Source organism: Rhodococcus kronopolitis, from assembly GCF_042654025.1.
In the GTDB taxonomy this organism is placed as follows: Bacteria; Actinomycetota; Actinomycetes; order Mycobacteriales; family Mycobacteriaceae; genus Rhodococcus_G; species Rhodococcus_G kronopolitis.
Genome location: NZ_JBHSFO010000002.1, coordinates 1 through 57,671, shown reverse-complemented (window position 1 = coordinate 57,671; position 57,671 = coordinate 1). Strand labels below are relative to the sequence as shown.

Here is a 57,671-nt window from a genome sequence, read left to right as displayed (position 1 = left end):
TGCTATGTCCCAGATTTGGCGCCGCTAACCGCCCAGGACCATACGATCGCGCTCCACGTGGTCAGCGAATTGGCACGACTAGTGGACGACTACCGGCACAGCATCATCGAGCAGGCGCTCGCTGCCCACCTGTCTTGGGAAGCGATCGCTGGCAGTCTTCGATTGGATGTCGGCGCATCCAGGAGATCTATCGAAGTCGCGTCGATCGGCAATTGCCACCCCCTGACCTGGACTGACTGCACGACTCGGGATTCGCGCTGCCCTATGCCCAGCGATACCTCAACGGCTTTTGGCTATTGAACCGCCGAGGATCGCTGCGCTGCTGCCAGCTTTCGGCGGCGCAAATCAGCATTGCGGCGCGAGGCTTCCTTGGCCTTGGGGTCGCGCTTCAGTTCGCCATCCTCGAATCTGATCCATCGTCGGGTCAGTAGCCACAAGGACTGAGCCTCCGCATCGACAGCACCGGCAAAGAGGGGACGACCGCTCACGTCGCGAGCCTGTTCGGCCAGCTCTTGCCACGTTGGTCCCCGGTGATGCTCGAATCGGAACGCTCCGACGGTCTGACCGACACGAAGTCCGACCGCGTCAGTGAGGACGCGTTCGCGCCTTCCGTGGCGGAACGCGCGGAATGTCGGGCCTACGCACAGCGAGCGGGGGTCTCATTGGACGCGAGCCAGCTGGCCTTCATCAGGCGTCGCATCAGCCGCGTCCTAGCACGGCAACTTGCGGGTGGTTCCAGCTCCTGAGTTCGGCCGAAGCCAATGATGGCAGGCGACACCATTACCTCCATCAAGGTTGGGTCGCTCTTGCTCTTACTTCAGCGTTGGTCGACGAGAGTGTCACGGGACTGGCCGAGATCGTCTAGATACCTGACCCATTCGGCCATCCACCGCGAGCGGCGATCTCGCCGTTCCAGATCTCGGGTATGTATGTTCGGCGGCGACGGGGGTGGGAGCTTGACCCGCGCGAAGGAGTGGCGCCAACCTCCCAAGTGTTCTCGGCCTGTCGGTACTGGCGTGAGCCGCCATGCCCGCAGGATCCGGATCGCATGTCTCCAGCGACCCGATGATGTTGATGTTGTCGCCGTGGCGATTAACGCGGCACCAGCGCGCCGGTCAGCAGCGGGATCAGCGGCCGGGGCGAGGGCGCTCCGGTGCGCCGGAACGGTGCCGAGTCACGCGAGGCGCCAACCCATTCCGCGGCGGTGACGCCGGCGAGGTCCAGCCGGTAGCCGGTCGACTCGGTGAGCTGGTGCAGCAGCAGTGTCCCGGTGCGCCCGTTCCCCTCGCGGAACGGGTGCGCGTGGTTGAAGGTGACGTAGACCGCGGCGAGCGCGTACGCGAGCTTGCCGCGGTCCACGCGCTGCCAGTCGGTGGCGGCGACGGCGATCTCCACCTCGCGCAGGTACCGGGGAATCGACTGCACCGGGGCGAAGGCGTCACCGTTCTTCGTCATGTCCACGATGCGGGTCTGCCCGGCCCAGCCGAACACGTCGCCGAACACCAGCCCGTGCAGCGCGAGGATGTGTTCGGCGTCCACCGCCCGCGCCTGCGGTGCAGGCCGCAGGTGCGCCTGCAGCAGCCGGGCGGCGGTCGCCCCGAACTCGATCTCCCGCAGCTGCGACTGGTCGCGAAACCCGAACCGGTTGCGCAGCACGGAGGTTCCGGTCACCAGGTACGGCCGCGGCAGGGCCAGTCGGCGGCGTCGGGCCGCCGGGACCGCGCCGGCCTCGGCGCACCGGCGGGCCAGGTAGTCGGCGTGCTCGACGCCGCCGGTCGCCAACGCGACCAGGTCGGCGACCTGGTCCGGGCGTGGCCGCCAGCCCTCGAGACGCTCGGCGGCGAGCGTCTGGCGAACCGCGTGGGCCTGCGTCGGCGTCAGGCCGGTCACGCCGGCGGACCGGCGTACGCGAGTTTGCGTTGTACACCGGCGATCTCACGGACCGCACCCGCGAGCAGGCTGCGGTAGAGCGGGGTCAGGTCGTCGAGCGGGACCACGTCGGTGGGCGTCTCGCCCCGTTCGATCTGCTCGCACTGGTGCCGCAGTCGGATCTGCGCGAGCACGTCGAAGGACTCGGAGAGCGCCGTTGCGTCGTCGCCCGAGAGCATCCCGGCGTCCGACGCCGCCCGCAGCCGCGCCGGGGTGGACGCGGCATCGGAGCCCGCGGCCAGGCCGGCCCAGCGCGCGATGTTCACGATTGCCATCACCCCCTGCGCCTTGACGTCGACGGTCTCGGTGCGGCGGGTCAGCACCTGCCGTAGTGAGTGCATCCGGACCTTGTCCTCGACGGCCTCTCGCAGCAGCAACCGCATCGCGTCGGGGTTGGACCGCAGGCGCTCCGCGACCACCGGCGCGAGGGCGTGCTCGGTGCCGCCGTGGGCAACCCGGCCGTCCGCGAGCAGCGAGATCATCACCACGCCCTGGTCCTGGTACGGGTCGGCGAGCCAGCCGTCCAGCCCGGCGCGCCAGCCGGACTCGGACCGCGCGAACCGGGGCCGCGACGCCAGCGCCCCGTTCGCGTCGGCGCGGAACCCGCAGCGTTCGAGCAGGGCGTACACGGTTCCGGCGTACCCGAGCGCGGCCGCCGATGCCCCGGGCCCGTCGGCTGCGTCGGCCCAGACCACGGCGCTGTCGATGTCGGATCCGGGCATCGCCTCGCGGCGGGCCAGGCTGCCCAGCGTCAGCCAGCCGACCCGCACCTCCGGGGCAGCCTCGGCGACCAACTGTGCCGCCCGAGCAACCGCGGCGTCCACGACCACGGACAGGATCGCGCTGACGTCCAGCGCGGCGACCCGGGCCCGGGTCAGCCCGACCGCGAGGTCCGGCACCCGGGCCGTCGCCGCGACCAGCGCGTCCGGGTCGGCGGCCCGGGCGACGGCGGCTCGGATCGCGAAGCCGCTGCGGGTCGCGGTGGCGAGCAGGTCCGCGTCCTCGAGCACGCCGAGCAGCCCGCCGGTGGGCGAGAGCACCGGCAGCCGTCGCACCCCCAGTTCGAGCATGTCCATCAGCGCGTCCGCGCCGAGCCGGTCGGCGGGCACGGCGGTGACCGGGGAGGTCATCACGGCGCGGACGGGGGTGGCGGTGTCAAGACCGGCCGCGACCACCCGCCGGCGCAGGTCCCCGTCGGTGAAGATGCCGAGCCGGCCGTCGCCCAGCGGGATCAGCACGTAGCGCCGGTCCGCCTCGGTCATCGCCACGGCCGCGTCCCGGACGGAGGTGCCGGGGCCGCAGGTGACCGCCGGTCCGCGCAGCAGCTCGCCTGCCGCGCGCATCGACGGATCGCGGACGACGAGCGGTTCGGTCATGGGCTCATCCTGGCAGCAGGCGGCACCGGACATCGGCCGGACACGGGCCGTGAGGAAGGCGCAATGTCCGCGTAACCGACGTCACTGGGTCGCAATCCAACGGCTACAGACCGCAACGTGGGGGACACCCGCAGGGAACCCTCGCCCGAAAAACTGTCAACTGACAGAAACCGTGCGGACCGCACCTCGCAGGAGAGCCGATGACGACCGTGGCAGACAAGCCCAGCGACGACCACGACCTGGCCGAATTCGGCTACGAACAACAGCTGCACCGCTCGCTCGGCAAGTTCGCCTCGTTCGCGGCGGGCTTCTCGTTCGTCTCCATCCTCACCACGATCTTCCAGCTGTTCGGCCTCGGCTTCGGCTTCGCGGGCCCGGCGTTCTTCTGGACCTGGCCGGTGGTGTTCCTCGGCCAGTTCATGGTGGCGTTGAGCTTCGCCGAACTCGCCGCGCGCTACCCGATCTCCGGCGCGATCTACCAGTGGTCGCGGCGGATGGGCGGGGAGATCGTCGGCTGGTTCGCCGGCTGGTTCATGATCCTCGCCCAGATCGTCACCGCCTCCGCCGCCGCCATCGCGCTGCAGGTGGTGTTGCCGAACGTCTGGAGCGGCTTCCAGTTCGTCGGCGAGGACACCGCGCTGACCTCGCCGAGCGGCGCGGCCAACGCGGTGCTGCTCGGCTCCGCGTTGCTGGTGGCGACCACCGTCATCAACTGCGTCGGCGTGAACTGGATGTCGAGGATCAACAACATCGGCGTGACCTGCGAGATCGTCGGCGTGATCGCGGTGGTCGGGATGTTCCTCACCCACGCCCAGCGCGGGCCCGAGGTGGTCTTCGACACCGGTGCCGCGGGCTCCGAGCCCGGCTACATCTGGGCGTGGATCGTCTCCGGCCTGATGGCGGCGTACGTGATGGTCGGCTTCGGCTCGGCCGGTGAACTCGCCGAGGAGACCCGCAACCCGCGCCGCGTCGCCCCGCGGACCATCCGGCTGGCCCTGTCGGTCTCCGCCCTCGGCGGCGGCCTGATGATCGTCGGCGCGCTGATGGCCGCGCCGAGCCTGACCGACGGACGGCTCGCGGCCGAGGGCCTGCCGTACGTGCTGTCCTCCATCCTCGGCTCGCCGTGGGGCACCCTGCTGCTGGTCGACGTCGCGATCGCGGTGTTCGTGTGCACCCTCGCCATCCAGACCGCCGCGTCCCGGCTGGTGTTCTCGATGGCCCGCGACGGCCGGCTGCCTGCGTCGACGACGCTGGCGAAGGTCAACTCCCGCACCGGAACCCCGATTGCCCCGTCGGTTCTCATCGGCGTCGCCTGCGTCCTGGTGCTTGCGGTGAACGTCGGCAACTCGGCGATCTTCACGACGCTCTCGAGCGTGTGCATCGTGCTGATCTACCTGGCCTACCTGATGGTGACGGTGCCACTGCTGGTGCGTCGGCTCAAGGGCTGGCCGCACGGCGGACCCCAGGTGGACGCGGAGGGCCGGCCGCTGTTCTCGCTCGGCGTCTTCGCGATCCCCGTCAACGTGGTCGCCGTGCTCTACGGCGCGCTGATGGTCGTCAACCTCTCCTGGCCGCGCGCCGAGATCTTCAACCCCACCGGCGAATTCCCGATCCTGCAGTGGGCCGCCCCGATCACCGTCGCCGCGGTGGTGCTCACCGGCGCCCTCTGCTTCCCGCGCGGCAAGACCGTGCAGAACCCCGTCACGATTGGAGCCTGACAGTGGCCACCACAGACACCGCGACCAGCGGCACCGCCACCACCGCCGCCGCCCGTGCGCACGCGCGGGCGCAGGCCGCTGCCGCCGTCGTCGCCGCGCCCGCCCTGCCCGACGGCGTCGCCGAGGACCGGGTCACCTGGGCCGAGACCGTGCCCGGCGGCAGCTACACCGCCCGGGTCCTGGCCCGCGGCACCCGGCTGCGACTGCGCGACCCCGACGGCGCTGCCTGCGCGAACCTGCTGCTCTTCCGCGCGGACGCGACGCACGAACGGCTCAACGTCGCGGACACCGTCAAGGTGCCGTGGCAGGCGTACCTCGGCACCGGGCACCCGCTGCTCTCGGACCAGGGACGGGTGCTGGCGACCGTGGTCGCCGACACCTCCGGCAGGCACGACGCCTTCTGCGGCACCACCAGCCTGGCCACCAACACCGCGAAGTACGGCGACGGCGCCGCACACTCGTCGTCGCCGGCCGGCCGCGAGCTGCTGACCCTCGCCGCCGCCAAGCACGGCCTGACCCCGCGGGACCTGCCGCCGGTGCTGACCCTGCTGCACGGCGTGCGTGTCGCGGCCGACGGCGCGCTGACCAGCGTCGGGAACGCCTCGGCCGGCGCCGCGGTCGAGCTCCTGATCCACCTGCCGGTGATCGTGCTGATCGCCAACACCGCCCACCCGCTGGACCCGTCGCCGGTCTTCGGGACCACCGCACTCGAGCTGCTCGCGTGGCGGGCGCCCGAGGACCTGCTGGACCTGCCGAACGACGACCCGGAGTACCGACGGGCCGCCGCGAACACCGAAGAAGCCTGGGCCGCAGCACAGTTCGGAGAGGACTCGAAATGACCACAGTTGCAGACACACTCGCCCTGATTCCGGGGGACGTCGTTCTCGACGAGACGGTCGGGGCCCGTGGGCCCTGGTCCGCGGTGGTGCGCGCCGGTGACGTGTTGACCGTCGTCGACAGCCACGGCAACCAGGCCGTGGACACCCTCTGCTACGCCGCCGACGACCACGCCGTGCGCTACAGCGCCGCGGCCACCGTTGCCGCGCAACGCAACCTGTTCCTCACCACCGGCAGCGTGCTGCGCTCCGACGACGGCACCGCGCTGATGACGATCGTGGCCGACGAGGTCGGCAGCCACGACACCGTCGGCGGTGCCTGCTCGCAGGAGTCGAACACCCTGCGCTACGGGCACCACACCCGTCACCAGCACGCCTGCGTGGAGAACTTCCTGATCGAGGGCGCCCGGTGGGGTCTGGGGAAGCGGGACCTGGTCTCCAACATCAACTTCTTCATGAACGTGCCGGTGGACCCGGACGGCACCCTCGGCATCGTCGACGGACTGTCCGCGCCGGGCAGGCGGCTGGCGCTGCGGGCCGAGGTCGACACCCTGGTGCTGGTCTCGAACTGCCCCCAGGTCAACAACCCCTGCAACGGATTCGACCCCACCGAGGTGCGGATGATCGTCACCCGGCCGCGGGAGTCGAAGTGAACGCCGTCACCGTCGAGCGGCCCGGCCTGCTCACCACCGTCCAGGACTGGCCCGGCCGCGTCGGCTACTGGCAGGTCGGGGTGCCGCCGTCGGGCCCGATGGACGACCTGTCGTTCCGGCTCGGCAACGTCGCGCTCGGGAACGACGAGGGCGCCGCGGGGCTCGAGTGCACCATGGCCGGCCCCGCCCTGAGATTCGCCGAGGCCACCACGGTCTGCGTCACCGGCGCACCGGCCGCCGTCCGGGTCGACGGCCTGCCGGTCCGGTCCTGGGCGCCGGTCGAGGTGCCCGCGGGCGGGGTGCTGGACGTCGGTGCGGCGTCGGGACCCGGCCTGCGGATCTACGTGCTGGTCCGCGGCGGGCTCGACGTGCCGGACTACCTCGGCAGCGGGGCCACGTTCACGCTCGGCCGGTTCGGCGGCCACGAGGGCCGGACCCTGCGCGCAGGCGACGTGCTCGGCTGCGGCGGCGGTCCGGCGAACCCCGCCGCCGCCCAGCCGGTGCCGATGGAACACCGGCCGGTGATCGGCGGCCGCTGGGAGATCGCCGTCACCGAGGGGCCGCACGGGGCGCCGGAGTTCTTCACCCGCAAGGACATCGACACGCTGTACGCCACCGACTACGAGGTGCACTTCAACTCCGACCGCACCGGCATCCGGCTGGTCGGGCCGCAGCCGGACTGGGCGCGCGGCGACGGCGGCGAGGCCGGACTGCACCCGTCGAACATCCACGACAACGCCTACTCGGTCGGCGCGCTGGACTTCACCGGCGACACCCCGATCCTGCTCGGCCCGGACGGCCCGAGCCTGGGCGGGTTCGTCTGCCCGGTCACCGTGGTTGCCGCCGAACGCTGGAAGCTCGGCCAGCTCAGCCCCGGCGACGCCGTCAGATTCGTGCCCATCCGGGCCGAGCGGGCCGCCTCGAAGCGGCTGCTCGGGCTGGGCCGTCGGGCCAGCCTGTCCGCGGTCTTCGGCCGCGGCGGCGACGGCGACGACGGCGTGATCGCCCGACGCGACGGCGCCACCGCCGTCACCTACCGCCGCTCCGGCGACGACAACGTGCTCGTCGAGTACGGCGACCTGACCCTGGACCTGGCGCTGCGGGCCCGGGCGCACGCCCTGCACCAGCGGCTCGAGGCCGAGAAGCCGGCCGGGCTGTTGGACCTGACGCCGGGGATCCGGTCCCTGCAGGTGCGGGTCGACCCCGACGTGCTGCCAGTGCGCACGCTGATGGGCCTGCTGGCGGAGGCCGAGGACCAGCTGCCCGAGCTGTCCGAGCTGGTGGTGCCCAGCCGCGAGGTGCGGATGCCGCTGTCCTGGGACGACCCGTCCACCCGGGAGGCGATCAAGCGGTACATGCACGGCGTGCGCGCGGACGCCCCGTGGTGCCCCTGGAACATCGAGTTCATCCGGCGGATGAACGGCCTGGAGTCGGTCGCCGACGTCTTCGACACCGTCTTCGACGCGCAGTACCTGGTGCTCGGTCTCGGTGACGTGTACCTGGGTGCGCCGGTTGCGACCCCGCTCGACCCGCGGCACCGGCTGGTGACCACCAAGTACAATCCGGCCCGGACCTGGACGCCGGAGAACGCGGTCGGGATCGGCGGCGCCTACCTGTGCATCTACGGGATGGAGGGCCCCGGCGGCTACCAGTTCGTCGGGCGGACCACCCAGGTCTGGAACCACCGGCACCCGGAGCGGTCCGGGCAGTTCGAGGACGGCACCCCGTGGCTGCTGCGCTTCTTCGACCGGATCTCCTGGTACCCGGTCGAACCCGACGAGCTGCTCGAGCTGCGGGCCGAGACCGCGGCGGGCGGCTCAGGCGGCGTCCAGATCACCGAGGGCAGCTTCTCGCTCGCCGAACACGAGGCCTTCGTCGCGGCCAACACGGACTCGATCGCCGGCTTCCGGGCCACCCAGGCGCGGGCCTTCGGCGCCGAACGTGAAGCATGGTCGGCGGCAGGAGAATTCGCGAAGAACCCGGGCGAGGGCCCGGACAGGGAGGCGGCAGCATGAGCGAGGTGGCGACGACCGCGGTGGCCCGGGTGCGCGCGGCGTACCGGGCGATCGAGGAGGCCGACCGGCCGGAGATCTGGATCCACCTGCGGCCCGAGGCGGACGCGCTCGCCGACGCCGCCGCCGTCGACGCGGACGGGTCGGCGCTGCCGCTGCGGGGCACCGTGCTCGCGGTCAAGGACAACGTGGACGTGGCCGGAATGCCCACCACCGCGGCCTGTCCCGGGTACGCCTACCCCCCGGCGGCCGACGCCGCGTCGGTCGCGGCGCTGCGCGGCGCCGGCGCGGTGGTGCTGGGCAAGACCAACCTCGACCAGTTCGCGACCGGCCTGGTCGGCACCCGCAGCCCGTACGGAGCGGTGCGCGATGCCCGTCGGCCGCAGTACATCTCGGGAGGCTCGAGCTCGGGGTCCGCGGTCGCGGTCGCGCTGGGACTGGTCGATCTCGCCATCGGCACCGACACCGCCGGTTCCGGCCGGGTCCCGGCCGGGCTGCAGGGCATCGTCGGCATCAAGCCGACCCGCGGCGTGGTGAGTACCACCGGCGTGGTGCCGGCCTGCCGGTCCTACGACTGCGTGAGCATCTTCGCCCCGGACCTGGCCGGCGCGGAGGCCGCGATGGCGGTGCTCGCGTCCGGGGCGCCGGACCGGCCGTGGCCGAGTGCGGTGCGGTTGGCCGCGCCGCCGCGCCCACGGGTGGCGGTGCCCCGCGAGCTGACCGGCCTCGACGCGGTGTGGTCGGCCGCCTTCGGCGCGGCCGTCGACCGGCTGCGGGCCGCAGGCACCGAGGTGGTCGAGATCGACATGTCGCCGTTCCTCGACGCGGCGCGGCTGCTCTACGACGGCGCGTTGGTGGCCGAGAGGTACGCGGCGGTGGGCGAATTCGTCGACGGCGATCCGGAGGCCGTGGACCCGACGGTCCGGGCGATCATCGCGCCTGCGGCGACGATCCCGGCCCACCGACTGCTCGCCGACCGGGCCCGGCTCGAGGAACTGCGCGCCGAGGCGATGACCCGGCTCGACGGGATCGACGCGCTGATGGTGCCGACCGCCCCGGAGCACCCGAGCATCGCCGAGGTCGCGGCCGACCCGGTCGCGGTGAACTCCCGGATGGGGACGTACACCAACTTCTGCAACCTCTTCGACCTCGCGGCGGTCGCGGTGCCCGCCGGCACCGCGGGCGAGGCGCAGTTCGGGGTGACGATCCTGGCGCGTGCGTTCGAGGACGCCGTGGCGGCCGACGTCGCGGCCACGGTCACGGAGACGGCGGCGACGACGACGTCGGCCGGGTGGCCGGCCGGTCCGGCGGCGGGCGTCGAGCTGGCGGTGTTCGGCGCGCACCTGCTCGGTCAGCCGCTCGAGCACCAGTTGACGGGCCTCGGGGCTCGGTGGCTCGGCCCGGTCGCGACGGCGCCGCACTACCGGCTGATGGCGCTCGACACGGTGCCGCGGAAGCCCGGACTGGTCCGGGTGGCCGAGCACGGAGTGTCGATCGTGGGGGAGCGGTGGCTGCTCTCGCCCGCGGCGTTGGGCAGCTTCCTGGCCGCGTTGCCGACCCCGATGCTGTTGGGGGCGGTCGAGTTCGACGACGGCAGTTGGGGTACCGGGTTCGGCTGTGACCAGGACGCCGCGGCGTCCGGGCGCGACGTCAGCGAGCACGGCGGCTGGAAGGCCGCGCTGGCAGCGGGGGCGCTGGGCTGAGCGGTCGCTCGCGAGGCGGCTGACGCGCCGGGGCGAAATGTCCGGCTTGCGCGCGGGGGGTGAATGGGCGTTCACTGCATGGTGAACGTGCATTCACCCCCCTGCGCATTTGCCAGCGCAGCCGGCACCGCCCCCTGGAGACCCATGTCGACCCATTCGAAGCTGTCGCCGCCGACCCGCCGCGCGTCGAGCACCCTGCTCGTCACCGTGCTGTGCATGTCCGGCACCATCGTCGCGCTGCAGCAGACCCTGGTCATCCCGCTGCTCACCGACTTCCCGGCCATCCTCGGGGTCGACTACGCCAGCGCGTCCTGGCTGGTCACGATCACGCTGCTGACGGCGGCGGTCGCGACGCCGATCGTCTCGCGGCTGGCGGACATGTTCGGCAAGCGCCGGATGATGCTGGTCTCGTTGGCGACGATGGTCGCCGGCTCGGTGCTGGCGGCCGTGGGCGGCACCTTCCTGACCGTGATCGTCGGTCGAGGGATGCAGGGCCTCGCCTCCGCGCTGGTCCCGGTCGGCATCGGCATCCTGCGCGACGAGCTTCCGAAGGCGAAGGTCGTCGGCGCCACCGCGATGATGAGCGCCACCCTGGGCATCGGGTCCGCTCTCGGGTTGCCGCTGTCCGGGCTGATGTACGAGTCCTTCGGCTGGGAGTCGGTGTTCTGGCTGTCCGCCGTCGTCGGCCTGGCCCTGTCGGTCGCGGTGCTGGTGGTGGTGCCGGAGTCGCCGGTGCGCACCCCGGGCCGGTTCGACTTCGGCGGCGCGGCGCTGCTCTCGATCGCGTTGGCGGGACTGCTGCTGGCCGTCTCCAAGGGCGGCAGCTGGGGCTGGTCCAGCGAGCGGACGATCGGGGCGCTGGTGGTCTCGGTCGTCGCATTCGCGGTGTGGTTCCCGTTCGAGCTGCGGGTGAGCCAGCCGATGGTGGACCTGCGGACCTCGGCCCGGCGGCCGGTGCTGCTGACCAACGTCACCGGACTGCTGGTCGGGGTGGCGATGTTCGCGAACATGCTCTCCACCACGCAGCAGCTCGAGATGGACACCTCCACCGGGTACGGCCACGGTCTGTCGGTGACGATCGCGGGCCTGTGCATGATGCCTGCCGGGCTGATGATGGTGGCCGTCGCGCCGCTCGCCGGTCGGCTGATGCGGCGGATCGGGGCCCGGCGGACGCTGGTGTTCGGTGCGCTGGTGCTCGCCGCGGCCTACACGCTGCGGATCTTCCTCACCGGATCGGTGCCGATGATCGTGCTCGGGGCCATGCTGGTGACCTCCGGCACCGCGATCGCCTACGCCGCGATGCCGATGCTGATCATGGGCTCGGTGCCGATCACCGAGACCGCGTCGGCGAACGGACTCAACGCGCTGCTGCGTTCGGTGGGCACCTCGATGTCGAGCGCGATGATCTCGGCGGTGCTGATCACGGTCACCGCCCCGGTTGCGGGGGTGGAGCTGCCCACCCTCGGCGCATTCCAGCTGATCTTCGTCATCGCGGCGGCCGCCAGTGCGGCGGCCGCGCTGGTCGCGGTGTGCATTCCGCGCACCGTCGCGCCGGTGCCCGTGCCGGTCGCCGTGCCGGACGCGGTGCCGGAGGAGCTGGTGGTCTCCGGGTCGGTGCTGCGCTCGGACCTGCGACCGATCCGGCACGCGGTGGTGACCGTGCTCAGCACCGCCGGGGAACCGGTGGACTGGGGCCGGACCGACAACGACGGCGAGTTCTCGGTGGTGCTCCCGGCGGCAGGCGACTACCTGGTGGTGACCAACGCCGACGGCTGGGCGCCGCAGTCCCGCGTGCTCGGGTTCGCCGCCGCCGGCGGGCCGCGGGTGGTCCTCGGCGACCGGATGCTGCTGCAGGGACGGGTGCGGGCCGACGGGGAGCCGTGCGAGTCGGCGCTGGTGACCCTGGTGAAGGCGACCGGCGAGTACATCGGCGCCACCCGCACCGACCGGGACGGCCACTACAGCTTCGCGCTGCCGCCGACGGGCCGGTACCTGGTCTCCGGGCTCGGCGACGACGGCGTCCGCACCGGCACCGCGCAGATCGTGGTGCTGGCGCAGCCCGCCACACTGGACCTCGAACTCGACGCGGCGGCGGTGGCCCGATGAGCGCTCCCTCGACGCGGGAGTCGGTGCTCGAGGCGGCGCGCGAGCTGTTCGCCCGGCGCGGCTACACCGCGACCACGATCAAGGACATCGCCGCCCGCGCCGGCTGCTCGCCCGCGATGGTGATGAAGCTGATGGGCAGCAAGGCCGCGCTGCTGGCCGCCGCGGACCCGTCCGAGCCGACCCTCGACGCAGGGGAAGGCGCCCGGGAACCGGTGGGGTACGGGCTCGTTCGCCGCCTGGTCGAGCGCCGCGAGGCCGACGCGTCCGACCCGCTGGCGACGGTGCTGCTGCTGATCCACGAGTCGCAGGACCTGGAGGCGGCGCGGGCGGACTACCGGCGCCGGTACGTCGCGGCCATCGCCGAGCGGATCGGCGACCGGTCCCAGGACCGGGTGCGCTCGCACCTGGTGCTCGCCGCGCTGCTGGGCCTGGCGGGCGGGACCCGGACGATGGGGCTGCTCGACCCCGACGTCATCGCAGGCGAGGAGCTGATCGAGCGCTACGGGGCGCTGGTGCAGGCGATCGTGGACGGGCCCGAGGACTGACCGACGGGACGCTCAGGTCGTCCCGGTCGTCCCGGTCGTCCCGGTCGATCCGGGTCAGCGCAGGGTACGGGCGAGGGTGCCGAGAACCCCGTCGACGGTGACCTCGTCCGTTCGGTAGCCGACGTAGCCGTCGGGCCGGATCAGGTACCCGCACCGGCCGCGGGCGTCGTAGCCGGCGGCGAAGGTTCCGGCGGTGTCGCGCAGGGTGATTCCCGACGCGTCGGTCACGTCGGCGTCCGCGGCGACGATCACGTAGCAGCGCACCGCGCGGCCCGTGCGGTCCGCGATCTCGGCGGCGACCGCGCGCTGCGCCGCCGCGTCGTGCCGGTCGTCGGCCCAGAGCAGCAGGGTGTGGCCGGGATGCCGGAACAGCTCGTGCACCCGGGTCGGCGCCGCCGCACAGTCCTGTCGCAGGTCCCGCGCGTCCGGGGCGCGGCCGCCGGGCCCCGGCCCCGCGGCGAGTGCCCCGCCCGCTACGTCCTCGCCGACCAGCGCGCTGTCCGGGTACCCGACCAGCAGCTGCGCCGCCCGCGCCATCGCCACGGCGGGGTCGGTCTCGCCCGTCCCGATGCCGTGCCGGGCGTCCCGCACGGTGCGCCCGACCACCTCCTCGCCGACGGGGTGCCGCTCGTCGTGATAGCTGTCGAGCAGCCCGTCGGCGGCCTGCCCACGCACGGCCAGCGCCAGCTTCCAGCCGAGGTTGACGCCGTCCTGGATGCCGGTGTTCATGCCAAGGGCGCCGGTCGGCGGGTGGATGTGCGCGGCGTCGCCCGCCAGGAACACCCGGCCCGCCGAGTACCGAGAGGCCAGCCGGTGGCTGATCCGGAAGACCGAGGACCAGCGGAGGTTCCGCGCGGTGGTCGGCTCCGGGGCGAGCCGGTCCAGCACGGCCTGGACGTGCCGCAGCTCGGGTCGGCGGCCACCCTCGAGTCCGTGCGCCACCGTCCCGGTCGCCGGGGCCGCGCCCACGAGCTCGTCGGGGACCAGCATCGAGACCCGGTAGCGGCGCGCGCCCGGCAGGGACTCGCCGGGCAGGGGGATGGCGACCAGCAGGTCGTCGGGTCCGCCGTCGACCCGGTGCATCGAGCGCACGCCGTACCCGGCCGGCTGCGACCAGTCGAGCTCGACGTCGGCGAGCATGTACTGCTCGGGAAACGCGTCGCCCTCGAACCCGACGCCGAGACCCTTGCGGACCAGGCTGTGCGCGCCGTCGCAGCCGACCAGGTACCGGGATGAGACCGTCGAGACACCCCGCGGTCCGCGGACGGTGGCGACGACGTGGTCGTGGTCCTGGGTGAACCCGGCGAACTCGACGCCGCGTCGCACCGCGCCGCCGCGCTCGGTCAGCGCCTCGGCGAGCACCCTCTCGGTCTCGTACTGCGGCAGCGCCAGGAAGCGGTACGGCACCTGCTCGGGCAGCGAGAGTTCCAGCCGCGCGGTCGGCGCGCCGTCGACGTAGACCAACTGGCCCCGCATGGTGATGCCCGCGTCGAGCGCGGGGCGCACGACGCCCATCGAGTCCCACAGTTCCAGCGTGCGAGGTTGGATGCCCACCGCCTTGGCGAACGGTGCCCGCTGCGCCAGCCGTTCGACGACAGTCACGTCCACGCCGTGTCGCCGGAGTTCGAGAGCCACCGTCAGGCCGACGGGTCCGGCCCCGACCACCAGGACGTCGGTGCTGGTGTGCGGGATCTTCGGGTCGACCGCCGAAGTCATGCCCCGATTGTCTCAGAGTCCGCCGAGGCGGGCGAGGACTTCGACGGCGCCGTCCGCGGCGGTCCACAGGGCATCCATCTCCGCCGCCGCGGCCGGGGCGGTCTGCGGGTTCTGCAGGGCGAAGCCGTTGGCGAGGGTCAAGGTGTTGTAGCCGCTGTCAGCGGCGCGCAGCAGCAGTTCGGAGGCCACACTCTCGCCCGCGAGTCGGTCCAAGCCCTCGCCGAGGAAGTAGAAGCGCCACAGCGGCCCCAGGTCGGCGCCGTAGACGGCCTTCGTTCTGGTGACGATCGCGTCGCCGTCAGTGGCGATCGAGTCCACGATCTTGTAGAAGTCGGGCACGTTCGGCTGCGCAGTGCCGGTCGCTGCGACGGCACGCGCGAGGTCGATCGTCAGGTGGGTGTTGTACCCGACCATGGCCACCCGGCCGGGGGACTGCGTGCAGTCGTAGGCGAGCGCGAAGTAACGCTGCCAGGTGGGATCGGCCTGGCCGCCGGTGAACTCCGCGTGCACGTTGTCCAGGTAGCGACGCAGCAGGTCCGTGCTGACCGCGTGCGCCCATGCCGGTGTGGCGAACGCGGCGGGGTTGCGCTGCAGCGGCATGACCGCCGCCTGCACGACGGCGTCGAGTCCGATGCCGAACAGTCCCCGCCGGTCGCGATGCGCGACGAGGATCTCGGCAATCCGCTGCTGCCGGGACGCCTCGTCCTCGAGCCGGGCCATGGGATCGGCGGCGGTGACGGTACCGGTGTCGGAGAGCGCGACGACCGTGGCCATCTCGGCGGCGGAAAGTGCGGTGCCGCAGGCGGAGTCGGGGACCGCGGCGGCCCCGGCGGTCGGGACGAGTGCGGTCGAGGCGAGGAGGGACAATACGGCGACGGCGACGAGACGAGTCCCGGCCGTTCGTCCGGTGGACCGACGGGGGCTCATCGGCGAAGCGTAACCAGTCGGTGGCCGCGGGGCAGGTCGACGCGAGGGCTTGACTTGACCTAGAACGAGTGTTCGACTGTATCCATGCGGTGGGACGGGCAGGCTCTCGACGTCGACGACGGTGCGCTACCCGGGCTGGCACGGGCGGGTCTGGTGCGCAGTGTGCAGACCCCGGAGTTCGAGGGGGTCACCTTCCACGAGGTGCTGTGCAAGTCAGCGCTGAACCGGGTGCCGGAGGACTCGCCGTTGCCGTTCCGCTTCACGGTCAACGCCTTTCGCGGGTGTACGCATGCCTGCCGGTACTGCTTCGCCCGGCCCACCCACGAGTACCTGGACCTCGACGCAGGCGCGGACTTCGACAGCCAGGTGGTGGTGAAGACGAACATCGCGGCGGTGCTGCGCCGGGAGCTGGCCCGCCGGTCCTGGCATCGCGAACCGGTCGCGCTCGGCACCAACACCGACCCGTACCAGCGGGCCGAGGGCCGGTATCGGCTGATGCCGGGGATCATCGGCGCGCTGACCGAGTCCCGGACGCCGTTCTCGATCCTGACCAAGGGCACGCTGTTGCGCCGGGACCTGCCGCTGCTCACGATGGCGGCGGCGCAGGTGCCGGTCTCCCTCTCGGTCTCGCTCGCCATCGGCGATCCCGAGCTGCAGGCCGCGCTCGAGCCCGGCACGCCGTCGCCGCGGGCACGGCTCGAGCTGATCCGGGCGATCGCCGACGCGGGGTTCGACTGCCACGTGATGGTGGCGCCGGTGATTCCGTTCCTCACCGACTCGACCCGGCACCTGGATGAGCTGTTCGGCTCGCTGGCCGACGCCGGGGCGAGCGGGGTGACGGTCTTCCCGATGCACCTGCGCGGCAGCACCCGCGGCTGGTTCCTGAACTGGCTCGCGCAGGAGCACCCGGCGTTGGTGCGCCGGTACCGGCAGCTCTACGGCCGCGGCGCCTACGTGACCCCGGAGTACAAGCAGTGGCTGCGCGGCCGGGTGGCGCCGCTGGTGGACCGGTACGGCCTCGGTGGGTCCGCCGGCCGCCCGCCGGAGATGTCACCGCAGCCGGTGCGGGAACTGGTCGGTGCCGGGGCACCCGCCGCGCTGACCCTGTTCTGAGTTGCGCCCTGTTCCGAAGTCCCGGTCATCTCGGGCCGGTTGTCGCTCGGGCTGTGATCGACGCACTCGGCGAGTAGATTTCGGCGGTACGGAGGGCAACCGGACTACGGAGTGTGCGATGAGCGACTCGACCGGGCAGAACGATCCGACACCGGCCGCCGCGGCGAACCGGCGCGCCGACACGCGATGGTTGCGGGTCGCGATCCTCTACGTCCTGTTCGCCATCGCCGCGTACCAGATGTCCGGGTGGCTCTTCCACAACCTGCGGAGCTTCCTCGGCCTGCTCTTCCTGGCCTGGCTGTTCAGCGTCACGATCGAGCCGATCGTGGACTGGCTCGAACGCCGCGGACTGCGTCGCGGCGCCGGCACCGGCCTGGTCCTGCTCGCCCTCTTCCTGTTCATGGTGGGGTTCGTGGGCGTGTTCGGCACGCTGCTCGTCGACCAGCTCGCGCAGCTGCTGACCGCGCTGCCGGACGCGCTCTCCCGGGTGACCGACTGGGCCAACCGGACCTTCGGTACCGAGTTCGCGACCGGGAAGGACCTGATCAAGATCACCCCGGACACGGTCCGGGACCTCGCGGAACGATTCACTCCCGGGGTACTGGGAGTGCTCTCGTCCCTGCTGGGCGTCGTGTTCCAGGCAATGACCCTGCTGCTCTTCGTGTTCTACATGTCCGCCGAGGGTCCGGCGATGCGGCGGACGATCTCGAGCTGGTTCCCGGCCCGGCAGCAGCAGATCATCTCGACGGTGTGGGGCATCTCGGTCGAGAAGGCCGGCGGCTACGTGGTGTCGCGGCTGATCCTGGCCGGGGTGAGCACGGTCGTGACCGGAATCTTCCTGATGGCGATCGGGGTGCCGTACTGGCTGCCGCTGGCGATCTGGACCGGCGTGGTCTCGCAGTTCATCCCGACGCTGGGCACCTACCTGGCCATCGCGCTGCCCGCGATCATCGCGGCGGCGGCGCAGCCGATGGACGGGGTGTGGGTGGTGCTGTTCGGTACGGCCTACCAGCAGGTGGAGAACTACGTGCTGCACCCGCGCATCACGTCCAGGACCGTCTCGATCCACCCGGCGGTCGCCTTCGGGTCGGTGATCGTCGGGGCGTCGCTGTTCGGTGCGATCGGCGCGCTGGTGTCCGTGCCGGTGGTGGCGGTCATCCAGGCGATCGTCGAGACCTACGGCCATCGCTACGACCTCGTGCACGAGGAGCAGGCAGGCTCCGCGCCTTCGGTCGCGCCGGACTCCGACACGCCACCGGCGGCGCCACCGGCGGAGTGACCGGTCGGTGGCGCCGCCGGAGTTGGCGGACTGGAGGTGGGCCTGACTACTTGATCAGGGCCGGCGGGTTGTCGAGGTCGCGGGCTGCATAGGTGTTGCACGCGCTCACCTGTCCGGTGCTGTACCCGGCCAGGAACCACTTCTGCCGCTGCTCGGACGAGCCGTGGGTCCAGCCCTCGGGGTTGACCCGGCCGGTCGCGGCCCGCTGGATGCGGTCGTCGCCCACCGCCGACGCGGCCGAGAGGGCGTCCCGGATGTCGGTCTCGGTCAGCGGCTTCAGGAACGGCTCGTTGCCGCCGGGCGCGGGCAGGGTGTCCGCGTAGTGCGCCCAGACGCCCGCGTAGCAGTCGGCCTGCAGCTCGGTCCGGACCGCGCCGGACTCCGGGCCCCGCGGGTCGGCCTGCGCGCGGCCGAGGTCGCCGAGCTGGTTCTGGATGTGGTGCCCTACCTCGTGGGCGACCACGTACTCCTGCGCGAGCGGGCCTGCGCTGGAGCCGAACTGGTCCACCAGCAGCTGGAAGAAGCTGGTGTCGAAGTATCCGGTGGTGTCGGCGGGGCAGTAGAACGGCCCCACGTCGCTGGTGGCGTTGCCGCAGCCGGTGTTCACCGAGCCGGAGAACAGCATGACGCCGGGTTCGACGTACTTGACGCCGGTCTGCTTTTGCAGCTCCTGGGCCCACACCGCGTCGAGGCTCTCGGTGGTGAGGGACACCCGGCAGTTGACGTCCGCGTTCGCGTCGGCCCCGGTGCACTCCGCCATGTCGCTGACCGAGCCGGCGCCGAGGGACTCGGAGCTGGCGCCCGACAGGCTGCCCAGCATGGTGCCGGGGTTGCCGCCCACGAGCAGGGACAGGACCAGCACGATCAGGCCGCCGAGGCCGCCGCCGAGGGCCACTTTGCCGCCCCGGCCGACGCCGCCACCGCCACCGACCTTGACTCGGCCCGCGTCGGACCGTGCGTTCTCGTTGAAGGTCATTGACCACCCTTTGCTCTCGACATCTGTGAAGCGGTCCCAGCTTGGCACGGCCGCGGCGGATCGCGATGCTCCTACGCGTTGTGTCTTCTGATCGGCACCTCCGTAGGATCACGGGACAAGAAGTCGCAGTTTCCGTGCGACTCGACGCGTGAAAGGAACCCCGTGCTGCGCACCCATCTCGCCGGCTCGTTGCGAGCCGAGCAGGCCGATCAGACCGTCACCCTCACCGGTTGGGTTGCGCGGCGGCGCGACCACGGCGGGGTCATCTTCATCGACCTGCGCGACGCGTCCGGCGTCGCACAGGTGGTCTTCCGCAGTGAGGACGTGCTCGAGCAGGCGCACAAGCTGCGCGCCGAGTACTGCGTCAAGGTCACCGGCACCGTGGAGATCCGGCCGGAGGGCAACCAGAACTTCGAGATCCCGACCGGTGCGATCGAAGTCAACGCGACCTCGCTCGAGGTGCTCAACGAGAGCGCCCCGCTGCCGTTCCAGCTCGACGACAACGCAGGCGAGGAAGCCCGCCTGAAGTACCGCTACCTGGACCTGCGCCGCGAGGGCCCGGGCAACGCCATCCGACTGCGCTCCAAGGTCAACGCCGCGGCCCGTGAGGTGCTCGCGCACCACGAGTTCGTCGAGGTCGAGACCCCGACCCTGACCCGCTCCACCCCCGAGGGTGCCCGCGACTTCCTGGTGCCCGCGCGCCTGCAGCCCGGCAGCTTCTACGCCCTGCCGCAGAGCCCGCAGCTGTTCAAGCAGCTGCTGATGGTCGGCGGCATCGAGCGGTACTACCAGATCGCCCGCTGCTACCGGGACGAGGACTTCCGCGCCGACCGGCAGCCGGAGTTCACCCAGCTCGACATCGAGATGAGCTTCGTCAACCAGGACGACGTCATCCTGCTGGCCGAGGAGATCCTGACCAACGTCTGGAAGCTGATCGGGCACGAGATCACCACCCCGATCGCGCGGATGACCTACGCCGAGGCGATGCGTCGCTACGGCTCCGACAAGCCCGACCTGCGCTTCGACATCGAGCTCGTCGAGTGCATGGACTTCTTCTCCGGCACCACTTTCCGGGTGTTCCAGGCCGAGTACGTCGGCGCGGTCGTGATGCCCGGCGGCGCCAGCCAGCCGCGCAAGCAGCTCGACGCCTGGCAGGAGTGGGCCAAGCAGCGCGGTGCCAAGGGTCTCGCGTACGTGCTCGTCGGCGAGGACGGCACCCTCGGTGGGCCGGTCGCCAAGAACCTCACCGACGCCGAGCGTGACGGCCTGGCCGCGCACGTCGGTGCCAAGCCCGGCGACTGCATCTTCTTCGCCGCCGGTGCCACCAAGCCGATGCGCGCGCTGCTCGGCGCCGCCCGCGGCGAGATCGCCCGCAAGCAGGACCTGATCGACCCGAACGAGTGGGCGTTCGTGTGGGTGGTCGACGCGCCGATGTTCGAGCCGACCGCCGACGCCACCGCCAGCGGCGACGTGGCCCTGGGCTACAGCGCCTGGACCGCGGTGCACCACGCGTTCACCTCGCCGAAGCCCGAGTCGATGGACACCTTCGACACCGAGCCGGGTACGGCACTGGCCTACGCCTACGACATCGTCTGCAACGGCAACGAGATCGGCGGCGGATCGATCCGTATCCACCGCAAGGACATTCAGGAACGCGTCTTCAAGGTGATGGGGATCTCGCACGAGGAGGCGGAGGACAAGTTCGGCTTCCTGCTCGACGCCTTCGCCTTCGGCGCCCCGCCGCACGGCGGCATCGCCTTCGGCTGGGACCGGATCACCGCCCTGCTCGCGGGCATGGACTCGATCCGCGAGGTCATCGCGTTCCCGAAGTCCGGCGGCGGCATCGACCCGCTCACCGACGCGCCCTCGGCGATCACGCCGCAGCAGCGCAAGGAGTCGGGCATCGACGCGAAGCCGGAGCCCAAGGAGCCGAAGGCGCCCAAGGACGGCAAGGCCGAGCAGGCCTGATCGGCCGGGTGACCCCGTGCTGCACCTGCGCGTGATCAGTCCGGTCTCGCGAACCGAGGACGTACTGGCCATGCTGCGGGTGCAGCCGGGGGCCACCCACATCGTGCTCACCCGCGGGGGAGCGCTCGACCCGGAGGGTGACGCCGTCCAGGCCGACCTGGCGCGTGAGTGCGCCGACGAGGTCGTCGACGCGCTCGAGGCGATGGGGCTCGCGCACACCGGCGCCATCACCCTGGAACCGCTCGACACCGTCATCTCCGACGCCGCCACGCGGGCGCGGCGGCTGGCGCCCGGGGACCCCGACGACACCGTCGTCTGGGAGGAGTTGATCGGGCGCACCCGGGAGGAGTCCACGCTCAACGCGACCTTCCTGGCGTTCCTCACCATCGCCTGCCTGCTGGCCGCCATCGGCATCGTCACGGACTCGCCGGTGACGATCGTCGGGGCCATGGTGGTCGGCCCCGAGTTCGGCCCGCTCGCCGCGCTGGCCGTCGCGATCGTGCGCAGGCAGGGTCGGCTGGCTCGGCGTTCGCTGCTCGCCCTCGTCGTCGGCTTCCCGATCGCGATGGCCGTCACCGCGGTCGGGGCGCTCGCCGCCCAGGCGGCCGGCTGGTTGAGCCTGGAGAGGATCGACGAGATCCATCAGGTGGAATTCATCTACGAGGTGGGTCCCTTCTCGCTGGTGGTGGCGTTGCTCGCGGGGTCGGCCGGGATGCTGGCGCTCGTCAGTTCGAAGTCGGCCGCGCTGGTGGGGGTGTTCATCTCGGTGACCACCGTGCCTGCCGCCGGCTTCGCGGTGGTCGCGGCGACGGTGGGGCAGTGGCACGTGGCGTTCCTGTCCGCCTGCCAGCTCGGCGTGAACATGGTCGGGATCGTGGTGGCCGGGGTCCTGGTGCTCGTGCTGCACCCGCACCGCCGCCGGGCGTTCCGCGGCACGCAGGGTGCCCGCCCGGACCGGGTCTGGTGACGGTCGCGGCCGTCCGACACACCCCCGGCGTTCCCATTTTGTGACCTGATCGAGATAAACCGGACGGATTGGTCTGATTCTGCAGGTCGAAGCGTGATGTTGCTGGACAGCGGGCGAAGTCTTCGACGAGTCGGCCCCTGGCGAGGGGCTCGGGCGGGTAGGTTTGACCGCGATGACCGCACTATTGGCCGACCCAGTTTCCGAGGTCGTGATTGCAGCCCAGACGCTGCTCGAACGACGCACCGGAGCCCCTGTCACCCTCCTGGATCCCGTTGACCTCGGTGGCAGTGGCCGCACGATCGTCCTCCGGGTCAGGTGCGCCGAGAACCCGTACCTGCTGGCCCGCACCCTGGTGATCAAGCAGGTGCGCGAGCTGTCCGCCGGATCGCACGCACGCAGCGCCGCGGTGTACGCGCCCGGTTCCCCGGTCGAGGCGCCCGAGAACGGCGACCTGGTGGACACCGCCTTCCTGCGCGAGGCCGTCTCCTACCAGTTCGCCAACGCCCTCGCCCGGGACTCCCGTCCCGGCCCCGAGCTGATCGCCTACGACCTCGAGGCGCGACTGCTGGTGCTGGCCGACCTGGGTGACGCGACACCGATCGCAAGCCTGCTGGTGCGCTCCGACGAGTCGACGGTGACCAACTCGCTGATGGCGATGGCGCAGGCGATGGGCCGCATGCACGCGGCGACCGTCGGCCGCGAGGAGGACTTCACCGCGCTGCTGCGCCGCGCAGGGGTGGAGAAGTATCACAGCAGCATCGCCGAACAGGTCGGCGCAACCATGCCGAAGGTGCCCGGACTCCTCGAGCGTGAGCTCGGCGTCGAGGTCACGCCGGAACTGGCCAACCGCGTCGGCCACGCCGTGCGACTGTTCGACGGCGGCCGGTACCGGGCCTTCAGCCCGTCGGACCTGTGCCCCGAGAACATCATCGTCAACGGTGAGGGCGTGCAGTTCCTGGACTACGAGTGGGGCGGTTTCCGGGACGCCACCCTCGACCTGTCCTACGCGCTCACCTCCTACCCGGGGTGCCTGTGCGACATCGAGCTCACCCCGGAACGATCGGCCGCGATGATCGAGGCCTGGCGGGCCGAGGTGATCGGGATGTGGCCGCAGCTGGCCGACGACCAGCTGCTGGCGTCGGGCCTGCTCGAGGCGCAGCTGATGTGGGTCTGGCTGTCCACCTACTGGTTCCTGCCCGACGATCACGCCCGGATCGCCGCGGCCCGTGAGCACCACCTGTCGGTGCCCCGGTCCACGGCGCTGCTCGTGCGATGGCGGGCGCTGGAGGCGTCGGCCGTGCGGACCGGCGAGCCCGAGGTCGCCGACCACGCCCGGTCCGTGGCCGACGCCCTCGAACGTCACTGGGGCTGAGCCCCGGCCGGTCCTACGGCCGGTGGGCGGCCGGGTCGAGGGGCGCCGCAGGCAGCGTCCGTTGCTCGCCGGACCCGACCCGGTAGCTGGCGCCCCGCGCGGCGGTGGCACGGGGGTCGGTCGGGTCGGACAGGTAGAACCAGTCCATCTGCGCGGCGGCCCGGTTCACCTCGAACACCCCGTAGCCGTGCGAGTCGAAGTCGATGTACCGGATGTGCCGGTTGACCGCCTTGAAGGCCTCCTCCACCGCGACGCTGGCCGTGCGCGGCGGCACGTTCAGCGAGTCGTCCATGTTCGGTGAGGTCACCGACGGCACCACGAACTCGGTGCCGACCGTCGGCCCGGCCGGGTAGTTCGCCGAGTCCACCGGCAGGTCGCACGCCCACGAGGAGTGGATGTCGCCGGTGATGAACACCGTGTTCTCGACGCCCTGCCCGGCGATCGCGTCGAAAAGTCGCCTGCGGTCCGCGGTGTAGCCGTCCCACGAGTCCGTGCCGTAGGGGATGCCCGCGGCCGGTACGCCGATCATGTCCGTGACCGCTCGGGTGGTCCTGGTGTCCAGGGGTGGGATCAGTGAGGGCGCGATCATCACCGGATTGCCGACCACGCTCCACTGCGTGGGCGAGGACACGATTCCGTTCGTCAGCCAGTCCATCTGCGCTCGGCCGGTGATGGTCCGCTCGGGCGCGTCGACAGCGCGCCAGCCCGCGCCCGGGGTGGCCTGCTCGTCGCGGTAGGTCCGCAGGTCGAGCATCGAGAGCTCCGCGAGGTTGCCGAAGCGGAACCGCCGGTACAGCACCGCCTCGGTGCCGGAACCGTTGACCCGCACCGGCATCCACTCGAAGTACGCCTGCGCCGAGTTCGCCTTGCGGGTGGCCCAGTCGCCCTCGGTGGCGGGACTGTGGTTCTCCGCACCGGCCTTGTAGGCGTTGTCCGCGGACTCGTGGTCGTCCCAGGTCGCGATGAACGGCACCCGCGCGTGCAGCGCCGCCAGGTCGGGGTCGGTCTTGTACTGGGCGTGCCGGATCCGGTAGTCGGCGAGGGAGACGATCTCGTGTGCGGGCTCGTGCAGGCGCACCGACCCGTTCCTGGCGCCGTACTCGCCCTGGCCGTACTCGTAGATGTAGTCACCGAGGTGGATCACGGCGTCCAGGTCCTCGCGCACCGCCAGGTGACGGTAGGCGGCGAAGTAGCCGGCCTCCCAGTTCGAGCAGGACACCACGCCGAACCGCAGCCGGTCCAGGTCCGCGTCGGTCGCGGGCGCGGTGCGGGTGCGTCCCACGGGTGAGACCTGGCCGGCGACCGCGCCGCCGCGGGCGGTGAAGCGGTAGTGATAGGTGGTCGCCGGCTGCAGGCCGGTGGCGTCGACCTTGACGGTGTGGTCGGACTCGGCGGTCGCGGTGACGGTGCCGCTGCGGACGACGGTGGCGAAGGCCGGGTCCGTGGCGACCTCCCAGCGCACCGGCACCTGCTCACCCACACCGGACCCCGGCGTCGCCGCGGCGGAGGGGGTGACCCTGGTCCAGATCACCACGCGGTCGGGCAGCGGGTCCCCGGACGCGACGCCGTGTCCGAAGGCGACGGCAGGCGCGGCCGCGGCCCTGCCGGTCACCGAGGCGGCGAGGCCGACGCCGGCCGCGATGGCGGAGCCGCGGAGGAGGCCGCGCCGGCTCAGTCCGGGGCGTTCGGTGTCGGGTCGGGGGGAGCGTTGGGGCACGCGTGATTCAGGCACTCAGGGATCACACCCCGAACCTGGACGCCTGCTCATTCAAAACGGGGCTGCGCGCGCGATGTTCACCCGATGTTCGCCGCCCCATTCCCGAGTTGCCCGTCTCACTGTCGGACCCGCGGCGGGGGTCGACGTCGGTGCCGGCTAGTAGCGTCGGGGTGTGACTGACTTCTTCGGCGACACGGACGCGGGCGGCGACGGGGCGGGCCTGTTCGAGGCTCCGGCCGCCGAGCCTGCTCCCGAACCGCTCACGTCGGTCCCCGCCCGGACGTCGACGCCGAACCCCGGTGCGCCCCTCGCGGTGCGGATGCGGCCGGCCACGCTGGCCGAGGTGGTCGGTCAGCAGCACCTGCTGGCGCCGGGGGCTCCGCTGCGTCGCCTTGTCGAGGGGTCCGGCGCGTCGTCGGTGCTGCTCTACGGTCCGCCCGGGACCGGCAAGACCACGCTGGCGTCGCTCATCTCGGGTGCCACCGGGCGCAGGTTCGAGGCGCTGTCGGCGCTGTCGGCCGGCGTCAAGGAAGTGCGTGGCGTCATCGAACTGGCCCGGCGGCGGCTGCTCCACGGCGAGCAGACCGTCCTGTTCATCGACGAGGTGCACCGCTTCTCCAAGACGCAGCAGGACGCGCTCCTCGCCGCGGTCGAGAACCGCATCGTGCTGCTGGTCGGGGCGACCACCGAGAACCCGTCGTTCTCCGTGGTCTCGCCGCTGTTGTCGCGCTCGCTCGTGCTGCAGCTGCAGTCGCTGACGTCCGACGACATCGGCGTCGTGATCGAGCGGGCGCGCACCGACGAGCGGGGCCTGGGCGGATCCGTCGAGATAGCCGACGATGCCCTCGAACATCTCGTCCGGCTCGCGGCAGGCGACGCGCGACGCGCGTTGACGGCGCTCGAGGCCGCGGCGGGCGCCGCGCTGGACGGCACGGCGGCGCGCCCCGCGTTGCTGGACCTCGAGACCGTCGAGTCCAGCGTCGACAAGGCGGCCGTCCGCTACGACCGCGACGGCGACCAGCACTACGACGTGATCAGCGCGTTCATCAAGTCGATTCGCGGCTCCGACGTGGACGCCGCGCTGCACTACCTGGCGCGGATGATCGTCGCGGGGGAGGACCCGCGCTTCATCGCCCGCAGGCTGGTGGTGCACGCCAGCGAGGACATCGGGATGGCGGACCCGACGGCCCTGCAGACCGCGACCGCCGCCGCGCAGGCCGTGCAGCTGATCGGCATGCCGGAGGCCCGGTTGGCGTTGGCACAGGCCACCATCCACCTGGCCACCGCGCCGAAGTCCGGCGCCGTCATCGCGGCGCTCGGTGCGGCGATGGCGGACGTCAACCAGGGCCGCGACGGGCTGGTGCCGCCACACCTGCGCGACGGCCACTACGCCGGGGCGGAGAAGCTCGGCAACGCCGTCGGCTACAAGTACCCGCACAACAACCCGGACGGGGTGCTCGCCCAGCAGTACCCGCCGGACGAGCTGGTCGGCGTCGACTACTACGTACCGACCGGCCACGGCGCCGAACGCGAGCTGGCGCAACGGGTTCCGAAGCTGCGCCGGATCGTCCGGGGGCGCTGACCCGGCGTGCACTCCGTCCTGGTCCGCGGGCAGGCACGACCGTCAGGCGGGTCCGTCGACGGCAGGCGGGGTGTACCGGCAGCCGGCCCGCGCGAGGCCCAGCCGACCCATGACCAGGCTGGCGGGGCACCAGCCGACCGCGGCGAAGAAGACCAGGTTCGCGCCGACGAACCCGGTGAGCAGCAGCCACCACGGCGAGAACGCGAGGGTCAGTGCCACGCTGAGGAGCACCATCGCTCCGCCCATCAGCGGAACCGCGCGCTCGACTGTCCAGCCTTGGTGGCGGGGAAGGTTGTTCACTGGAATCTCCTGTGGTCTGTCGGGTGAGGGGTCGGTCGGACGAGTGGATGCCGGGCGGGCCGGCGCGGGGTGCGTGGCGGCGATCCGGCCGCCGACCACGCACCCCGTCGGATCAGCCGTGCGAGAAACTGATCCTCGGCAGCACCCGCCGCAGCCAGGCCGGTGACCACCAGGCGGCGTGCCCGGTCAGGCGCAGCAGCGTCGGCAGCAGGACCAGGCGGACGAGGACCGCGTCGAGCAGGACCGCGACGCCGAGGATGATGCCCATCTCCTTCGGCGGCAGCGGATCGGAGAGCGCGAAGGTGAAGAACACCGCGACCATCACCGCCGCCGCGGCGAGGATCACCCGACCCGAGTGCGCGAGCCCGTCGATGTGCGCGATCTTCGGGTCGCCGGTGCGTTCGTAGTGTTCCTTTGCGGTCGAGAGCAGGAACACCGTGTAGTCCATCGCGATGGCGAAGATCATCGCGAAGAAGAACACCGGACCCCAGCCGTTGAGGAAGCCCTGCGGTGTGAAGCCGAGCAGTTCGGCCCCGTGACCGTCCTGGAAGATCAGCTTCGCCACGCCGAACGCCGCGCCGGTCGAGAGCAGGCTGACCCCGGTGCCGAGGACGGCGATCAGCGGCGCCTGCAACGCCACCAGCAGCAACACGAAGCCCAGGATCAGGATGACGCCGATGATCAGCGGCAGGTAGTCGTTCAGGGCCTGCTGCAGGTCCAGGTTCTCCGCTGGTGCGCCGCCGACCAGCGCCTGTTCGGGCAGGTCGGAACGCAACTGGGTGAGGATCGAACCCATGGCCTCGTCCGAGGGGTCGACGGTCGGGATCGCCTGGAGCATCACCAGGCCGGAGCCGTCGCCCGCGGGCACCGGCGGGGTCACCGCCGCGATGCCCTCGGTGGCCGCCGCGACGGTCGCGCTCGCCTCGGCCGCGGCGGCCGGGGTGACGATCTGCAGCATGCCCGGCGCGCCCACGCCCATCGCGGACTGGACCAGCTCGTAGCCCTGGCGAACCGGGGCGTCCGCCGGGACCACCTGGATCGAGGGCATGGCGACCTTGAGGCCGAGGACCGGGACGGACAGCGCGACCAGCACCAGCAACGACCCGATGGCGAACGGCCACGGGTGCCGGTCCAGCAGGGCGCCCCAGGCTGCGAAGCGCGGGGACCGGTGCTGCTGACGCTTGGCGTAGGGCAGTGACCCTGCGTTGACCTTCGAGCCGAGCGTGCCGAGCACTGCCGGCAGCAGGGTCAGGGTGGCGGCGAGGACGAACGTCACCGCGAGCATGATGCCCACCGCCATGGTCCGGACCGCCGGGGCGGGGACCAGCAGCACCGCGGACAGGCTCACCAGCACGGTCAGGCCCGAGAGCACGACCGCCTTGCCGGCGGTGTCCATCGTCTCCGCGACCGCCGCCCGGGGGTCGCCGGTCCGGCGCAGGGCGTCGCGGAACCGGGCGACGATGAACAGGGCGTAGTCGATGCCCAGGGCGAGGGCGAACATCATCGCGAAGTTCATCGCCCACACGGAGATCGGCGTGACGGAGTTGAGCAGCACCAGGCCGCCCGCCGAGGCGATCAGGCCGGCCATCGTCAGCAGCAGCGGCAGGCCCGCGGCGACGAGCGAACCGAACGCCAGCACCATGATCGCCAGCGTCACCGGCCACGACATCATCTCGGCCTGGATCATCGCGTCGTGGTTCGCCTTGTTGAAGTCGCTCCACAGCGCGGACGCGCCGGTCGGGTAGACCTCGACGCCGTCGCCGGACAGCGCGGTCAGCTCGTCCTTGACGTCGTCGACTGCCTTGACCATGTCGTCGGAGCTCGCGTCGGCGCCGGCGATCAGGATGCCGGTGTGCCCGTCCGGACTGATCGACATCCCGGGCTGGGGGGCGATCACCTCGCCGAACCGCGGGTCGGCGGTGAGCAGCGCGGTGGCGTCGTCGAGTACCCGCTGGACCGCGGGATCGTCGAGGGGCGCGGCGTCCGAGTGCACGACCACCTGGACGGCGGCGGAGGAGTTGCCGCCGAAGTGCTCCTCGGCGAGCTCGCGCACCTGGACGGATTCCGACCCGTTGGCCTGCCACCCGGCGCCGGCCAGCGAGCTGAAGACCGACGGCGCCGCGGCACCGAGGGCGACCAGCGCGATCAGCCAGATGCCGAAGACCCAGCGGGCCCGGCCTGCCATCGCCGCGCCCAGTCTGCCCAACAGCCCGGCGACCGCGGGGGCGCCCTCGTCGGCGCCGGACGGCGGCCTCGCCGCGACCTTCTCCTTGACTTTCACGCTGATCTCCTAAATACGGGTGGGGGTATATATTTGCCCAGTCAGATACCCCCATAGGTATGTGGCAATGCCGTCGAAGATACCCCAAGGGGTATTGATCCGGCCAGGCGAGGATCGTCACACCACCGTGACGGGTGTCCGACGCGCGCGGTACGCGCGGAAGGTGTGCGGCCGGCTCGCGATAGGCTGGGGGACGGCCGACGCGTCGTGATCTTGGCGTGCGCAACGGTCAGCCCACACCGCCACTGTTGTAAGGACCATGACGTGCAGACCCACGAGATCCGCAGGCGATTCCTCGACCACTTCGTCAAGGCCGGTCACACCGAAGTCGCCAGCGCCTCGCTGATCCTCGACGACCCGAACCTGCTCTTCGTCAACGCCGGCATGGTGCAGTTCGTGCCGTTCTTCCTCGGCCAGCAGACGCCCCCGTACGCCACCGCGACCAGCGTGCAGAAGTGCGTGCGGACCCTCGACATCGAGAACGTCGGCATCACGACGCGGCACAACACGTTCTTCCAGATGGCCGGCAACTTCTCCTTCGGCGACTACTTCAAGCGCGAGGCGATCAAGCACGCCTGGGCGCTGCTGACCAACAGCGTCGCGGACGGCGGCTACGGGTTCGACCCCGAGCGGCTGTGGGTGACCGTCTACCTGGACGACGACGAGGCCCGCGACATCTGGAAGGAAGAGGCCGGCATCCCGGACGAGCGCATCCAGCGCCGCGGCATGGCCGACAACTACTGGTCGATGGGCATCCCCGGCCCCTGCGGCCCGTGCTCGGAGATCTACTACGACCGCGGCCCCGAGTTCGGGCTCGAGGGCGGACCCGAGGCCGACGAGGACCGCTACCTCGAGATCTGGAACCTCGTGTTCATGCAGAACGAGCGCGGCCTCGGCGGCTCCGGCAAGGACGACTTCGAGATCCTCGGCCCGCTGCCGAAGCAGAACATCGACACCGGCATGGGCGTCGAGCGCGTCGCCTTCCTGCTGCAGGGCGTCGACAACGTCTACGAGACCGACCTGGTCCGTCCGGTCATCGCCAAGGCCGAGGAGCTGACCGGCCGCACGTACGGCGTCAGCGGAGAGGACGACGTCCGCTTCCGCGTCATCGCCGACCACGCGCGCACCGCCGCGATGCTGATCGGCGACGGCGTCAACCCCGGCAACGACGGCCGCGGCTACGTGCTGCGCCGGCTGCTGCGCCGGATCGTGCGCTCGGCCAAGCTGCTCGGCGCCGAGCAGCCCAGCATGCGCGAGTTCATCACCGTCGTGCGCGACACCATGGCGCCGTCGTACCCGGTGCTCGACACCGACTTCGAGCGGATCCTCAACGTCGCGGTCGGCGAGGAGGCGGCGTTCCGCCGCACCCTGGTCTCCGGCGAGAAGCGGTTCGACACCGCCGCGGACGAGGTCCGGTCCGCAGGCAAGAAGGTCCTCGCCGGGGGCGAGGCGTTCGCGTTGCACGACACCTACGGCTTCCCGATCGACCTGACCCTGGAGATGGCGGCCGAGGCCGGCCTGACCGTCGACGAGGACGGCTTCCGGTCGCTGATGGCGGAGCAGCGTCAGCGCGCCAAGGACGACGCCCGCGCCCGCAAGCACGCGCACGCCGACCTGTCGGTCTACAAGGAGCTCGTCGACCGCGGCGAGACCGAGTTCACCGGCTTCGCCGAGCTGACCACCGAGGCCACCGTGATCGCGCTGATCTCGGACGGCGTCCGGGTGCCGGTGGCCACGGCCGGGCAGGAGGTCGAGGTGATCCTCGACCGCAGCCCGCTGTACGCGGAGTCCGGTGGCCAGATCGCCGACATCGGCACCATCACCGCGCCCGGCGTGAAGGTGCGGGTGCGGGACGTGCAGAAGATCGCCAAGAAGCTGTGGGTGCACAAGGTCACCGTCGAGCAGGGTCAGCTCACCGAGGGCGACGCCATCCTCGCGCAGGTCGACGCGAACTGGCGCGCCGGCGCCACCCAGGGCCACTCGGGCACCCACATGGTGCACGCCGCGCTGCGACAGGTGCTGGGCCCCAACGCGGTTCAGGCAGGCTCGCTCAACAAGCCGGGCTACCTGCGTTTCGACTTCTCCTGGCAGGGCCAGCTCTCGGAGTCGCAGCGCAGCGACATCGAGTCGGTCGCCAACGAGGCCGTCGCCGCGAACCATCCCGTCAACACCTTCGTCACGGACCTGGACCGGGCCAAGGCGATGGGCGCGATGGCGATGTTCAGCGAGAACTACGGCGACGAGGTCCGCGTCGTCGAGATCGGCGGCCCCTTCTCGATGGAGCTGTGCGGCGGTACCCACGTCGCGCACTCCTCGCAGATCGGTCAGATCACGCTGCTCGGCGAGTCGTCCGTCGGCTCCGGAATCCGCCGCGTCGAGGCCTTCGTCGGGCTGGACTCGTACAAGTACCTGGCCAAGGAGCGCGCGCTGCTGGCCGGCGTCGCGTCCTCGCTCAAGGTGCCGTCCGAGGACGTGCCGGCGCGGGTGGAGCAGCTCGTGGAGCGGCTGAAGGCGGCGGAGAAGGAACTCGAGCAGACCAAGGCCGCGGCCGTGCTCGCGTCGGCGGGCACGTTCGTCGAGCGGGCCGAGCGGATCGGCGGGCTGCTGCTGGTGGCCGAGGCGGCGCCCGAGGGCGTCTCCGGCAACGACCTGCGCACCCTGACCACCGACGTCCGTGGCCGGTTCGGCACCGAGCCCGCCGTGGTGGTGCTGATCGGTTCCGCGGACGGCAAGGTGCCGTTCGTCGTGAGCGTCAACAAGGCAGCCCAGGACCTCGGCGTCAAGGCCGGTGACCTGGTCGGCGCGTTCGGGCCCAGCATCGGCGGTCGTGGCGGCGGCAAGCCGGAGATGGCGCAGGGTTCAGGCAGCGACGCGTCGGGCATCCCGGCCGCGCTCTCGGCGGTACGCGCCCGCGTCGCCGAGCTCGCGGGTTGAGTCGGGAGGACCGGGCCGCGTCGGATCACCCGGACCGGGCAGCGTCGGATCACCCGGACCGGGCAGCGTCGGATCACCCGGACCGGGCAGCGGCCGACCAGCCCGGGGTCGACGACCCCGGGCGCGGCCGCCGCATCGCGGTCGACGTCGGCAGTGTCCGGATCGGCGTCGCCTCCAGCGACCCCGACGGCATCCTCGCCACCCCGGTCGAGACCGTTCCGCGCGCGAAGTCCAAAGCGGACAGGTCGGACATCGAGCGACTCGCCGCGTTGGTCGCGGAATACGAGGCCGTCGAGGTTATTGTCGGTCTGCCGCAGACCCTTCGGGGCGAACGCGGCAGCGCCGCGGGGTTGGCGTTGACGTTCGCCGCACAGCTCCGGGACCGGCTCGCGCCGGTGCCGGTGCGGATGACCGACGAACGCTTCACCACGGTCACCGCGTCCCGGGCGCTGCGCGAGAGCGGAGTCAAGGCCAAGGGGCAGCGGTCGGTGATCGACCAGGCCGCGGCCGTGGCGATTCTGCAGGGATGGTTGGACCAGCGAAGCGTGGTGATGCGCGCCGCGCAGGACCTGAACGCACACACGGAGGATGGTCAGTGACAGACACCCGGTCGGGCCAGGACCAGAGGTACAACAGCCGCGCCGAGGCGCGCCGCGCGCGCGAGGCGGCCAACCGCCGGGGCAACGGCCGCGGCAAGGCCGTCGTCGTGCTGGCCGGAACGGTCGCCGTCGCGATGGTCGGCGGCATCGGTTACTTCGCCTTCCAGAAGCTCGGCGGACCGGGCCTGCCCGCCGACTACACGGCCGGCGAGGCCGGCCCCGAGGTGGTCGTGCAGGTGCACCCCGGTGACACCGCGCAGCAGATCGGCGCCACGATGCTGGCCGAGGGCGTGGTCAAGAGCAGCGACGCGTTCTACAACGCCGCCGTCCAGCAGAGCTCGATGAGCGAGCTGCAGCCCGGCTACTACTCGCTCGCCTCCCGGCAGCCCGCCGCGGCCGCGGTCACCGCGCTGGTGAGCCCCGAGTCGCGGGTCGGCGCGCTGGTGATCTCCGAGGGCCGTCAGCTGCACGACACCCGCGACGTCACCACCGGCGCCACCAAGAACGGCATCTACACCCTGATCTCGAAGGCCAGCTGCCTGCCCGCGGCCGGCGAGCCGCAGTGCGTGAGCGTCGCGGACCTCGAGGCGGCAGGCGCCGACCCCGACGCCGCCGCGCTCGGGGTGCCGGACTGGGCGGCCGCCCAGGTCCGTGTCGTGCCGGACCGGGCGCGCCAGCTCGAGGGCCTGATCGCGGCCGGCAGCTGGGACTTCGACCCGTCGGCAGGCCCGACCGAGATCCTCCGGACGCTGGTCTCGGGCAGCGCGGCAAAGTACGAGGCCACCGGCATCAGGACCGCGGGCAGCGAGGTCGGGCTCAAGCCCTACGAGGTGCTGGTCGCGGCGTCGCTGGTCGAGCGCGAGTCGCTGCCGGAGGACTTCGGCAAGGTCGCGCGGGTGATCATCAACCGGCTCGCCGAGCCGCAGAAGCTCGAGTTCGACTCCACGGTGAACTACGCACTCGACACCACCGAGGTGGCCACCACCGACGCCGACCGGGCCCGGGTCACCCCGTGGAACACCTACGCCAAGGACGGCCTGCCTGCGACGCCGATCTCCTCGCCGTCGATCGCGGCCGTGCAGGCCGTCGAGTCCGCACCGCCGGGGGACTGGCTCTACTTCGTGACCATCGACAAGCAGGGCACGACGCTGTTCACCAAGGGCTACGACGAGCACCTGGACAACATCGTCAAGGCCCAGGGCAGCGGAATCCTCGACAGTGGCCGCTGATTCGGCTCGCCGGGCGGCGGTGCTCGGCAGCCCGATCGCGCACTCCCGCTCACCGCAGCTGCACCTGGCCGCGTACCGGGCGCTCGGTCTGACCGACTGGACCTACGACCGGGTCGAGTGCACCGGCGAACAGCTGCCCGGCCTGGTCGCCGGGCTGGGGCCGGAGTGGGTGGGCCTGTCGGTCACCATGCCCGGCAAGCTCGCCGCACTCGAGTTCGCCACGGAGCGGACCGAGCGGGCCGTGCAGATCGGCTCCGCGAACACCCTCGTCCGGATCGACGGGGGCTGGCGGGCCGACTGCACCGACGTCGACGGCGTCACCGGGGCGCTGGCGGAGGTGGGGGTCGGCGACCTGACCGGCGCGACCGCGGTCGTCCTCGGCGCAGGCGGCACCGCCCGGCCCAGCCTGCGGGCGTTCGCCGACCTGGGGGTCGCGGAGGCCGTCGTGGTGGCGCGGTCCGCCGAGCGGGCGGCCGAGACCGTCGAGTGCGGCCGGCGGATGGGCCTGACCGTGCGGTACCAGGACTTCGAGCTCGACGCGCTGGCCCGGGTCTGCGCGAGCGCGGCGGTGGCCGTGAGCACCATCCCGGCCACGGCCGGTGCGGACCTGGTGTCGGCGGTCGCCGGCGTGCCGGTGCTGCTCGACGCGATCTACGACCCGTGGCCGACGCCGCTGGCCGCCGCCGTGACCGCCGCAGGCGGCACCGTCGCCGGGGGTCTTCGGATGCTGCTCAACCAGGCGTTCGGCCAGGTGGAGCAGTTCACCGGCCGGCCCGCGCCGCGTGCGGCGATGGCCGCGGCCATCGGGGCCTGAGTGCCGCTCCGCCACCGCCGGTAGTCCGACCCGGCCGGCAGGCCGGTTCGTCCACGGTCTGCAGTCCGTCCACAGCCCGGCAGTTCATCCACAGGGCAACAGTCCACCCAGGTGACCGGCCGGGCCCCGACGCCGACGACCGGCACCGTGTGGGCATGGGCATGGGCATGGGCATCGGGTGGGGGCAGGACTGGCCGACGATCGCCGCGGGCTGCGCACTGGCGTGCTGGTGCGGATACCTCAGCGCGGTCGACCTGCGGTCCCGCCGGCTGCCGAACGCGGCGACCGTGCCCGGCGCCGTGGTGGTGCTGCTCGCGGCCGCCGTCACCGGGCACGGCCGCGCCGCACTCGTCGGCGCGGCACTGCTGTCGGGGCTCTACCTCCTCACGCACCTGGCCGCGCCTGCCGCGATGGGTGGCGGTGACGTCAAGCTCGCGGTCGGTCTCGGCGGCGTCACCGGCGCTGCGGGCGCGCAGACGTGGCTGCTGGCGGCGGTCGGCGCCGTCGCGCTCACCGCGGCGTTCGGGGTGGTCCTGCTGGCGGCCGGGCGCCGTGGTCGGAGCCTGCCGCACGGCCCGTCGATGTGCCTGGCGACGGTGGTGGCGTTGACCGCGACGGCGCTCGGGTAGCCGGTGTGCATTCCCGGTGGCGCGCCGTGGAAGGATGGGCCTCGTGCTGCGCTGGATAACTGCCGGAGAATCCCACGGTCCCGCCCTGGTCGCCCTTCTCGACGGAATGGTCGCCGGGGTCGAGGTCACCACGGACGAGATTGCCACCCAATTGGCCCGCCGCCGTCTCGGTTACGGCCGTGGCGCCCGCATGGCCTTCGAGGCCGACAAGGTCACCGTGCTGGGCGGCGTCCGGCACGGCCGGACCATGGGCGGCCCGATCGCCATCGAGGTCGGCAACACCGAGTGGCCCAAGTGGGAGACCGTGATGTCCTCGGACCCGGTCGACGAGGCTCTGCTCAAGGACCTCGCGCGCAACGCGCCGCTGACCCGACCGCGGCCCGGACACGCCGACTACTCGGGCATGCTCAAGTACGGCTTCGACGACGCCCGCCCGGTGCTCGAGCGCGCCAGCGCCCGCGAGACCGCGGCCCGCGTCGCCGCCGGTACCGTCGCCCGCCAGTTCCTGCGTGAGGCCCTCGGCGTCGAGGTCTTCTCACACGTCGTCTCCATCGGTACCGCCGCCCGTGCCGCGGACGCGCCGCTGCCCGTCGCCGCCGACCTGGCCGCGATCGACGCCAGCCCGGTGCGCGCGTTCGGCGCCGACGCGGAGGCCGCGATGATCGCGGAGATCGAGTCCGCCAAGCGCGAGGGCGACACCCTCGGTGGCGTCGTCGAGGTGATCGTCGAGGGACTGCCCGTCGGACTCGGCTCCTTCGTCAGCGGCGAGAACCGTCTCGATTCGCGACTTGCCGCCGCGCTCATGGGAATTCAGGCCATCAAGGGTGTCGAGGTCGGCGACGGTTTCGAGACCTCGCGCCGCCGCGGCAGCGCCGCGCACGACGAGATGCGTCCCGGCCCCGACGGCGTGCTGCGCTCGACCAACCGGGCCGGTGGGCTCGAGGGTGGCATGACCAACGGCGAGGCACTGCGGGTGCGGGCGGCGATGAAGCCGATCTCCACCGTGCCGCGGGCCCTCGCGACGGTCGACATGGCCACCGGCGAGGAGGCCGTCGCCATCCACCAGCGCAGCGACGTCTGCGCGGTGCCCGCCGCAGGCGTGGTCGCGGAGTCGATGGTCGCGCTGGTCGTCGCGCAGGCGGCGTTGGAGAAGTTCGGCGGCGACTCGCTCGCGGAGACCGTCCGCAACGTCGAGGGCTACCTCGCGGCAGTGCAGGAACGTCTCGCGAGGTGACCGCCGGTCGTGAGTCCCGATGAGTCCCGTTGCGGTGCTCGTCGGTCCGCCGGGGGCGGGGAAGTCCACCATCGGGCGGCGGCTCGCGCGGGCGTTGGAGGTCGACATCTTCGACACCGACGCCGCCATCGAGGAGGAGACCGGACGCACCATCGCGGACATCTTCGCCACCGACGGTGAGGCGACGTTCCGGGCGCTCGAGGAGGACATGGTCCGGCGCGCGCTGACCGAGCAGGACGGCGTCGTCTCGCTCGGCGGCGGCGCGATCCTGTCCGCGGCCACCCGCGCCCGGCTCTCCGGGCATACCGTGGTGTACCTGGAGATCAGCATCTCCGAGGGACTCAAGCGCACCGGGACCAACGACGCCCGGCCGCTGCTCAACGGCGGCGACCCGAAGCAGAAGTACCGGGACCTGATGCGTCGCCGTCGCCCGCTCTACCGCGAGGTGGCGACGATCCGGGTCCGCACCGACAGCCGCAGCCCCGCGCGCGTGGTGCAGCAGCTGATCAACAAACTGGGGTAGAGAACGTGTCAGACAACGAGCAGGCCCTGCGCACAGAAGCGGAGAACAGCACAGTGACCGAACCGGTACGCGTCGAGGTCAAGACGGCCAACCCATACCCGGTGATCATCGGGCGCGGGCTGCTCGGTGAACTCGTCGACGAGTTGATCGGCACCCGGACGGTGGCGATCTTCCACCAGCCGCCGCTGGCCGAGACCGCGGAGGCCGTCCGCGCCGCGTTGGCCGAGAAGGGCATCGACGCCCACCGCATCGAGATCCCCGACGCCGAGGACGGCAAGGACCTCGCGGTCGCCGGCTTCTGCTGGGAGGTGCTCGGCCGGATCGGCCTGACCCGCAGCGACGCGGTGATCAGCCTCGGCGGCGGCGCCGCGACCGACCTGGCCGGCTTCGTCGCCGCGACCTGGATGCGCGGCGTGCGGATCGTGCACGTGCCGACCACCCTGCTGGCGATGGTCGACGCGGCCGTCGGCGGCAAGACCGGCATCAACACCGACGCCGGCAAGAACCTGGTCGGCTCCTTCCACGAGCCGTCCGCGGTGCTGGTGGACCTGGCGACGCTCGAGACGGTGCCGCGCAACGAGATCGTCGCCGGCATGGCCGAGGTCATCAAGACCGGGTTCATCGCGGACCCGGTGATCCTCGACCTGATCGAGGCCGACCCGGAGGCCGCGCTCGACCCGACCGGCACCGTGCTGCCGGAGCTGATCCGCCGCTCCATCGAGGTCAAGGCCAAGGTCGTCGCCGCGGACCTGCGCGAGTCCGATCTCCGCGAGATCCTCAATTACGGCCACACCCTCGGCCACGCCATCGAGCGTCGCGAGAAGTACCGCTGGCGTCACGGCGCGGCCGTCTCCGTGGGCCTGGTGTTCGCCGCCGAGCTGGGCCGGCTCGCCGGTCGTCTCGACGACGCCACCGCCGACCGGCACCGCCGGGTGCTCGCGGCCGTCGGCCTGCCGGTGAGCTACGACGGCGCGGCGTTCGCGGACCTGGTCAAGGGCATGCAGACCGACAAGAAGAACCGGGCCGGCATGCTGCGCTTCGTGGTGCTCGACGGCCTGGCCAAGCCCGGCCGCCTCGAGGGCCCGGACCCGACGCTGCTGGCCGCGGCCTACTCGGCGGTGGCCCGCGACGAGGCGCCGGGCGGCTCGGGAGTGGTGCTGCTGTGAGGGTCCAGGTTCTCAACGGCCCCAACCTCGGCCGGCTCGGCAAGCGTCAGCCCGAGGTGTACGGCGCCACCACCCACGCCGACCTGGTCACGCTGTGCGAACGCGCGGCGGCCGACCTCGGCATCGAGGTACAGGTGCGTCAGAGCGACAGCGAGGCCGAACTGCTCGGCTGGATCCACGACGCCGCGGACGCGGGGGAGCCGGTGGTGCTCAACGCCGGCGCGCTCACACACACCTCGATCGCACTGCGCGACGCCTGCGCAGAGTTGACCGCCGGACTGGTGGAGGTGCACATCTCGAACGTGCACGCCCGCGAGGAGTTCCGTCACCGGTCGTACCTGAGCGCGATCGCGACCGGCGTCATCGTCGGGCTCGGTGTCGCCGGCTACCCGCTGGCGCTGAGGTTCCTCGCGGAGCGCTGACTGGTTTCTCGCGGAGCGCGGTAGCTCTTTCGCGGAGTGTCGGCGGCTCCCGACGTATGCCGAACGGGTGTGGTCGACCGGTCCTCGAGGACCGGTCGACCACACCCGTTTGTGGTTCCTACTTGCGCGGGCCCTGCTTGTCGTTCGGGAGCTCGACGGCGGGGAAGACCTCGGTCTCGTCCGACGGCTGCGGCTGGACCGCCTCGAAGATCTCGGTGTCGTCCGACTGCTGCGGCTGCACGGCCTCGAAGACCTCGGTGGGCGCGGACTGCTCGTCGTAGTCGGCCTGCTCGGACTGACCCTGCCCGGCCGCGGCCTGCTGGTCCGCGGCCTGCTCGTCGGTGCCGTGCACGAACGACCACTCGGACGCCGCGTAGCCCTCCTCGGCGTACGCGACGGAGTCGGTCTCCGCGCGACCATGGTCGACGTACCCCGCCGCTGCGGCGGAGGCGCCGACCGCGACCGGGACGTTCCCGGACTTGTTCACCTCGCGCCGGACGATCAGCCGGCCGATGGTCACCGCGAGGGTCGCCGGGACGAACACCAGCAGGATCGTGAAGGCGGCGCCGGAGGTCATCTCGAAGAACAGGCTGTTCTCGCCGAGGGCGATGTCGCTGACCAGTCCGACCGCCCAGGTGGCCAGGCCTGCGACCAGTCCGGCCAGCACGCCTGCTTTGAGCCACCGCATGGTGAGGTCGGCGCCCTCGTCCTCGCCGGGGTACGCACGCTCGTCCCGGATGCCGTCGATGCCGCCCCAGACCATCGCCACCAGGATCACCGCCGCGAGGCTGACCCAGCGCAGTGAGGAGCCGTGCAGGGGCCATTCGGTGACGGCGATTCCGAGAAGTACACGTGCCACCACATGTACGAACGCCATACCGAGTCCACGAAGAAGCCACGAGTTCATGCCGACAGCGTAACGACCGTGCCGGGCGGTCTGTGTCCTAACCCACAGCGACCGCTCGAGGTGAGCCTCGCGACGGGTTTCGCTGCCGTAGGTTGGGGCCATGTCCTCTGCCGATCACGGGTCCCGACGGGCCGCGCTGCGCGCGCTGGTTCGAGCGTGCGGCCTCGACGCGATGCTGGTCACGGACCTGTTGAACATCAGGTACCTGACCGGATTCACCGGTTCCAACGCCGCGCTGCTGGTGGACGCCGCGGACGGCGCCGCGTCCGAGGACCGGACGGTGATCTGCACCGACGGCCGCTACCTGTCCCAGGTGGCGACGCAGGTGCCCGACCTGCCCGCGCTGATCGACCGGGCCAGCGCGCCTGCGCTGGTCCGCGCCCTGGCCGACGCACCGAGGGCCCGCGTCGGTTTCGAGAGCCACGTGGTGACGGTCGACGCCCTGTCGAGTTGGCAGGAGGACGGGCCGGAACTGGACTTCGTCCGGACCCCCGGTCTGGTCGAGCAGTTGCGAATGATCAAGGACGAGCACGAGATAGGGCTGCTGCGCCGCGCCTGTGCGGTCGCGGACCTGGCGTTGGAGGTGCTCGTCGACCGCGGCGGCCTGCGGCCCGGGCGCACCGAACGCGAGGTGGGCCGGGAGCTGGAGTTCCTGATGCTCGAGCACGGCGCCGACGGCATCTCGTTCGAGACCATCGTCGCCGCCGGTGCGAACTCGGCGATCCCGCACCACCGGCCCACCGGCGCGGTGCTCGAGACCGGCGACTTCGTCAAACTCGACTTCGGCGCCCAGGTCGGTGGCTACCACTCGGACATGACGCGGACCTACGTGCTGGGCGTGGCCGCGGACTGGCAGCGCGAGGTGTACGACCTCGTCGCCCGGTCCCAGGCGGCCGGCTGCGCGGCCCTGCTGCCCGGCGCACCGGTGTCCGAGGTCGACGCCGCGGCGCGGTCGGTGATCGCCGACGCGGGCCACGGCGAGCTGTTCCTGCACGGTCTCGGGCACGGCGTGGGGCTCGAAATCCACGAAGCACCGGGGATCGGCGCCCTCGGGGCCGGTACACTTGCCTGCGGTGCAGTGGTGACCGTCGAGCCGGGTGTGTACTTCTCCGGGCGCGGAGGCGTCAGGATCGAGGACACCCTCGTGGTTCGTGAGCAGGGGCCGGAGCTCCTCACACTCACCAGCAAGAGTTTCGCAATCGTCTGAAGGAGACGCGACGTAAGTGGCAGACACCAGTGATTTCAAGAACGGGCTCGTACTGAAGATCGAGGGCCAGCTGTGGCAGATCCTCGAGTTCCAGCACGTCAAGCCCGGCAAGGGCCCGGCCTTCGTTCGTACGAAGATCAAGAACGTGCTCTCCGGCAAGCAGGTCGACAAGACCTGGAACGCGGGCGTGAAGGTCGAGACGGCCACCGTCGACCGTCGTGACATGACGTACCTGTACCACGACGGTACCGACTACATCTTCATGGACGGCGACACCTACGACCAGGTCTCGATCAACGAGGACACGGTCGGCGAGCAGTCCCGCTTCCTGCTCGAGAACATGCACGTCCAGGTCGCCACGCACGAGGAGGCGCCGCTGTTCGTCGAGCTGCCCGTCACCGTCGAGCTCGTCGTCAAGCACACCGACCCGGGCCTGCAGGGCGACCGCTCCACCGGCGGCACCAAGCCCGCCATCCTCGAGACCGACGCCGAGGTTCAGGTCCCGCTGTTCATCAACACCGGCGACAAGCTGAAGATCGACTCGCGCGACGGCAACTACCTGGGTCGCGTGAATTCGTAGCGTGTCGAACACCCACAAGAAGTTCGGCGCCCGGCACAAGGCCCGCAAGCGCGCCGTCGACTTCCTTTTCGAGGCCGAGGCCCGCGACGTGGACCCGGTTGAGCTGGCGGCCGAGCGGACGACCATGGCCGTCCGCGACGAGACCGTCGCCCCGGTCAACGCGTACACCGTCGCCGTGGTGACCGGTGTCGCGGAGAACCTGGACCGGTTGGACCGGGTGATCGCGGACCACCTTCAGGAATGGACGCTGGACCGGCTGCCTGCAGTGGACCGGGCCATCCTGCGGATCGCGGTGTGGGAGCTCTTCCACGCCACCGACGTACCGCCGGTGGTGGCCGTGGACGAGGCGGTGGAACTCGCCAAGGAGCTCTCCACCGACGACTCGCCGGCCTTCGTCAACGGCGTGCTCGGCCAGGTCGTGCTCGTCGCCCCGCAGGTGCGGGCGGCGGCCGCGGCCACCGCGCAGTCGGCGCAGCCCGCCGCACCGGCGACGTCGGAGTCCGACGAAGCCTGACCGGAGACAATGCCAGTCGTACGCCGCGGACCGATCGAGAATCGGTTCGCGGCGTTCGTCGTCCCCGGGTCAGGTGTGGCTCAGCACACCGCACTCCGCTGCCGTCCCGCCTGCCGTTCGCTGATACGCTCGACCACGTCAGACATCCTTTAACGACCCGTCCCGAGAGGCGGAGAAGGAGGTCCAGTTTGCTCTCGCCAGAGCCATCCTCCGCGGAGTCACCGGCCACCAGGGAACTGCTGTCTCCCGCCGACGTGGGTCGGACGATCGCCCGCATCGCGCATCAGATCATCGAGAAGACCGCGCTGGACGCGGAAATCGATCCGCCGCGTGTGGTGCTGATCGGCATCCCGACCCGCGGCACCACCCTCGCCACCAGGCTGGCGAACAAGATCGAGGAGTTCTCCGGGGTTCGCCCGGCGACCGGCTCGCTCGACATCACCCTCTACCGCGACGACCTGCGGACCAAGCCGCACCGTCCGCTCGAGCGGACCTCGGTGCCCGACGGCGGCGTCGACAACACCCTCGTCGTCCTCGTCGACGACGTGCTGTTCTCCGGTCGCACGGTGCGCGCCGCGCTCGACGGGCTGCGCGACCTCGGTCGGCCCAAGGCCGTCCAGCTCGCGGTGCTGGTGGACCGCGGTCACCGCGAGCTGCCGCTGCGGGCGGACTACGTCGGCAAGAACGTGCCCACCGCGCGGACCGAGGACGTCAAGGTCCTGCTCGAGGAGCACGACGGAGTCGACAGCGTCACGCTGAGCCCGGCGAGCGCGGGAGGGGAGTCGTGAAGCATCTCCTCTCCGTCTCCGACCTGACCGTCGAGACGGCCACCGGCCTGCTCGACGAGGCCGAGCGCTTCGAACAGGCACTGCTCGGCCGCGAGGTACGCAAGCTGCCGACGCTGCGCGGGCGCACCGTGATGACCGTGTTCTTCGAGAACTCCACCCGCACCCGGGTCTCGTTCGAGGTCGCGGGCAAGTGGATGAGCGCGGACGTGATCAACGTCAGCGCGTCCAGCTCGTCGGTCTCCAAGGGCGAGTCGCTGCGGGACACCGCGATGACGCTGCACGCCGCGGGCGCCGACGCGCTCATCGTGCGGCACCCGGCCTCGGGCGCCGCGCACCGGATTGCCGAGTGGACCAACGCGAACGGCGACGGCCCGTCCGTCATCAACGCAGGCGACGGTACCCACGAGCACCCCACCCAGGCGCTGCTCGACGCGCTCACCCTGCGCCAGCGTCTCGGCTCGATCGAGGGCAAGCGGGTGCTGATCGTCGGCGACATCCTGCACAGCCGGGTCGCCCGGTCCAACGCCTTCCTGCTCTCGCTGCTCGGTGCCGAGGTGGTGCTGGTCGCGCCGCCGACGCTGCTGCCGATCGGGGTGTCGACCTGGCCGGTGACGGTCTCGCACTCGCTCGACGCCGAGCTGCCGGGCGCCGACGCCGTGCTGATGCTCCGGGTCCAGGCCGAGCGCATGAACGGCGGGTTCTTCCCGTCGCAGCGCGAGTACTCGATCACCTACGGGCTGTCGGAGAAGCGGCTGGCGCTGCTGCCCGAGCACGCCGTCGTGCTGCACCCCGGTCCGATGCTGCGCGGCATGGAGATTGCCTCGGCCGTCGCAGATTCACCGAAAACTGCTGTGCTGCAGCAGGTCACGAACGGAGTTCACATTCGCATGGCGGTCTTGTTCGGGTTGCTGGTCGGTACCGAGGGGGCGGCGCTGTGAGCCAGGACAACAACGTGCTGATCCTCGGCGCCCGCCTGTACGGCGAGGGCCAACCGCAGGACGTGCTGGTCGTCGGCGGCGAGATCACCGCGATCGGCACCAACCTCGACCTGCCCGAGGACGTCGACGTCATCGAGGCCGACGGACAGGTGCTGCTGCCCGGGTTCGTGGACCTGCACACCCACCTGCGTGAGCCCGGCCGGGAGGACACCGAGACCATCGAGTCCGGTTCCGCCGCGGCCGCGCTCGGCGGCTACACCGCGGTGTTCGCGATGGCGAACACCAGCCCCGTCGCCGACTCCGTGGTCATCACCGACCACGTGTGGCGTCGCGGGCAGGAGGTCGGCCTGGTCGACGTGCACCCGGTCGGGGCCGTCACCGTCGGGCTCGCGGGCAAGCAGCTCGCCGAGATGGCGACCATGGCCGCAGGCGTCGGGGCCGTCAAGATGTTCTCCGACGACGGGCACTGCGTCGCCGACCCGCTGATCATGCGCCGGGCGCTGGAGTACTCCAGCTCGCTCGGGGTGCTGATCGCCCAGCACGCCGAGGAGCCGCGGCTGACCGTCGGTGCGGTCGCGCACGAGGGTCCGACCGCCGCCCGGCTGGGCCTGGCCGGCTGGCCGCGCGCCGCCGAGGAGTCGATCGTCGCCCGGGACGCGCTGCTGGCCCGCGACGCCGGCGCCCGCGTGCACATCTGCCACGCCTCCACCGCAGGCACCGTCGAGCTGGTCAAGTGGGCTCGTGGACAGGGCATCGCGATCACCGCCGAGGTCACCCCGCACCACCTGCTGCTCGACGACTCGCGACTCGAGACGTACGACGGGGTGAACCGGGTGAACCCGCCGCTGCGCGAGGCCAGCGACGTCGCCGCGCTGCGGAAGGGACTGGCCGAGGGCATCCTCGACTGCGTCGCCACCGACCACGCGCCGCACGCCGAGCAGGACAAGTGCTGCGAGTTCTCCGCCGCCCGGCCCGGCATGCTGGGCCTGGAGACGGCGCTCGCGATCGTCGTGCAGACCATGGTCACCCCGGGCCTGCTCGACTGGCGCGGGGTCGCGAGGGTGATGAGCGAGCGGCCCGCGGAGATCGTCGGCCTGACCGACCAGGGCCGGCCGATCGCGGTCGGCGAACCGGCCAACCTGACGCTGGTCGACCCGGACCACGAGTGGACCGTGCGCGCGCCCGAGCTGGCGTCGCTCTCGCACAACAGCCCGTTCGACGCGATGACGTTCGGCGCGAAGGTCACCGCGACGCTGCTGCGCGGCCGGGTCACCGTCCGCGGCGGGAAGGTCCAGTCATGAGCCTGGACCGGTTGCTGCTGACCCTCGGCTTCGTCGTGTTCTGGGTCGTGATGGTGGCGGCGATGTACTGGGGCTGGAAGGGCCGCGCCCGCCGTCAGGCGGACCGGGTCGGCGCGTTGCCCGCGGCGCCCGACGACCTCGGTGCGCAGCTGATCGCCCCGTCCAGCGGGTTGTACGTGGGCAGCACGATGGCCCCGAGCTGGCAGGACCGGATCGCGGTCGGTGACATCGGTCACCGCGCGACCTGCGACCTGAGCCGGTACGAGAAGGGCGTGCTGCTCGAACGCGACGGCGCCTCGGCGATCTGGATCCCGCAGGAGTCGATCCGCGCGATCCGTACCGAGCGTGGACTCGCAGGCAAGGTCATGAGCAAGGACGGAGTGCTGGTGATCCGGTGGGAGTTGCCCACCGGGACCGAGATCGACACCGGCTTCCGTGGAGACGACAAGAGTGTGTACCCGGCATGGGTGAACGGAGAGAACGCGTGAGCAATTCAGAGGCAGCGGTCCTGGTCCTCGAGGACGGCAGGATCTTCCGCGGCACCACCTTCGGTGCGGTGGGGCAGACCCTGGGCGAGGCGGTCTTCAGCACCGGCATGACCGGCTACCAGGAGACGCTCACCGACCCCAGCTACCACCGGCAGATCGTGGTGTCCACGGCGCCGCAGATCGGCAACACCGGCTGGAACGACGAGGACGACGAGTCCGTCGGCCCGACCGGCGACAGCGCCGGCGCCAAGATCTGGGTCGCCGGTTACGTGGTCCGGGACCCCTCCCGCGTCACCTCCAGCTGGCGCGCCACCGGCTCGCTGCAGGCCAAGCTCGAGGAGCAGTCGATCGTCGGCATCGCCGGCATCGACACCCGCGCGCTGGTCCGGCACCTGCGCACCCGCGGTTCCATGCGGTCCGGCATCTTCTCCGGCGCCGCCCTGGCCGCGGACGACGTGCTGATCGAGCGGGTCAAGAACCAGCCGACCATGCTCGGCGCCGACCTGGCCGGCGAGGTCAGCACCACCAGTGGCTACGTCGTCGAACCCACCGGCGGCGAGGCCCGCTTCACGGTGGCCGCGATCGACCTCGGCATCAAGACCAACACCCCGCGGATGTTCGCCGAGCGCGGCATCCGGGTGCACGTGCTGCCGTCCAACGCGACGCTCGAGCAGATCCTCGACCTCGAGGCCGACGGGGTGTTCCTGTCCAACGGCCCGGGCGACCCGGCCACCGCCGACGGCGCGGTGCACCTGACCAAGGAGGTGCTCGGCCAGGGCCTGCCCCTGTTCGGCATCTGCTTCGGCAACCAGATCCTCGGCCGCGCGCTGGGGATGGACACCTACAAGATGAAGTTCGGCCACCGCGGCATCAACATCCCGGTGGTCGAGCACCAGACCGGCCGCATCGCGATCACCGCGCAGAACCACGGGTTCGCGCTCGAGGGCGAGGCAGGCCAGGAGTTCGACACCCCGTTCGGGCGGGCCGTGGTCAGCCACACCTGCGCCAACGACGGTGCCGTGGAGGGCGTCCGGTTGCTCGACGACTCCGCCTTCTCCGTCCAGTACCACCCCGAGGCCGCCGCAGGCCCGCATGACGCCGCATACCTCTTCGACCGTTACACCGGTCTGCTCGAGGCTCGTTCGACCAGGAAGGGCAGCAAGTAATGCCACGCCGTACAGATCTCAAGCACATCCTGGTGATCGGCTCCGGGCCGATCGTGATCGGCCAGGCCTGTGAGTTCGACTACTCGGGTACCCAGGCCTGCCGCGTGCTGCGCGAGGAGGGCCTGCGCGTGAGCCTGGTCAACTCCAACCCGGCGACCATCATGACCGACCCGGAGTTCGCCGACGCCACCTACGTCGAGCCGATCACCGCGGAGTTCGTCGAGAAGGTCATCGCGGCGGAGGAGGCCAAGGGCTTCCCGATCGACGCCGTGCTGGCGACGCTCGGCGGCCAGACCGCACTGAACACCGCGGTCGACCTGCACGAGCAGGGGATCCTCACCAAGTACAACGTCGAGCTGATCGGCGCCGACTTCGACGCCATCCAGCGCGGCGAGGACCGGCAGAAGTTCAAGGACATCGTCGCCAAGGTCGGCGGCGAGTCCGCGAAGTCCGCCGTCTGCTACACGATGGACGAGGTGCACGCCACGGTCGCCGAGCTCGGCTACCCGGTGGTCGTCCGGCCGTCGTTCACCATGGGCGGCCTCGGTTCCGGCATGGCGTACAACGAGGAGGACCTGACCCGGATCGCCGGTGGCGGCCTGGCCGCGTCGCCGTCCGCGAACGTCCTGATCGAGGAGTCCATCCTCGGTTGGAAGGAGTACGAGCTCGAGCTGATGCGGGACAGTCGCGACAACGTCGTGATCGTCTGCTCGATCGAGAACGTCGACCCGGTCGGCGTGCACACCGGCGACTCGGTCACCGTCGCCCCGGCGATGACGCTGACCGACCGCGAGTACCAGGCCATGCGCGACCTGTCGATCGACATCCTGCGTGAGGTGGGCGTCGACACCGGCGGCTGCAACATCCAGTTCGCCATGGACCCGAAGGACGGCCGCCTGGTCGTCATCGAGATGAACCCGCGGGTCTCGCGCTCGTCCGCCCTGGCCTCGAAGGCCACCGGCTACCCGATCGCGAAGATGGCCGCCAAGCTGGCCATCGGCTACACCCTCGACGAGATCGTCAACGACATCACGAAGGAGACGCCGGCCTGCTTCGAGCCGACGCTCGACTACGTGGTCGTCAAGGCGCCGCGGTTCGCCTTCGAGAAGTTCCCCGGGGCCGACGGCACCCTCACCACCACCATGAAGTCGGTCGGCGAGGCGATGAGCATCGGCCGCAACTTCACCGAGGCCTTCGGCAAGGTGATGCGCTCGCTCGAGACCAAGCGGGCCGGCTACTGGACCGGTCCGGAGTACCCGGCCACCGACCTGGACACGCTGCTCGAGGAGCTCACGGTTCCGCTCGACGGCCGCATGTACGGCATCGAGAAGGCCTTCGCCCTCGGCGCCACCGTCGAGCAGCTCTTCGAGGCCACGAAGATCGACCCGTGGTTCCTCGACCAGATGCAGCAGATCCACGAGCTGGGCGTCGAGGTCCGCGAGGCCGCCGCCGTCGACGAGGCGCTGCTGCGTCAGGCCAAGTACCACGGCCTGTCGGACCGCCAGATCGCCGCGCTGCGTCCCGAGCTCGGTGGCGACAGCGTGGCCGGCGAGGACGCCGTCCGCGCCCTGCGCGACGAGCTGGGCGTGCACCCGGTGTACAAGACGGTCGACACCTGCGCGGCCGAGTTCGACGCCAAGACGCCGTACCACTACTCCACCTACGAGCTCGATCCCGACGCGGAGACCGAGGTCGCACCGCAGACCGAGCGGGACAAGGTGCTGATCCTCGGGTCGGGCCCGAACCGCATCGGCCAGGGCATCGAGTTCGACTACTCGTGCGTGCACGCCGCACTGACGCTGTCCGAAGCCGGCTACGAGACCGTCATGGTCAACTGCAACCCCGAGACCGTCTCCACCGACTACGACACTGCGGACCGGCTGTACTTCGAGCCGCTGACCTTCGAGGACGTGCTCGAGGTCTTCCGCGCCGAGTCGGCGTCGGGCACCGTGGCGGGCGTGATCGTCCAGCTCGGCGGCCAGACCCCGCTGGGCCTGGCCAAGCGGCTCGAGGCCGCGGGCGTGCCGATCGTCGGCACCAGCCCCGCCGCCATCGACCTCGCGGAGGACCGCGGCGAGTTCGGCCGGGTGCTCACCGACGCCGGCCTGCCCGCACCGAAGTTCGGCACCGCCACCACCTTCGACGGTGCCCGCGAAATCGCAGGCAGCATCGGCTACCCGGTGCTGGTGCGGCCGTCCTACGTGCTCGGCGGACGCGGCATGGAGATCGTGTACGACGAGAAGTCGTTGCAGGACTACATCTCCCGGGCCACCGAGATCTCGGACGACCGGCCGGTGCTGGTTGACCGGTTCCTGGAGGACGCCGTCGAGATCGACGTCGACGCCCTCTGCGACGGCACCGAGGTCTACCTCGGCGGCGTGATGGAGCACATCGAGGAGGCGGGTATCCACTCCGGCGACTCGGCCTGTGCGCTGCCGCCGATCACGCTCGGCAAGACGGACCTCGAGAATGTCCGCCGCTCCACCGAGGCGCTGGCCAGGGGCATCGGCGTCAAGGGCCTGCTCAACGTGCAGTACGCGCTCAAGGACGACATCCTCTACGTCCTCGAGGCCAACCCGCGCGCCAGCCGCACCGTGCCGTTCGTCTCGAAGGCGACGGCCGTGCAGCTGGCCAAGGCCTGCGCCCGGGTGATGCTGGGTGAGTCGATCGCGGACCTGCGGGCCAGCGGTCTGCTGCCCGCCACCGGCGACGGCGGCAGCACCCCGGCCGGCGCGCCGATCGCGGTCAAGGAGGCCGTGCTGCCGTTCAACCGCTTCCGCAAGGCGGACGGCACCGGCGTCGACACCCTGCTCAGCCCCGAGATGAAGTCGACGGGCGAGGTCATGGGTATCGACTCCGACTTCGGCACCGCGTTCGCCAAGAGCCAGACCGCGGCGTACGGCTCGCTGCCGACCTCCGGCACCGTCTTCGTCTCGGTGGCCAACAAGGACAAGCGCTCGCTGATCTTCCCGGTCAAGCGTCTCGCGGACCTCGGCTTCCGGATCCTGGCGACCGAGGGTACCGCGGATGTGTTGCGCCGCAACGGCATTGTCTGCGAGAACGTCTACAAGGTGTCCGGCGAGGAGCATCCCGAGGGTGCGCAGACCATCGTCGACCAGATCCGGGCCGGCGAGATCGACATGGTGATCAACACCCCGTACGGCAACTCCGGCCCCCGCGTGGACGGCTACGAGATCCGCAGTGCGGCGGTCGCGGCGACCATCCCGTGCATCACCACCGTCCAGGGCGCGTCCGCCGCGGTGCAGGGCATCGAGGCCGGCATCCGCGGCGACATCGGGGTGCGGTCCCTGCAGGACCTGCACGCGACGCTGCGCGAGCCGGCAGCGCAGTCGTGAGCGACGACCGCGGTGCGGTCCCGGCTCCCGGTCACAGCTGGGGCCACCGGCTCCGGTCGGCGATCGGGGCCAGGGGCCGGCTGTGCGTGGGCATCGACCCGCACCCGTCGTTGCTGCGCGCCTGGGGGCTGCCGGAGAGCGCCGAGGGCGTCGAGGCGTTCTCGGAGATCTGCGTGGAGGCCTTCGTCGGGGAGGTGGCACTGGTCAAGCCCCAGGTCGCGTTCTTCGAGGTGTACGGCAGTGCGGGCTACGCCGTGCTCGAGCGCACCATCTCGGTGGTGCGATCGGCCGGCACCCTGGTCGTCGCTGACGCCAAGCGTGGCGACATCGGCTCGACGATGGCCGCCTACGCCCAGTCCTGGCTCGGTGAGGGCTCTCCGTTGGTCTCGGACGCCGTCACGGCCTCTCCCTACCTCGGCTTCGGGGCGCTGGACCCGGCCCTGAGCCTGGCGTCGGAGACCGGTCGGGGAGTGTTCGTGCTGGCTCGCACCTCGAACCCCGAGGGCGGTGGCCTGCAGGGTGCCCGCGTGACCGAATCGTCGGAATCGTCGCAACTGTCGGCTTCGACGCCGCATGAGGTGTCCGTTGCGCAGTCCGTGGTGGACGACGCGGCGGCCTACAATCGGGACGGAAACGACACGGTTGGCCTGGTTGTCGGCGCGACACGCGGACACGGACTGAATTTGTCGGAATTTTCCGGGCCGATTCTGGCGCCCGGGCTCGGCGCGCAGGGGGCCACCGTGGCTGACCTGGCAGAGATATTCTATGATTCTCGAGAGTTGTTGTTACCCAACACTTCTCGCGATGTACTTCGGCACGGTCCCTCTGTTTCGGCGCTTCGTGAGGCCGCTGAGCGGGTCCGGGACGAGGTCGAAGCCGGGCTCGCATAGCCGACGCGATTCGCCTCCGGAGTCCGGGGGCGGGTTAGCAATCGGGACTCAGCGTGAGTACGGTCGCTATCGCCGCTGGTTATCCAGTGGTTGAACACTATTTGCACACGACGAGACGGAGGAACCGTGGCCCTTCCCCAGTTGACTGATGAGCAGCGCGCTGCTGCTTTGGAGAAGGCGGCTATCGCCCGTAAGGCCAGGGCTGAGCTCAAGGAGCGCCTGAAGCGTGGCGGCACCGACCTCAAGCAGGTTCTCAAGGATGCCGAGGACAATGAGATCCTCGGCAAGATGAAGGTTTCCGCGCTGCTCGAGGCCCTCCCCAAGGTGGGCAAGGTCAAGGCGCAGGAGATCATGACCGAGCTGGAGATCGCCCCGACCCGCCGTCTGCGCGGACTCGGAGATCGCCAGCGCAAGGCGTTGCTGACCAGGTTCGATTTCGAGGCCTGAGTCACAAGTGGTGCCTGACGCGAACAAGGTGTCAGACAGCAGCAAGACCACCTCGGTGAACGTGGCCGAGGACAGTGCAGTGCAGAGGGGCCGGCTGGTAGTACTGGCCGGCCCCTCGGCTGTTGGCAAGTCCTCCGTGGTGCGCAAGCTGCACGAGCGGATGCCGGAACTGGTCTTCAGCGTGTCTGCCACGACAAGAGACCCTCGCCCCGGCGAGGTGGACGGCAAGGACTACCGGTTCGTCACGGCGGCCGAGTTCGACGCCATGATCGAGGCCGGTGACCTGCTCGAATGGGCAGAGATTCACGGCGGACTGCAGCGGTCGGGAACCCCTGCCGAGCCGGTGGAGGCGGCCCTCGCGGCCGGTCACCCCGTCCTGGTGGAGGTCGACCTGGTCGGCGCCCGCGCGGTGCGGGCGGCGATGCCGGAGGCTCAGCTGGTGTTCATGGCGCCGCCGAGCTGGGAGGAGCTGGTCTCCCGGCTCACCTCGCGGGGCACCGAGTCGGCGGACGTGATCGCCCGCCGACTGGAGACCGCACGCGTGGAACTGGCGGCCCAGGACGAGTTCGACACGGTGGTCGTGAACGAGGATGTCGATCGTGCTTGCGAGGAGTTGGTATCCTTGTTGGCTGGTGGTCCGCGGTAGCCGACCTCCGTCGTATTTCGTCGTACCGACTTGTGCCCAGCTCTGGCCCTCGGGTCAGTCCTGACTAGTACACAAAGCTTCACCCAGCGCCGACCAATTTCAGGAGATACGTACATGAGTGACACTCAGACAGTCGCGGAAGACGCCGCGCGCCACGGCGTGCCGGCGTACGACACCCCGCTCGGTATCACCAACCCGCCGATCGACGAGCTGCTCGAGCGCACCTCCTCGAAGTACGCACTGGTGATCTACGCGGCCAAGCGCGCCCGCCAGATCAACGACTACTACAACCAGCTCGGCGACGGCATCCTCGAGTACGTGGGACCGCTGGTCGAGCCGGGCCTGCAGGAGAAGCCGCTCTCCATCGCGATGCGCGAGATCCACGCCGACCTGCTCGAGCACACCGAAGGCGAGTGACCGCCGGCCGTGACCGAACTTGACTCGGGTGCCGCCACCGCACATCGACGCATCGTCGTCGGAGTGGGTGGCGGCATTGCGGCCTACAAGGCCTGCTCGATCATCCGCAGCTTCACCGAGGGCGGACATCATGTCCGGGTGATCCCGACCGAATCCGCACTGGAGTTCGTCGGCAGGGCCACCTTCGAGGCGCTGTCCGGGAACACCGTGCACACCGGCGTGTTCACGGACGTGCCGCAGGTTCCGCACGTGCGGATCGGCCAGGAGGCCGACCTGCTGGTCATCGCCCCCGCGACCGCGGACCTGATGGCCCGCGCCGCCCAGGGGCGCGCCGACGACCTGCTGACCGCGACGCTGCTCACCGCCAGATGTCCCGTGGTGTTCGCGCCCGCGATGCACACCGAGATGTGGGAGCACCCGGCCACCGTTGCGAACGTGGCGACGCTGCGTTCGCGGGGCATCACCGTGATCGAGCCCGCGTCCGGGCGTCTGACCGGCAAGGACACCGGCGCCGGGCGACTGCCGGAACCGGACGAGATCGTCGGTCTGGCCACCCTGCTGATGGAGCGTCCCGACGCGCTGCCCCGCGATCTCGAGGGTCGTCGCATCGTCGTCTCGGCGGGCGGCACCCGTGAGCCCCTCGACCCGGTCCGCTTCCTCGGCAACCGCAGCTCCGGCAAGCAGGGCTATGCGATCGCCCGGTTGGCGGCCCAGCGCGGCGCCCAGGTCACGCTGATCGCCGGGTACACCGCCGAACTGGCGGACCCGGCTGCGGTGGACGTGGTCCGGGTGCGCACCGCGCAGGACCTGAAGGCGGCCGTCGACAAGGCGGCGCGGCACGCGGACGCGGTGGTGATGGCCGCGGCCGTCGCGGACTTCCGGCCGTCCAGCGTGGCGACCGCGAAGATCAAGAAGGGCGCGGACGAGCCGGACACCATCCCGCTGACCCGCAACGACGACATCCTGGCCGGCTTGGTCGCCTCGCGCGGCGCCGGCGAGCTGCCGGGCGCCTGCGCGATCGTCGGCTTCGCCGCCGAGACCGGGGACGCGCAGGGTGACGTGCTGACCCACGCCCGCAGCAAGCTGGCCCGCAAGGGGTGCGACCTGCTGGTGGTCAACGCGGTCGGGGAGGGCAAGGCGTTCGAGGTGGACGACAACAGCGGTTGGATCCTGGGCGCCGACGGTTCCGAGCGGGCGCTGGCGCACGGCTCGAAGTCGTTGATGGCGAGCCGGGTGCTCGACGCGACGGCGGCGTTGTTGGCCGCCGGTGGGGGTGCGAGCGCCGGCTGAGTCCGGTGCTCGTAATGTGGAGGAGTAACAGCTGTCACACCTGATCGACGGGGTGTCGACGGTGGTGAGTTCAAGCAGTGCACATCCGCGGTGCCTCGCACTAGTGTCGAGCCCGGTACACATACAGCGTTTGCGAGAGGGATATCTGTGAGCAAGTCCGGTAGTCGGCTATTCACCAGCGAGTCCGTGACCGAGGGCCACCCGGACAAGATCTGTGACGCGATCAGCGACTCCATCCTGGATGCGCTGCTCGAGCAGGATCCGCGCAGCCGCGTGGCCGTCGAGACCCTGGTCACCACCGGCCAGGTGCACGTCGCCGGCGAGGTCACCACCTCCGCTTACGCCGACATCCCGAAGATCGTCCGGGACGTGGTCCTCGAGATCGGGTACGACTCGTCCGCCAAGGGCTTCGACGGCAACTCGTGCGGCGTGAACATCGCCATCGGCGCGCAGTCGCCCGAGATTGCCCAGGGCGTCGACCACTCGCACGAGGCCCGCGTCGACGGCGTCACCGACGACGAGATCGACCGTCAGGGCGCCGGCGACCAGGGCCTGATGTTCGGGTACGCCTGCACCGACACCCCGGAGCTGATGCCGCTGCCGATCGCGCTGGCGCACCGGCTCTCGCGCCGGCTCACCGAGGTCCGCAAGACCGGCGTGCTGCCGTACCTGCGCCCGGACGGCAAGACCCAGGTCACCATCGAGTACGACGGCGACAAGGCCGTCCGACTCGACACCGTCGTCGTCTCCACGCAGCACGCCGCGGACATCGACCTGGACAACCTGCTCACCCCGGACGTGCGCGAGAAGGTGCTCGGCTCGGTGCTCGCCGATCTCGGTGACACGGACCTGGACACCTCGAACGTGCGACTGCTGGTCAACCCGACCGGCAAGTTCGTCCTCGGTGGCCCGATGGGTGACGCCGGCCTGACCGGTCGCAAGATCATCGTCGACACCTACGGCGGCATGGCCCGGCACGGTGGCGGCGCGTTCTCGGGCAAGGACCCGTCGAAGGTGGACCGCTCCGCGGCGTACGCGATGCGCTGGGTCGCCAAGAACGCGATCGCGGCCGGCCTGGCCGAGCGCATCGAGGTCCAGGTGGCGTACGCCATCGGCAAGGCCGCGCCCGTCGGCCTGTTCGTCGAGACCTTCGGCACCGAGAAGACCGATCCGGCGCGCATCCAGGCCGCGATCAGCGAGATCTTCGACCTGCGTCCCGGCGCGATCATCCGGGACCTGGACCTGCTCCGGCCGATCTACGCGCAGACCGCCGCCTACGGGCACTTCGGTCGTACCGACGTGGACCTGCCCTGGGAGCACACCGACCGCGCCGAGAAGCTGCGCGCGGCCGCCGGGCTCTAGATTGGCAACAGCTCCGAGCCGCCCACCGTTCACGGTGGGCGGCTCGTGCTGTCGGTACGGGCGGGTTGACTCGTGGCGGTGAAGGCCGAACGGGTACCCGCGCCGGAGCTGCCCGTCGCCCGGGTGCTGCCGATGCTGCCGCTCGCACACCTGGACCGTGAGTTCGACTATCTGGTGCCGCTGGAGCTGGACGAACAGGCGCAGCCGGGGGTGCGGGTGCGGGTGCGCTTCGCCGGTCGCCTGGTCGACGGCTTCCTGGTTGCGCGGGTGGCGACCAGCGACCACTCCGGCAAGCTCGGCTGGCTGGACCGGGTGGTCTCCGCCGAGCGGGTGCTCACGCCGGAGATCGCGAAACTGGTCGACGCCGTCGCCCACCGGTACGCAGGCACCCGGGCCGACGTGCTGCGGCTGGCGGTGCCGCCCCGACACGCGCGGGTCGAGGCCGAGCCGCCGCCCGCGCTGGCCGAGGTTCCCGAGGCGACGCCGGACCCTGTGGCGTGGGCGGCCTACGCGCACGGCGAGGCCTTCGTCTCCGCCGTCGCGGCGGGCCGTGGTCCGCGGGCCGCCTGGCAGGCGTTGCCTGGGGAGGACTGGCCGACGCGGCTGGCCGAACTGGCGGCCGTGGTCGCGCGCTCGGGACGCTCCGCCGTGCTGGTGGTGCCGGACCAGAAGGACCTGGACCGGGTGGCCGCGGCCTGCGTCGACCTGGTCGGTGACGACCTGGTGGTGCCGCTGGCCGCCGGGCTGGGACCGGCGATGCGGTACCGACGCTGGCTGGCCGCGCTGCGCGGCACCGCCCGGATCGTGGTGGGCACCCGCAGCGCGGTGTTCGCGCCGGTGCCCGAGCTGGGGCTGATCGCGGTGTGGGACGACGGCGACGACAACCACTCCGAGCCGCGCTCGCCCTACCCGCATGCCCGTGAGGTCGCGTTGCTGCGCGCGTTCGGCGGCGGCTGCGCGGTGGTGCTCGGCGGGCACGCGCGGACGGCGGAGTCGCAGAGGCTGGTGGACTCGGGGTGGGCGCACGACCTGGTGGCCGACCGGTCACAGGTGCGGTCCCGGGCGCCGCACGTCACCGCGTTGGCCGACAGCGACCACGCGTTGGCCCGCGACCCGGGGGCGCGGGCCGCCCGACTGCCTGCGATCGCGTTCGCCGCGGCCCGGGAGGCGCTGGCGGCGGGTGCCGGGGTGCTGGTGCAGGTGCCGCGGCGTGGCTACGTCCCGTCGCTGGCCTGCAGCAAGTGTCGGGCGCCGGCGCGCTGTCGACGTTGCAACGGTCCGATGTCGCTGCCGTCGGCGGTGGGGCCGGACGGCGCGGGCTCACCGACCTGTCGGTGGTGTGGCGTCGCGGACGCCAGCCACCGGTGCCAGGCCTGCGGGAACCGGGCGCTGCGCGCCGTGGTGGTGGGCGCCGGCCGGACCGCTGAGGAGCTGGGCCGCGCGTTCCCCGGCGTGCCGCTGCGGACGTCGGGGGGCGGTGAGGTGCTGACCACGGTGCCGACCGGGGCGAGCCTGGTGGTCTCTACGGTCGGGGCCGAGCCGGTGATGCCCGGTGGCTACGGCGCGGCGCTGCTGCTGGACGGCTGGGCGTTGCTGGGCCGGGCCGACCTGCGCGCCGAGGAGGAGACCCTGCGTCGCTGGATGACGGCCAGCGCGCTGGTGCGACCGGCCGGCGAGGGCGGCAAGGTGGTGGTGGTCGCGGACTCGGGACTGCCGACGGTGCAGGCGTTGGTGCGGTGGGATCCGGTGGGGGCCGCGCAGACTCAGCTCGCCGAGCGGGCCGAGGTCGGCTTCCCGCCGGCGGTGCACGTCGCCGCGGTCGACGGCACCCGGGCGGCGATCGAGGAGCTGCTCGACGCGGCGGCGCTGCCCGACGGGGTGCAACCGCTGGGCCCGGTGCCGTTGCCGCCGGGGGAGCGGCTGCCGTTCTCCGGCGACGGACCGGAACCGGCCGATGTCGAACGGATGCTGCTGCGGGTGCCGCGGGCCGCGGGTGGTGCGCTGGCTCGTGCGTTGGCGGAGGCACAGGCGGTGCGCGGCGCGCGGAAGTCGGCGGGCTCGGTGCGGGTGCAGATCGATCCGGTGCGGATCGGCTGACGGGTCACTCGTCAGGTTCGGGGGCGAGCAGTTCGTCGGGGAAGTGGTACTCGCACCCGAGGTCGTCGGTGGACCGGGTACCCCAGTTGTCTCGGAACCAGGCCACCGAGGTGTCTGCGACGAGGCGGGCGTCGCGGGTGAAGAGGTAGCCGTCTGTGCAGTCCTCGAAGTGGTCGTCGTTGTGCCAGCGGTCGAGGGCCAGGCGGTCGGTCGAGTAGTCGGCGATCATGAGTCGACGAAGCATGGTCCGAGATCGCCGCAGCATGAACACGTCGTTGGCGAGCACGTGAATCTGCACGCAGACAACGGATTCCTCGTCCTCGTCCTCGTCGTCGTCGATTGCGCTGCCGTAGTCGATGTAGGAGTTCGGGCCCATCTCGAGGATGAAGGCGACCGGCTTGTCGGTCAGTGATTCGATCAACCAGTCGGCCATGCTGACCCACTTCGCGACCTCTGACGAACTGGTGGAATCTTCCATCGGCATTCCTCGCGATTGTCTGGGTAGGTACAAACTGTCACGTATCGGCCCGGGCGTATGTCGCACAACGGCCGGTTGCGGCCGAGTGTGTCTCGGCCGCAACCGGTCCGGTTGTGGGTGGTGCAGGTCTTCGCCTGGTCAGGTTCCGTGGATCTCGCGCCGGTTGTGAGCCG

The 57,671-nt window shown here is 71.3% G+C and carries 48 protein-coding genes and 1 pseudogene; 38 read left to right on the top strand and 11 right to left on the bottom strand.

Annotated elements, in window-relative coordinates; all coding sequences use genetic code 11:
- Positions 1 to 293: 293 nt before the first annotated feature.
- The 3 genes from ACFO6S_RS03380 to ACFO6S_RS03370 form a co-directional block, all read right to left on the bottom strand.
- A complete protein-coding gene (locus ACFO6S_RS03380) occupies positions 294 to 488 on the bottom strand; it encodes a hypothetical protein (RefSeq protein ID WP_378414178.1) in 195 nt (64 codons plus the stop codon).
- Positions 489 to 1,092: 604 nt separating this feature from the next.
- Complete coding sequence (locus ACFO6S_RS03375; RefSeq protein WP_378414176.1) at positions 1,093 to 1,890, bottom strand: Fic family protein; 798 nt, start codon at positions 1,888 to 1,890, stop codon at positions 1,093 to 1,095.
- The gene (locus tag ACFO6S_RS03370; protein WP_378414174.1) at positions 1,887 to 3,305 is read right to left on the bottom strand and encodes a putative nucleotidyltransferase substrate binding domain-containing protein; all 1,419 of its coding nucleotides are present in this window, start codon (positions 3,303 to 3,305) and stop codon (positions 1,887 to 1,889) included. The genes ACFO6S_RS03375 and ACFO6S_RS03370 overlap by 4 nt, the downstream gene beginning before the upstream one ends.
- 200 nt (positions 3,306 to 3,505) lie before the next feature.
- Here ACFO6S_RS03370 and ACFO6S_RS03365 point away from each other — a divergent pair, with 200 nt between their 5' ends.
- The 7 genes from ACFO6S_RS03365 to ACFO6S_RS03335 all read left to right on the top strand — a co-directional run bounded on the left by ACFO6S_RS03365 (position 3,506) and on the right by ACFO6S_RS03335 (position 12,878).
- Entirely contained in the window at positions 3,506 to 5,023 is a 1,518-nt protein-coding gene (locus ACFO6S_RS03365) for an amino acid permease (RefSeq protein WP_378414172.1), read from the top strand.
- A 2-nt stretch (positions 5,024 to 5,025) separates the two neighbouring features.
- On the top strand, positions 5,026 to 5,862 hold the full coding sequence (locus ACFO6S_RS03360) for an urea amidolyase associated protein UAAP1 (RefSeq protein WP_378414170.1): 837 nt from the start codon (positions 5,026 to 5,028) through the stop codon (positions 5,860 to 5,862).
- Positions 5,859 to 6,512, top strand: a complete 654-nt coding sequence (locus ACFO6S_RS03355; RefSeq protein ID WP_378414168.1) for an urea amidolyase associated protein UAAP2 — start codon at positions 5,859 to 5,861, stop codon at positions 6,510 to 6,512. The genes ACFO6S_RS03360 and ACFO6S_RS03355 overlap by 4 nt, the downstream gene beginning before the upstream one ends.
- Positions 6,509 to 8,527 (top strand): 5-oxoprolinase/urea amidolyase family protein, encoded by a 2,019-nt coding sequence (locus ACFO6S_RS03350; RefSeq protein WP_378414166.1) that lies wholly within the window; start codon positions 6,509 to 6,511, stop codon positions 8,525 to 8,527. The genes ACFO6S_RS03355 and ACFO6S_RS03350 overlap by 4 nt, the downstream gene beginning before the upstream one ends.
- Complete coding sequence (gene atzF, locus ACFO6S_RS03345; protein ID WP_378414165.1) at positions 8,524 to 10,227, top strand: allophanate hydrolase; 1,704 nt, start codon at positions 8,524 to 8,526, stop codon at positions 10,225 to 10,227. The genes ACFO6S_RS03350 and atzF overlap by 4 nt, the downstream gene beginning before the upstream one ends.
- A 144-nt stretch (positions 10,228 to 10,371) precedes the next feature.
- On the top strand, positions 10,372 to 12,333 hold the full coding sequence (locus tag ACFO6S_RS03340) for an MFS transporter (RefSeq protein ID WP_378414163.1): 1,962 nt from the start codon (positions 10,372 to 10,374) through the stop codon (positions 12,331 to 12,333).
- A complete protein-coding gene (locus tag ACFO6S_RS03335; RefSeq protein ID WP_378414161.1) occupies positions 12,330 to 12,878 on the top strand; it encodes a TetR/AcrR family transcriptional regulator in 549 nt (182 codons plus the stop codon). Before ACFO6S_RS03340 ends, ACFO6S_RS03335 begins: the two co-directional genes overlap by 4 nt.
- Before the next feature lie 54 nt (positions 12,879 to 12,932).
- Here ACFO6S_RS03335 and ACFO6S_RS03330 read toward each other — a convergent pair whose 3' ends face one another.
- Positions 12,933 to 14,594 (bottom strand): FAD-dependent oxidoreductase, encoded by a 1,662-nt coding sequence (locus tag ACFO6S_RS03330; RefSeq protein ID WP_378414159.1) that lies wholly within the window; start codon positions 14,592 to 14,594, stop codon positions 12,933 to 12,935.
- 12 nt (positions 14,595 to 14,606) lie between these two features.
- Positions 14,607 to 15,521, bottom strand: a complete 915-nt coding sequence (locus ACFO6S_RS03325) for a DUF5995 family protein (protein ID WP_378414157.1) — start codon at positions 15,519 to 15,521, stop codon at positions 14,607 to 14,609.
- 84 nt (positions 15,522 to 15,605) lie between these two features.
- On the opposite strand from ACFO6S_RS03325, the gene ACFO6S_RS03320 reads away from it, so the two are divergent.
- The gene (locus tag ACFO6S_RS03320; protein ID WP_378414155.1) at positions 15,606 to 16,634 is read left to right on the top strand and encodes an Rv2578c family radical SAM protein; all 1,029 of its coding nucleotides are present in this window, start codon (positions 15,606 to 15,608) and stop codon (positions 16,632 to 16,634) included.
- Between the two features lie 118 nt (positions 16,635 to 16,752).
- Complete coding sequence (locus ACFO6S_RS03315) at positions 16,753 to 17,913, top strand: AI-2E family transporter (protein WP_378414153.1); 1,161 nt, start codon at positions 16,753 to 16,755, stop codon at positions 17,911 to 17,913.
- Positions 17,914 to 17,959: 46 nt separating this feature from the next.
- Here ACFO6S_RS03315 and ypfJ read toward each other — a convergent pair whose 3' ends face one another.
- The gene (ypfJ, locus tag ACFO6S_RS03310; RefSeq protein ID WP_378414152.1) at positions 17,960 to 18,889 is read right to left on the bottom strand and encodes a KPN_02809 family neutral zinc metallopeptidase; all 930 of its coding nucleotides are present in this window, start codon (positions 18,887 to 18,889) and stop codon (positions 17,960 to 17,962) included.
- Positions 18,890 to 19,051: 162 nt separating this feature from the next.
- Here ypfJ and aspS point away from each other — a divergent pair, with 162 nt between their 5' ends.
- From aspS to ACFO6S_RS03295, 3 genes are all read left to right on the top strand, one after another.
- Positions 19,052 to 20,857 (top strand): aspartate--tRNA ligase, encoded by a 1,806-nt coding sequence (gene aspS, locus ACFO6S_RS03305; protein WP_378414150.1) that lies wholly within the window; start codon positions 19,052 to 19,054, stop codon positions 20,855 to 20,857.
- Between the two features lie 16 nt (positions 20,858 to 20,873).
- Positions 20,874 to 21,824 (top strand): DUF389 domain-containing protein, encoded by a 951-nt coding sequence (locus ACFO6S_RS03300; RefSeq protein ID WP_378414147.1) that lies wholly within the window; start codon positions 20,874 to 20,876, stop codon positions 21,822 to 21,824.
- Positions 21,825 to 21,996: 172 nt separating this feature from the next.
- Positions 21,997 to 23,196 carry a phosphotransferase family protein gene (locus tag ACFO6S_RS03295; RefSeq protein WP_378414145.1) on the top strand — a complete coding sequence of 400 codons (1,200 nt, stop codon included), beginning with the start codon at positions 21,997 to 21,999 and terminating at the stop codon, positions 23,194 to 23,196.
- Positions 23,197 to 23,209: 13 nt separating this feature from the next.
- Here the strand turns inward: ACFO6S_RS03295 and ACFO6S_RS03290 are convergent, their stop codons facing one another.
- Positions 23,210 to 24,928 (bottom strand): alkaline phosphatase D family protein, encoded by a 1,719-nt coding sequence (locus ACFO6S_RS03290; RefSeq protein ID WP_378414143.1) that lies wholly within the window; start codon positions 24,926 to 24,928, stop codon positions 23,210 to 23,212.
- A 157-nt stretch (positions 24,929 to 25,085) separates the two neighbouring features.
- Between ACFO6S_RS03290 and ACFO6S_RS03285 the strand changes: the two genes are divergently transcribed.
- Entirely contained in the window at positions 25,086 to 26,495 is a 1,410-nt protein-coding gene (locus tag ACFO6S_RS03285) for a replication-associated recombination protein A (protein ID WP_378414141.1), read from the top strand.
- A gap of 42 nt (positions 26,496 to 26,537) precedes the next feature.
- On the opposite strand, the gene ACFO6S_RS03280 is transcribed toward ACFO6S_RS03285, so the two are convergent.
- Together ACFO6S_RS03280 and ACFO6S_RS03275 are read right to left on the bottom strand one after the other, a co-directional pair.
- On the bottom strand, positions 26,538 to 26,795 hold the full coding sequence (locus ACFO6S_RS03280; RefSeq protein WP_378414139.1) for a YgaP family membrane protein: 258 nt from the start codon (positions 26,793 to 26,795) through the stop codon (positions 26,538 to 26,540).
- Positions 26,796 to 26,907: 112 nt separating this feature from the next.
- Positions 26,908 to 28,980, bottom strand: coding sequence for an MMPL family transporter (locus ACFO6S_RS03275; RefSeq protein ID WP_378415192.1), 2,073 nt, complete (start codon positions 28,978 to 28,980; stop codon positions 26,908 to 26,910).
- Between the two features lie 360 nt (positions 28,981 to 29,340).
- Between ACFO6S_RS03275 and alaS the strand changes: the two genes are divergently transcribed.
- The 9 genes and pseudogenes from alaS (at position 29,341) to aroQ (ending at position 38,626) form a co-directional block, all read left to right on the top strand.
- On the top strand, positions 29,341 to 32,010 hold the full coding sequence (gene alaS / locus ACFO6S_RS03270; RefSeq protein WP_378414138.1) for an alanine--tRNA ligase: 2,670 nt from the start codon (positions 29,341 to 29,343) through the stop codon (positions 32,008 to 32,010).
- Positions 32,011 to 32,144: 134 nt separating this feature from the next.
- On the top strand, positions 32,145 to 32,609 hold the full coding sequence (ruvX, locus tag ACFO6S_RS03265) for a Holliday junction resolvase RuvX (protein ID WP_378415190.1): 465 nt from the start codon (positions 32,145 to 32,147) through the stop codon (positions 32,607 to 32,609).
- A gap of 26 nt (positions 32,610 to 32,635) precedes the next feature.
- Positions 32,636 to 33,838, top strand: a pseudogene (locus ACFO6S_RS03260) (endolytic transglycosylase MltG); the annotation flags it as partial.
- On the top strand, positions 33,828 to 34,652 hold the full coding sequence (locus ACFO6S_RS03255; protein WP_378414136.1) for a shikimate dehydrogenase: 825 nt from the start codon (positions 33,828 to 33,830) through the stop codon (positions 34,650 to 34,652). The pseudogene ACFO6S_RS03260 and the gene ACFO6S_RS03255, both read left to right, overlap by 11 nt.
- Positions 34,653 to 34,807: 155 nt before the next feature.
- Positions 34,808 to 35,281 (top strand): prepilin peptidase, encoded by a 474-nt coding sequence (locus tag ACFO6S_RS03250; RefSeq protein ID WP_378414134.1) that lies wholly within the window; start codon positions 34,808 to 34,810, stop codon positions 35,279 to 35,281.
- Between the two features lie 34 nt (positions 35,282 to 35,315).
- Positions 35,316 to 36,515 carry a chorismate synthase gene (gene aroC, locus ACFO6S_RS03245; protein ID WP_378414131.1) on the top strand — a complete coding sequence of 400 codons (1,200 nt, stop codon included), beginning with the start codon at positions 35,316 to 35,318 and terminating at the stop codon, positions 36,513 to 36,515.
- 19 nt (positions 36,516 to 36,534) lie between these two features.
- On the top strand, positions 36,535 to 37,038 hold the full coding sequence (locus ACFO6S_RS03240; protein ID WP_378414129.1) for a shikimate kinase: 504 nt from the start codon (positions 36,535 to 36,537) through the stop codon (positions 37,036 to 37,038).
- Between the two features lie 53 nt (positions 37,039 to 37,091).
- Positions 37,092 to 38,204, top strand: a complete 1,113-nt coding sequence (aroB, locus tag ACFO6S_RS03235) for a 3-dehydroquinate synthase (RefSeq protein WP_378415188.1) — start codon at positions 37,092 to 37,094, stop codon at positions 38,202 to 38,204.
- Positions 38,201 to 38,626, top strand: coding sequence for a type II 3-dehydroquinate dehydratase (aroQ, locus tag ACFO6S_RS03230; RefSeq protein ID WP_378414127.1), 426 nt, complete (start codon positions 38,201 to 38,203; stop codon positions 38,624 to 38,626). The genes aroB and aroQ overlap by 4 nt, the downstream gene beginning before the upstream one ends.
- A gap of 118 nt (positions 38,627 to 38,744) precedes the next feature.
- On the opposite strand, the gene ACFO6S_RS03225 is transcribed toward aroQ, so the two are convergent.
- Positions 38,745 to 39,533 carry a B-4DMT family transporter gene (locus tag ACFO6S_RS03225; RefSeq protein WP_378414125.1) on the bottom strand — a complete coding sequence of 263 codons (789 nt, stop codon included), beginning with the start codon at positions 39,531 to 39,533 and terminating at the stop codon, positions 38,745 to 38,747.
- Between the two features lie 100 nt (positions 39,534 to 39,633).
- On the opposite strand from ACFO6S_RS03225, the gene ACFO6S_RS03220 reads away from it, so the two are divergent.
- The 16 genes from ACFO6S_RS03220 (at position 39,634) to ACFO6S_RS03145 (ending at position 57,020) form a co-directional block, all read left to right on the top strand.
- Positions 39,634 to 40,740, top strand: coding sequence for a M24 family metallopeptidase (locus tag ACFO6S_RS03220; protein ID WP_378414123.1), 1,107 nt, complete (start codon positions 39,634 to 39,636; stop codon positions 40,738 to 40,740).
- A 16-nt stretch (positions 40,741 to 40,756) separates the two neighbouring features.
- Positions 40,757 to 41,320: an elongation factor P gene (efp, locus tag ACFO6S_RS03215; protein WP_378414121.1), complete on the top strand. Its 564-nt coding sequence runs from the start codon at positions 40,757 to 40,759 to the stop codon at positions 41,318 to 41,320.
- Position 41,321: 1 nt separating this feature from the next.
- Positions 41,322 to 41,834, top strand: coding sequence for a transcription antitermination factor NusB (nusB, locus tag ACFO6S_RS03210; protein ID WP_378414119.1), 513 nt, complete (start codon positions 41,322 to 41,324; stop codon positions 41,832 to 41,834).
- A 188-nt stretch (positions 41,835 to 42,022) separates the two neighbouring features.
- Positions 42,023 to 42,622: a bifunctional pyr operon transcriptional regulator/uracil phosphoribosyltransferase PyrR gene (pyrR, locus tag ACFO6S_RS03205; RefSeq protein ID WP_378414117.1), complete on the top strand. Its 600-nt coding sequence runs from the start codon at positions 42,023 to 42,025 to the stop codon at positions 42,620 to 42,622.
- A complete protein-coding gene (locus tag ACFO6S_RS03200; protein WP_378414115.1) occupies positions 42,619 to 43,560 on the top strand; it encodes an aspartate carbamoyltransferase catalytic subunit in 942 nt (313 codons plus the stop codon). The genes pyrR and ACFO6S_RS03200 overlap by 4 nt, the downstream gene beginning before the upstream one ends.
- A complete protein-coding gene (locus ACFO6S_RS03195; RefSeq protein WP_378414113.1) occupies positions 43,557 to 44,861 on the top strand; it encodes a dihydroorotase in 1,305 nt (434 codons plus the stop codon). The genes ACFO6S_RS03200 and ACFO6S_RS03195 overlap by 4 nt, the downstream gene beginning before the upstream one ends.
- On the top strand, positions 44,858 to 45,349 hold the full coding sequence (locus ACFO6S_RS03190) for a PH-like domain-containing protein (RefSeq protein ID WP_378414111.1): 492 nt from the start codon (positions 44,858 to 44,860) through the stop codon (positions 45,347 to 45,349). Before ACFO6S_RS03195 ends, ACFO6S_RS03190 begins: the two co-directional genes overlap by 4 nt.
- On the top strand, positions 45,346 to 46,515 hold the full coding sequence (gene carA, locus ACFO6S_RS03185; protein ID WP_378414109.1) for a glutamine-hydrolyzing carbamoyl-phosphate synthase small subunit: 1,170 nt from the start codon (positions 45,346 to 45,348) through the stop codon (positions 46,513 to 46,515). Before ACFO6S_RS03190 ends, carA begins: the two co-directional genes overlap by 4 nt.
- Positions 46,515 to 49,871 (top strand): carbamoyl-phosphate synthase large subunit, encoded by a 3,357-nt coding sequence (carB, locus tag ACFO6S_RS03180; RefSeq protein ID WP_378414107.1) that lies wholly within the window; start codon positions 46,515 to 46,517, stop codon positions 49,869 to 49,871. Before carA ends, carB begins: the two co-directional genes overlap by 1 nt.
- A complete protein-coding gene (pyrF, locus tag ACFO6S_RS03175; protein WP_378414105.1) occupies positions 49,868 to 50,761 on the top strand; it encodes an orotidine-5'-phosphate decarboxylase in 894 nt (297 codons plus the stop codon). The genes carB and pyrF overlap by 4 nt, the downstream gene beginning before the upstream one ends.
- Positions 50,762 to 50,887: 126 nt before the next feature.
- Positions 50,888 to 51,208, top strand: a complete 321-nt coding sequence (gene mihF / locus ACFO6S_RS03170; RefSeq protein WP_378414103.1) for an integration host factor, actinobacterial type — start codon at positions 50,888 to 50,890, stop codon at positions 51,206 to 51,208.
- Positions 51,209 to 51,287: 79 nt separating this feature from the next.
- Positions 51,288 to 51,854, top strand: coding sequence for a guanylate kinase (gene gmk / locus ACFO6S_RS03165; protein WP_378415186.1), 567 nt, complete (start codon positions 51,288 to 51,290; stop codon positions 51,852 to 51,854).
- 114 nt (positions 51,855 to 51,968) lie between these two features.
- Complete coding sequence (gene rpoZ, locus ACFO6S_RS03160) at positions 51,969 to 52,271, top strand: DNA-directed RNA polymerase subunit omega (protein WP_378414101.1); 303 nt, start codon at positions 51,969 to 51,971, stop codon at positions 52,269 to 52,271.
- Between the two features lie 9 nt (positions 52,272 to 52,280).
- The gene (gene coaBC, locus ACFO6S_RS03155) at positions 52,281 to 53,561 is read left to right on the top strand and encodes a bifunctional phosphopantothenoylcysteine decarboxylase/phosphopantothenate--cysteine ligase CoaBC (protein WP_378414099.1); all 1,281 of its coding nucleotides are present in this window, start codon (positions 52,281 to 52,283) and stop codon (positions 53,559 to 53,561) included.
- 147 nt (positions 53,562 to 53,708) lie between these two features.
- Positions 53,709 to 54,923: a methionine adenosyltransferase gene (gene metK / locus ACFO6S_RS03150; protein ID WP_378414097.1), complete on the top strand. Its 1,215-nt coding sequence runs from the start codon at positions 53,709 to 53,711 to the stop codon at positions 54,921 to 54,923.
- A 78-nt stretch (positions 54,924 to 55,001) separates the two neighbouring features.
- The gene (locus tag ACFO6S_RS03145) at positions 55,002 to 57,020 is read left to right on the top strand and encodes a primosomal protein N' (RefSeq protein ID WP_378415184.1); all 2,019 of its coding nucleotides are present in this window, start codon (positions 55,002 to 55,004) and stop codon (positions 57,018 to 57,020) included.
- A 4-nt stretch (positions 57,021 to 57,024) separates the two neighbouring features.
- Here the strand turns inward: ACFO6S_RS03145 and ACFO6S_RS03140 are convergent, their stop codons facing one another.
- Positions 57,025 to 57,498, bottom strand: coding sequence for a hypothetical protein (locus ACFO6S_RS03140; RefSeq protein WP_378414095.1), 474 nt, complete (start codon positions 57,496 to 57,498; stop codon positions 57,025 to 57,027).
- Positions 57,499 to 57,671: the final 173 nt, after the last annotated feature.

Coding starts and splice junctions, on each gene's coding strand:
- ACFO6S_RS03370 (WP_378414174.1), bottom strand. CDS start 3,305: ATGACCGAACCGCTCGTCGTCCGCGATCCGTCGATGCGCGCGGCAGGC.
- ACFO6S_RS03365 (WP_378414172.1), top strand. CDS start 3,506: ATGACGACCGTGGCAGACAAGCCCAGCGACGACCACGACCTGGCCGAA.
- ACFO6S_RS03355 (WP_378414168.1), top strand. CDS start 5,859: ATGACCACAGTTGCAGACACACTCGCCCTGATTCCGGGGGACGTCGTT.
- atzF (WP_378414165.1), top strand. CDS start 8,524: ATGAGCGAGGTGGCGACGACCGCGGTGGCCCGGGTGCGCGCGGCGTAC.
- ACFO6S_RS03340 (WP_378414163.1), top strand. CDS start 10,372: ATGTCGACCCATTCGAAGCTGTCGCCGCCGACCCGCCGCGCGTCGAGC.
- ACFO6S_RS03335 (WP_378414161.1), top strand. CDS start 12,330: ATGAGCGCTCCCTCGACGCGGGAGTCGGTGCTCGAGGCGGCGCGCGAG.
- ACFO6S_RS03330 (WP_378414159.1), bottom strand. CDS start 14,594: ATGACTTCGGCGGTCGACCCGAAGATCCCGCACACCAGCACCGACGTC.
- ACFO6S_RS03325 (WP_378414157.1), bottom strand. CDS start 15,521: ATGAGCCCCCGTCGGTCCACCGGACGAACGGCCGGGACTCGTCTCGTC.
- ACFO6S_RS03320 (WP_378414155.1), top strand. CDS start 15,606: ATGCGGTGGGACGGGCAGGCTCTCGACGTCGACGACGGTGCGCTACCC.
- ACFO6S_RS03315 (WP_378414153.1), top strand. CDS start 16,753: ATGAGCGACTCGACCGGGCAGAACGATCCGACACCGGCCGCCGCGGCG.
- ypfJ (WP_378414152.1), bottom strand. CDS start 18,889: ATGACCTTCAACGAGAACGCACGGTCCGACGCGGGCCGAGTCAAGGTC.
- ACFO6S_RS03295 (WP_378414145.1), top strand. CDS start 21,997: ATGACCGCACTATTGGCCGACCCAGTTTCCGAGGTCGTGATTGCAGCC.
- ACFO6S_RS03275 (WP_378415192.1), bottom strand. CDS start 28,980: ATGGCAGGCCGGGCCCGCTGGGTCTTCGGCATCTGGCTGATCGCGCTG.
- ACFO6S_RS03250 (WP_378414134.1), top strand. CDS start 34,808: ATGGGCATGGGCATGGGCATCGGGTGGGGGCAGGACTGGCCGACGATC.
- aroC (WP_378414131.1), top strand. CDS start 35,316: ATGGGCCTCGTGCTGCGCTGGATAACTGCCGGAGAATCCCACGGTCCC.
- ACFO6S_RS03240 (WP_378414129.1), top strand. CDS start 36,535: ATGAGTCCCGTTGCGGTGCTCGTCGGTCCGCCGGGGGCGGGGAAGTCC.
- ACFO6S_RS03225 (WP_378414125.1), bottom strand. CDS start 39,533: ATGAACTCGTGGCTTCTTCGTGGACTCGGTATGGCGTTCGTACATGTG.
- ACFO6S_RS03220 (WP_378414123.1), top strand. CDS start 39,634: ATGTCCTCTGCCGATCACGGGTCCCGACGGGCCGCGCTGCGCGCGCTG.
- ACFO6S_RS03190 (WP_378414111.1), top strand. CDS start 44,858: ATGAGCCTGGACCGGTTGCTGCTGACCCTCGGCTTCGTCGTGTTCTGG.
- carB (WP_378414107.1), top strand. CDS start 46,515: ATGCCACGCCGTACAGATCTCAAGCACATCCTGGTGATCGGCTCCGGG.
- rpoZ (WP_378414101.1), top strand. CDS start 51,969: ATGAGTGACACTCAGACAGTCGCGGAAGACGCCGCGCGCCACGGCGTG.
- ACFO6S_RS03140 (WP_378414095.1), bottom strand. CDS start 57,498: ATGGAAGATTCCACCAGTTCGTCAGAGGTCGCGAAGTGGGTCAGCATG.